This window comes from Candidatus Microbacterium phytovorans (genome assembly GCA_029202445.1).
In the GTDB taxonomy this organism is placed as follows: Bacteria; Actinomycetota; Actinomycetes; order Actinomycetales; family Microbacteriaceae; genus Microbacterium; species Microbacterium phytovorans.
The window spans coordinates 343,609-401,279 of sequence record CP119321.1 but is presented as its reverse complement, the minus strand read 5'-3'; the positions used below and the strand labels follow the sequence as shown (position 1 = coordinate 401,279).

52 protein-coding genes (2 of these 52 only partly in view) are annotated in these 57,671 nt (G+C 70.3%); 23 read left to right on the top strand and 29 right to left on the bottom strand.

Annotated elements, in window-relative coordinates:
* On the bottom strand, window positions 1-780 hold the 5' portion of the coding sequence (locus P0Y48_01855; protein WEK13981.1) for an inorganic phosphate transporter. 573 nt of this gene lie to the left of the window's left edge; 780 of the gene's 1,353 nt are visible here — the first part of the coding sequence; its start codon is at window positions 778-780; the stop codon falls past the left edge of the window.
* A 174-nt stretch (window positions 781-954) separates the two neighbouring features.
* Between P0Y48_01855 and P0Y48_01850 the strand changes: the two genes are divergently transcribed.
* The gene (locus tag P0Y48_01850) at window positions 955-3,057 is read left to right on the top strand and encodes a S9 family peptidase (GenBank protein WEK13980.1); all 2,103 of its coding nucleotides are present in this window, start codon (window positions 955-957) and stop codon (window positions 3,055-3,057) included.
* A gap of 100 nt (window positions 3,058-3,157) precedes the next feature.
* On the opposite strand, the gene P0Y48_01845 is transcribed toward P0Y48_01850, so the two are convergent.
* The 5 genes from P0Y48_01845 to P0Y48_01825 all read right to left on the bottom strand — a co-directional run bounded on the left by P0Y48_01845 (window position 3,158) and on the right by P0Y48_01825 (window position 10,397).
* Window positions 3,158-4,072, bottom strand: coding sequence for a hypothetical protein (locus P0Y48_01845; GenBank protein ID WEK13979.1), 915 nt, complete (start codon window positions 4,070-4,072; stop codon window positions 3,158-3,160).
* A gap of 295 nt (window positions 4,073-4,367) precedes the next feature.
* Complete coding sequence (locus P0Y48_01840; protein ID WEK13978.1) at window positions 4,368-5,396, bottom strand: ATP-dependent 6-phosphofructokinase; 1,029 nt, start codon at window positions 5,394-5,396, stop codon at window positions 4,368-4,370.
* 133 nt (window positions 5,397-5,529) lie between these two features.
* On the bottom strand, window positions 5,530-7,689 hold the full coding sequence (locus tag P0Y48_01835) for a DEAD/DEAH box helicase (GenBank protein ID WEK13977.1): 2,160 nt from the start codon (window positions 7,687-7,689) through the stop codon (window positions 5,530-5,532).
* Window positions 7,690-7,875: 186 nt separating this feature from the next.
* Window positions 7,876-10,143 carry a heavy metal translocating P-type ATPase gene (locus P0Y48_01830; GenBank protein WEK13976.1) on the bottom strand — a complete coding sequence of 756 codons (2,268 nt, stop codon included), beginning with the start codon at window positions 10,141-10,143 and terminating at the stop codon, window positions 7,876-7,878.
* Window positions 10,144-10,184: 41 nt separating this feature from the next.
* Complete coding sequence (locus tag P0Y48_01825) at window positions 10,185-10,397, bottom strand: heavy-metal-associated domain-containing protein (protein WEK13975.1); 213 nt, start codon at window positions 10,395-10,397, stop codon at window positions 10,185-10,187.
* A gap of 72 nt (window positions 10,398-10,469) precedes the next feature.
* On the opposite strand from P0Y48_01825, the gene deoC reads away from it, so the two are divergent.
* On the top strand, window positions 10,470-11,186 hold the full coding sequence (gene deoC, locus P0Y48_01820; protein WEK13974.1) for a deoxyribose-phosphate aldolase: 717 nt from the start codon (window positions 10,470-10,472) through the stop codon (window positions 11,184-11,186).
* Between the two features lie 7 nt (window positions 11,187-11,193).
* Here the strand turns inward: deoC and P0Y48_01815 are convergent, their stop codons facing one another.
* Genes P0Y48_01815 through P0Y48_01795 form a run of 5 tightly spaced genes read right to left on the bottom strand, consistent with a single transcriptional unit; the run spans window position 11,194 to window position 14,593 of the window.
* Complete coding sequence (locus P0Y48_01815; protein ID WEK14983.1) at window positions 11,194-12,153, bottom strand: bifunctional riboflavin kinase/FAD synthetase; 960 nt, start codon at window positions 12,151-12,153, stop codon at window positions 11,194-11,196.
* Complete coding sequence (locus tag P0Y48_01810; protein WEK13973.1) at window positions 12,150-12,599, bottom strand: hypothetical protein; 450 nt, start codon at window positions 12,597-12,599, stop codon at window positions 12,150-12,152. Before P0Y48_01810 ends, P0Y48_01815 begins: the two co-directional genes overlap by 4 nt.
* A 43-nt stretch (window positions 12,600-12,642) precedes the next feature.
* Window positions 12,643-13,011 carry a hypothetical protein gene (locus P0Y48_01805; GenBank protein WEK13972.1) on the bottom strand — a complete coding sequence of 123 codons (369 nt, stop codon included), beginning with the start codon at window positions 13,009-13,011 and terminating at the stop codon, window positions 12,643-12,645.
* Window positions 13,008-13,913, bottom strand: coding sequence for a tRNA pseudouridine(55) synthase TruB (truB, locus tag P0Y48_01800; GenBank protein ID WEK13971.1), 906 nt, complete (start codon window positions 13,911-13,913; stop codon window positions 13,008-13,010). The genes P0Y48_01805 and truB overlap by 4 nt, the downstream gene beginning before the upstream one ends.
* Window positions 13,913-14,593 carry a uridine kinase gene (locus tag P0Y48_01795; GenBank protein ID WEK13970.1) on the bottom strand — a complete coding sequence of 227 codons (681 nt, stop codon included), beginning with the start codon at window positions 14,591-14,593 and terminating at the stop codon, window positions 13,913-13,915. Before P0Y48_01795 ends, truB begins: the two co-directional genes overlap by 1 nt.
* A 52-nt stretch (window positions 14,594-14,645) precedes the next feature.
* On the opposite strand from P0Y48_01795, the gene P0Y48_01790 reads away from it, so the two are divergent.
* Together P0Y48_01790 and P0Y48_01785 are read left to right on the top strand one after the other, a co-directional pair.
* On the top strand, window positions 14,646-15,521 hold the full coding sequence (locus P0Y48_01790) for an A/G-specific adenine glycosylase (protein WEK13969.1): 876 nt from the start codon (window positions 14,646-14,648) through the stop codon (window positions 15,519-15,521).
* Between the two features lie 63 nt (window positions 15,522-15,584).
* Entirely contained in the window at window positions 15,585-16,070 is a 486-nt protein-coding gene (locus tag P0Y48_01785) for a flavodoxin domain-containing protein (protein ID WEK13968.1), read from the top strand.
* A gap of 6 nt (window positions 16,071-16,076) precedes the next feature.
* Here the strand turns inward: P0Y48_01785 and rbfA are convergent, their stop codons facing one another.
* The 4 genes from rbfA to nusA form a co-directional block, all read right to left on the bottom strand.
* A complete protein-coding gene (gene rbfA, locus P0Y48_01780) occupies window positions 16,077-16,541 on the bottom strand; it encodes a 30S ribosome-binding factor RbfA (protein WEK13967.1) in 465 nt (154 codons plus the stop codon).
* Between the two features lie 172 nt (window positions 16,542-16,713).
* A complete protein-coding gene (gene infB / locus P0Y48_01775) occupies window positions 16,714-19,464 on the bottom strand; it encodes a translation initiation factor IF-2 (GenBank protein WEK13966.1) in 2,751 nt (916 codons plus the stop codon).
* Window positions 19,465-19,556: 92 nt separating this feature from the next.
* A complete protein-coding gene (locus tag P0Y48_01770) occupies window positions 19,557-19,808 on the bottom strand; it encodes a YlxR family protein (GenBank protein ID WEK14982.1) in 252 nt (83 codons plus the stop codon).
* 26 nt (window positions 19,809-19,834) lie between these two features.
* Window positions 19,835-20,821, bottom strand: coding sequence for a transcription termination factor NusA (nusA, locus tag P0Y48_01765; GenBank protein WEK13965.1), 987 nt, complete (start codon window positions 20,819-20,821; stop codon window positions 19,835-19,837).
* A 101-nt stretch (window positions 20,822-20,922) separates the two neighbouring features.
* On the opposite strand from nusA, the gene P0Y48_01760 reads away from it, so the two are divergent.
* Window positions 20,923-21,744 (top strand): DUF1206 domain-containing protein, encoded by an 822-nt coding sequence (locus tag P0Y48_01760; GenBank protein WEK13964.1) that lies wholly within the window; start codon window positions 20,923-20,925, stop codon window positions 21,742-21,744.
* Here P0Y48_01760 and P0Y48_01755 read toward each other — a convergent pair.
* Window positions 21,729-22,793 carry a TIGR00730 family Rossman fold protein gene (locus tag P0Y48_01755; protein WEK13963.1) on the bottom strand — a complete coding sequence of 355 codons (1,065 nt, stop codon included), beginning with the start codon at window positions 22,791-22,793 and terminating at the stop codon, window positions 21,729-21,731. The two genes, P0Y48_01760 and P0Y48_01755, sit on opposite strands and share 16 nt — an antisense overlap.
* Window positions 22,794-22,937: 144 nt before the next feature.
* Between P0Y48_01755 and P0Y48_01750 the strand changes: the two genes are divergently transcribed.
* Together P0Y48_01750 and P0Y48_01745 are read left to right on the top strand one after the other, a co-directional pair.
* Window positions 22,938-23,450, top strand: coding sequence for a pyridoxamine 5'-phosphate oxidase family protein (locus P0Y48_01750; protein ID WEK13962.1), 513 nt, complete (start codon window positions 22,938-22,940; stop codon window positions 23,448-23,450).
* Between the two features lie 82 nt (window positions 23,451-23,532).
* The gene (locus P0Y48_01745; GenBank protein ID WEK13961.1) at window positions 23,533-24,150 is read left to right on the top strand and encodes an acetate uptake transporter; all 618 of its coding nucleotides are present in this window, start codon (window positions 23,533-23,535) and stop codon (window positions 24,148-24,150) included.
* Window positions 24,151-24,193: 43 nt separating this feature from the next.
* Here the strand turns inward: P0Y48_01745 and P0Y48_01740 are convergent, their stop codons facing one another.
* On the bottom strand, window positions 24,194-25,948 hold the full coding sequence (locus tag P0Y48_01740) for a proline--tRNA ligase (GenBank protein WEK13960.1): 1,755 nt from the start codon (window positions 25,946-25,948) through the stop codon (window positions 24,194-24,196).
* Between the two features lie 64 nt (window positions 25,949-26,012).
* Complete coding sequence (locus P0Y48_01735) at window positions 26,013-27,053, bottom strand: hypothetical protein (GenBank protein ID WEK13959.1); 1,041 nt, start codon at window positions 27,051-27,053, stop codon at window positions 26,013-26,015.
* 39 nt (window positions 27,054-27,092) lie between these two features.
* Between P0Y48_01735 and P0Y48_01730 the strand changes: the two genes are divergently transcribed.
* The 4 genes from P0Y48_01730 to P0Y48_01715 are packed head-to-tail and all read left to right on the top strand — an operon-like array spanning window position 27,093 to window position 30,970.
* On the top strand, window positions 27,093-28,556 hold the full coding sequence (locus P0Y48_01730; GenBank protein WEK13958.1) for an RNB domain-containing ribonuclease: 1,464 nt from the start codon (window positions 27,093-27,095) through the stop codon (window positions 28,554-28,556).
* Window positions 28,553-29,224: a pyroglutamyl-peptidase I gene (pcp, locus tag P0Y48_01725; protein ID WEK13957.1), complete on the top strand. Its 672-nt coding sequence runs from the start codon at window positions 28,553-28,555 to the stop codon at window positions 29,222-29,224. Before P0Y48_01730 ends, pcp begins: the two co-directional genes overlap by 4 nt.
* Before the next feature lie 52 nt (window positions 29,225-29,276).
* Window positions 29,277-29,954 (top strand): GntR family transcriptional regulator, encoded by a 678-nt coding sequence (locus P0Y48_01720; protein WEK13956.1) that lies wholly within the window; start codon window positions 29,277-29,279, stop codon window positions 29,952-29,954.
* The gene (locus P0Y48_01715) at window positions 29,951-30,970 is read left to right on the top strand and encodes a 1-aminocyclopropane-1-carboxylate deaminase (GenBank protein ID WEK13955.1); all 1,020 of its coding nucleotides are present in this window, start codon (window positions 29,951-29,953) and stop codon (window positions 30,968-30,970) included. The genes P0Y48_01720 and P0Y48_01715 overlap by 4 nt, the downstream gene beginning before the upstream one ends.
* On the opposite strand, the gene P0Y48_01710 is transcribed toward P0Y48_01715, so the two are convergent.
* Window positions 30,952-31,464: an Lrp/AsnC family transcriptional regulator gene (locus P0Y48_01710; GenBank protein WEK13954.1), complete on the bottom strand. Its 513-nt coding sequence runs from the start codon at window positions 31,462-31,464 to the stop codon at window positions 30,952-30,954. The genes P0Y48_01715 and P0Y48_01710 overlap by 19 nt on opposite strands.
* A gap of 114 nt (window positions 31,465-31,578) precedes the next feature.
* Between P0Y48_01710 and P0Y48_01705 the strand changes: the two genes are divergently transcribed.
* Window positions 31,579-32,787, top strand: coding sequence for an aminotransferase class I/II-fold pyridoxal phosphate-dependent enzyme (locus tag P0Y48_01705; GenBank protein ID WEK13953.1), 1,209 nt, complete (start codon window positions 31,579-31,581; stop codon window positions 32,785-32,787).
* Here the strand turns inward: P0Y48_01705 and ispG are convergent, their stop codons facing one another.
* Window positions 32,788-33,918, bottom strand: a complete 1,131-nt coding sequence (ispG, locus tag P0Y48_01700; GenBank protein ID WEK14981.1) for a flavodoxin-dependent (E)-4-hydroxy-3-methylbut-2-enyl-diphosphate synthase — start codon at window positions 33,916-33,918, stop codon at window positions 32,788-32,790.
* Between the two features lie 78 nt (window positions 33,919-33,996).
* On the opposite strand from ispG, the gene P0Y48_01695 reads away from it, so the two are divergent.
* Together P0Y48_01695 and P0Y48_01690 are read left to right on the top strand one after the other, a co-directional pair.
* Window positions 33,997-35,259, top strand: a complete 1,263-nt coding sequence (locus tag P0Y48_01695) for a low temperature requirement protein A (GenBank protein WEK13952.1) — start codon at window positions 33,997-33,999, stop codon at window positions 35,257-35,259.
* A 194-nt stretch (window positions 35,260-35,453) separates the two neighbouring features.
* Window positions 35,454-37,373, top strand: a complete 1,920-nt coding sequence (locus tag P0Y48_01690; GenBank protein WEK13951.1) for a chorismate-binding protein — start codon at window positions 35,454-35,456, stop codon at window positions 37,371-37,373.
* A gap of 30 nt (window positions 37,374-37,403) precedes the next feature.
* Here P0Y48_01690 and P0Y48_01685 read toward each other — a convergent pair whose 3' ends face one another.
* The 3 genes from P0Y48_01685 to P0Y48_01675 all read right to left on the bottom strand — a co-directional run bounded on the left by P0Y48_01685 (window position 37,404) and on the right by P0Y48_01675 (window position 40,417).
* A complete protein-coding gene (locus P0Y48_01685) occupies window positions 37,404-38,675 on the bottom strand; it encodes a sigma factor-like helix-turn-helix DNA-binding protein (protein ID WEK13950.1) in 1,272 nt (423 codons plus the stop codon).
* Complete coding sequence (locus tag P0Y48_01680; protein WEK13949.1) at window positions 38,672-39,031, bottom strand: YciI family protein; 360 nt, start codon at window positions 39,029-39,031, stop codon at window positions 38,672-38,674. The genes P0Y48_01685 and P0Y48_01680 overlap by 4 nt, the downstream gene beginning before the upstream one ends.
* Before the next feature lie 93 nt (window positions 39,032-39,124).
* Entirely contained in the window at window positions 39,125-40,417 is a 1,293-nt protein-coding gene (locus P0Y48_01675; GenBank protein ID WEK13948.1) for a M50 family metallopeptidase, read from the bottom strand.
* A gap of 63 nt (window positions 40,418-40,480) precedes the next feature.
* Between P0Y48_01675 and P0Y48_01670 the strand changes: the two genes are divergently transcribed.
* From P0Y48_01670 to pflA, 5 genes are all read left to right on the top strand, one after another.
* Window positions 40,481-41,074: a hypothetical protein gene (locus P0Y48_01670; protein WEK13947.1), complete on the top strand. Its 594-nt coding sequence runs from the start codon at window positions 40,481-40,483 to the stop codon at window positions 41,072-41,074.
* 86 nt (window positions 41,075-41,160) lie between these two features.
* The gene (locus P0Y48_01665) at window positions 41,161-41,862 is read left to right on the top strand and encodes a DUF1775 domain-containing protein (GenBank protein WEK13946.1); all 702 of its coding nucleotides are present in this window, start codon (window positions 41,161-41,163) and stop codon (window positions 41,860-41,862) included.
* A gap of 67 nt (window positions 41,863-41,929) precedes the next feature.
* The gene (locus P0Y48_01660; protein ID WEK13945.1) at window positions 41,930-43,525 is read left to right on the top strand and encodes a UDP-N-acetylmuramoyl-L-alanyl-D-glutamate--2,6-diaminopimelate ligase; all 1,596 of its coding nucleotides are present in this window, start codon (window positions 41,930-41,932) and stop codon (window positions 43,523-43,525) included.
* Between the two features lie 157 nt (window positions 43,526-43,682).
* Window positions 43,683-45,944, top strand: a complete 2,262-nt coding sequence (pflB, locus tag P0Y48_01655; GenBank protein ID WEK13944.1) for a formate C-acetyltransferase — start codon at window positions 43,683-43,685, stop codon at window positions 45,942-45,944.
* 34 nt (window positions 45,945-45,978) lie between these two features.
* Window positions 45,979-46,938 carry a pyruvate formate-lyase-activating protein gene (pflA, locus tag P0Y48_01650; GenBank protein ID WEK13943.1) on the top strand — a complete coding sequence of 320 codons (960 nt, stop codon included), beginning with the start codon at window positions 45,979-45,981 and terminating at the stop codon, window positions 46,936-46,938.
* 82 nt (window positions 46,939-47,020) lie between these two features.
* On the opposite strand, the gene dxr is transcribed toward pflA, so the two are convergent.
* Together dxr and P0Y48_01640 are read right to left on the bottom strand one after the other, a co-directional pair.
* Window positions 47,021-48,112, bottom strand: a complete 1,092-nt coding sequence (dxr, locus tag P0Y48_01645; protein WEK13942.1) for a 1-deoxy-D-xylulose-5-phosphate reductoisomerase — start codon at window positions 48,110-48,112, stop codon at window positions 47,021-47,023.
* 18 nt (window positions 48,113-48,130) lie between these two features.
* The gene (locus tag P0Y48_01640) at window positions 48,131-49,099 is read right to left on the bottom strand and encodes an FKBP-type peptidyl-prolyl cis-trans isomerase (GenBank protein ID WEK13941.1); all 969 of its coding nucleotides are present in this window, start codon (window positions 49,097-49,099) and stop codon (window positions 48,131-48,133) included.
* Window positions 49,100-49,215: 116 nt separating this feature from the next.
* Here P0Y48_01640 and P0Y48_01635 point away from each other — a divergent pair, with 116 nt between their 5' ends.
* Window positions 49,216-49,995, top strand: a complete 780-nt coding sequence (locus tag P0Y48_01635; protein WEK13940.1) for a lysophospholipid acyltransferase family protein — start codon at window positions 49,216-49,218, stop codon at window positions 49,993-49,995.
* 48 nt (window positions 49,996-50,043) lie between these two features.
* Here the strand turns inward: P0Y48_01635 and P0Y48_01630 are convergent, their stop codons facing one another.
* Entirely contained in the window at window positions 50,044-50,517 is a 474-nt protein-coding gene (locus tag P0Y48_01630) for an OsmC family protein (protein ID WEK13939.1), read from the bottom strand.
* A gap of 72 nt (window positions 50,518-50,589) precedes the next feature.
* Between P0Y48_01630 and P0Y48_01625 the strand changes: the two genes are divergently transcribed.
* Together P0Y48_01625 and ald are read left to right on the top strand one after the other, a co-directional pair.
* On the top strand, window positions 50,590-51,579 hold the full coding sequence (locus P0Y48_01625; GenBank protein WEK13938.1) for an asparaginase: 990 nt from the start codon (window positions 50,590-50,592) through the stop codon (window positions 51,577-51,579).
* A 32-nt stretch (window positions 51,580-51,611) separates the two neighbouring features.
* Entirely contained in the window at window positions 51,612-52,727 is a 1,116-nt protein-coding gene (ald, locus tag P0Y48_01620) for an alanine dehydrogenase (GenBank protein ID WEK13937.1), read from the top strand.
* A gap of 6 nt (window positions 52,728-52,733) precedes the next feature.
* Here the strand turns inward: ald and P0Y48_01615 are convergent, their stop codons facing one another.
* The 3 genes from P0Y48_01615 to P0Y48_01605 form a co-directional block, all read right to left on the bottom strand.
* Window positions 52,734-55,493 carry an FtsK/SpoIIIE domain-containing protein gene (locus P0Y48_01615; protein ID WEK13936.1) on the bottom strand — a complete coding sequence of 920 codons (2,760 nt, stop codon included), beginning with the start codon at window positions 55,491-55,493 and terminating at the stop codon, window positions 52,734-52,736.
* Window positions 55,494-55,559: 66 nt separating this feature from the next.
* Complete coding sequence (locus P0Y48_01610; protein WEK13935.1) at window positions 55,560-56,348, bottom strand: protein phosphatase 2C domain-containing protein; 789 nt, start codon at window positions 56,346-56,348, stop codon at window positions 55,560-55,562.
* 98 nt (window positions 56,349-56,446) lie between these two features.
* Window positions 56,447-57,181: a large exoprotein gene (locus P0Y48_01605; GenBank protein WEK13934.1), complete on the bottom strand. Its 735-nt coding sequence runs from the start codon at window positions 57,179-57,181 to the stop codon at window positions 56,447-56,449.
* A gap of 166 nt (window positions 57,182-57,347) precedes the next feature.
* Here P0Y48_01605 and P0Y48_01600 point away from each other — a divergent pair, with 166 nt between their 5' ends.
* Window positions 57,348-57,671, top strand: the 5' portion of a protein-coding gene (locus tag P0Y48_01600; protein WEK13933.1) for a DUF4282 domain-containing protein. 132 nt of this gene lie beyond the right edge of the window; only the first 324 of its 456 coding nucleotides appear in the window; it begins with the start codon at window positions 57,348-57,350; its stop codon lies off the right edge, out of view.

Below are 57,671 nucleotides of genomic sequence, written 5' to 3'. Positions count from 1 at the left end.
AGCCGGCTTGACGTCGGTGAGGCCCTTGCCGAGCGTGCGGATGATGCGCCACCCGCCCATGTACGTTCCGAGGGCGATCGTGAACGCGCACGCGAGGATGACCCAGAACTGGGGATCGGCGTGCTCGCGGTCCTGCAGACCGGCCGTGATGAGGGCGAGAGTGATGACGCCCATGGTCTTCTGCGCGTCGTTGGTGCCGTGAGCGAGGGCCACGAGGGACGACGTGAAGATCTGCCCCCAGCGGAAACCGTCGCGTCCGTCGGGCTTGTTGTCGTAGCGGCGCGTCGCGGCGTAGGCGATCTTGGTGGTCACGAAGGCGATGACACCGGCGGTGAACGGCGCGATCACGGCCGGGAGGATCACTTTGCTCAGCACCACGCCGAAGTCGATGGCCGTCGCGCTCATCGTGCCTACGAGCGTCGCGCCGATCAGACCACCGAACAGCGCGTGCGACGAGCTCGACGGCAGACCGAGGAGCCACGTGAGCATGTTCCACGTGATGGCGCCGATGAGGCCGGCGAAGATGATGGGCAGGAACGTGCCGGGATCGATGCCGGACTCGTTGATCATGCCGTGCGAGATCGTCTTGGAGACCTCGGTCGACAGGAACGCCCCCACCAGGTTCAGCACGGCAGCGAGCAGCACCGCGACCTTGGGCTTGAGCGCCCCCGTCGCGATCGGCGTCGCCATGGCGTTGGCCGTGTCGTGGAATCCGTTGGTGAAGTCGAAGAACAGGGCCAGTGCGATCACCAGCACCACGATGAATACTGCGGCTTCCACAGTTCGCTTTCCGTAGGAGATTGTGTGGGGATGCCGACAGAGCGTCGGCAGTGCGAACGAAGAGTTCACCGTGTGTTCATGATCCGGCAACCGGACGACAGAAATCTTCGCACATCCGGCAGGGAACGCAGAACCCGGGGCGCCCGTTCATATCGGGTCCATTAGCGTGGAACCGTGAGCACGTCGCAGCCTCCTGTCGCCCCGGCCCGCCCCACGACCCGCAGCCATCACGGCGACGACGTCGTCGATCCCTACGAATGGCTTCGCGCGAAGGACGACGCGGCGGTGATCGCTCATCTCGAGGCCGAGAACGCCTACACGGACGAGCGCACCGCCCACCTCGAGGGCCTCCGCGAAAGGATCTTCGACGAGATCAAGGGCCGCACGCTCGAAACCGACCTGTCCGTGCCGTCGCGCCGGGGCCAGTGGTGGTACTACGGGCGAACCGTCGAGGGGAAGCAGTACGGCATCCACTGCCGCGCCCCACTCGCATCGCCGGACGACTGGACACCGCCCGAGCTCTCCCCCGATGCGCCCGTTCCGGGCGAGGAGATCCTGCTCGACGGCAACGTGGAAGCGGCCGGGCACGAGTTCTTCTCGCTCGGAAGCCTCGAGGTGTCCGCCGACGGCACCCGCCTGCTCTACGGCGTCGACGTCGAGGGCGACGAACGGTACACGCTGCGCATCCGCGACCTCGCGTCGGGGACCGATCTCGACGACGTCGTGGAGAACACCTCGGCGGGCGCGTCCTTCTCCCCCGACGGTCGATTCGTCGTCTACACGACCGTCGACGACGCGTGGCGCCCCGACACCGTCTGGCTCCACGAGGTGGGCACCGCGGCCGATGCCGACGCCCGGCTGTTCCACGAGCCCGACGAGCGCTACTGGGTGGGCGCCGGATTCACCCGCAGCGACCGGTTCCTCGTCATCGACGTGGGATCGTCCATCACCTCCGAGGAGTACCTCGTCCCCGCCGACGACCTGCGCGCGGAGCCTCGCGTCGTGTGGCCGCGAGTGGAGGGCGTCGAGTACTCCTCCACCCACGCCGTGGTCGACGGTCAGGACGTGCTGTACGTGCTGCACAACCGGGACGCGCTCGACTTCGAACTCGTGCGGGTGCCGGCATCCGACCCGCACGCCGCCCCCGAGGTCGTCGTGCCTCACGTGCCCGGCCGGCGCCTGCTCGACGTGTCGGCATTCCGGGACTGGGGCGTCGTCGCGTACCGCCGGGAGGGCCTCCCTCGTCTCGGCGTGCTGGACTACGCCGCTTCCACCGTCGCAGAGATTCCCTTCGACGAGCCGCTGTACGCGGTCGGGACCGCGGGCAACCCCGAGTGGGCGCCTCCGGTGCTGCGCCTGGGCTACGGGTCGTTCACGACCCCCGGCACCGTCTACGACTACGTCGTGGCGACCGGCGAACTCCTGCTGCGCAAGCGGCAGCCCGTGCTGGGCGGGTACGACCCGCGCGACTACGGCCAGCAGCGCGTCTGGGCGACGGCCGACGATGGCACGCAGGTTCCGATCTCGCTCGTGTGGAAGCGTTCGTTCGGCGAGCCCGGCTCGAGCCCGCGTCCCGTCCACCTCTACGGGTACGGATCGTATGAGCACTCGATCGAGCCCGGATTCTCCGTCGCCCGCTTGTCGCTGCTCGATCGCGGCGTCGTGTTCGCCGTCGCTCACGTGCGCGGCGGCGGAGAGCTCGGTCGGCAGTGGTACGAGGACGGCAAACTCCTCGCGAAGCGCAACACCTTCACCGATTTCGTCGCCTGCGCCCGCCATCTCGTCGATGAGGGATGGACGACGCCCGATCGGCTGGTCGCCGAGGGCGGCTCGGCCGGCGGACTGTTGATGGGCGCCGTCGCGAACCTCGCGCCCGAGCTGTTCGCCGGCATCCTCGCCGATGTGCCGTTCGTCGACGCGCTGACGACGATCCTCGACCCCTCGCTCCCCCTGACCGTCATCGAGTGGGACGAATGGGGCGATCCGCTCCACGACGCCGATGTGTACGCGTACATGAAGTCGTACACGCCCTACGAGAACGTCCGAGACGGCGTCACCTACCCGCGCATCCTGGCGACCACGTCGCTCAACGACACGCGCGTGCTGTACGTGGAGCCGGCCAAATGGGTCGCGCGACTGCGCGAGGTCGGCGCCGACGCGCTGCTGCGCTGCGAGATGGTCGCCGGTCATGGCGGCGTCAGCGGACGCTACAACGCGTGGCGCCAGCGGGCCTTCGAACTCGCGTGGCTGCTCGACGTCCTGGGCCTCGCGGACTGACCCCGGACCATGTCCCACTTCGGGTGGACCATGTCCCACTTTCGGTCGTTCCCGGCGCTCTCAATCGACCGAAAGTGGGACATGACCGCCCTGGGCTAGGTCAGTGGAGCGGTCCGGCGCCCGCGCGGGCGAGCGCAGCGCGAACCTTCTCCACCGCGGCGAACCCATCTCCGTCGAGATGGTGCGACAGGATGCGGACCAAATCCACCCCCAGCGCCCGGACGGCATCCCACCGGTCCGCGTCTCGCGCGAACTGTCGAGCGTCCTGCGCGTGGACGCGGCCGTCGTACTCGATCCCCACCCCGAGTTCCGGGTACCCGAGGTCGAGCTCCGCGACGAACGTGCCACGCTCGTCGTAGAGATTCCAGGCCGTCTGGGGCTCGGGAAGCCCGGCATCCCGCAGGAGGAGCCGCAACCGGGTCTCCCGCGCCGAGCGCACTCCGGCTCGCACGTCGTCGAGGGCACGAGACAGGATGCCGTGGCGCACATCGCCCATCCGCGCCACCTCGCCGCGCAGTTCTGCGACGGTCACCGGCGGCCGGGAGCCGGTGAGAAGGAAGTCCGCGGCTGCCACAAGATCGCCGACTGTCCAGAGCGACCCGCACTGCCGCCACGCCCGCACCGGATCCTCGACGGGGAGTCCCGCCAGGTTTCGCACCGCGGAGCCGCGTCCTTGCAGCCGGTGGCCGGTGATTCCACGCGTACGGGGCTCGCGCAGCGGGCGATGCGCCGACACATGGAGGGCAGGCATGTAGGGCCACTCGGGCATCGGCGCCCCGTGCAGCAGGAGGGCAGTCTCGTGGCTGAAGAACTGGCCGTCACGGAGGCGAGGGGCATACGCGTGACACAGCGCCACGAGGCCCGCGGACTCACCGGTCCGCCGTGACCGCACGCCGTGGAACGGCCGGTCGAGCGTCCTCGTGCGAAGACGCCCGCGCGGAACTCCGGCAGCTGTCGCCTGGGCCACACTGAACGAGGTCGGCAGGGAGGAAGTCAGCGGCGTGCGGGGCGTCATGTCGCCCACCCTGACCGATAACCGGCAGCCGGCGAGGCTGAGTCACAAAGTCGGGGAATCGCTGCTACTTCGGCGCACTGTGGAGGAGCGCGCGGGACAGTCATGTCCCACTATCGGCTGTTCTCGACCTGCGAGAACAACCGAAAGCGGGACATGACTAACCGGAAGTGGGACATGCCACACCCGAAGTGGGACACGGCCGACCGAAACTGAGACATGCCACACCCGAACCGGGACATGCCAGACCCGAACGGGAACACGCAGCCGACGCGAGACCAGGCCCCGCGGCGGCGACTCAGCCGAAGAGGGCGGCGGCCTCTTCGTAGCGGTAGTGGGGCACGGTGTTCAGCTCGCCGAGCGCCTCCTCGAACGGAACCCGCACGATGTCGGTCCCCTTCATGGAGACCATCTGACCCCACGCGGCTTCGACGACCGCGTCGGCGGCGTGCAGGCCGAGGCGCGTGGCCAGCACGCGGTCGAAAGCCGACGGCGATCCGCCGCGCTGGATGTGGCCCAGCACGGTCGCCCGCGTCTCGATGCCGGTGATGCGCTCGATCTCGGGGGCGAGCACCTCGCTGATTCCTCCGAGCCGCGGACGGTTGAACGCGTCGAGCCCCTTGTCGGAGTAGGCCTCGTCCTGTCCGAGGAGCTTGAAGCCCTCCGAGACGACCACGAGCGGCGCGCGACCGCGGTCGTGCGCCTTCTGCACCTGGGCGGCGATGTCGTCGAGCGACATGGGCACCTCGGGGATGCAGATCACGTGGGCACCGGCAGCGATGCCCGAATGCAGGGCGATCCACCCGACGTGACGGCCCATGACCTCCGCCACCATGCAGCGCTGGTGAGAGTCACCGGTGGTGCGCAGCCGGTCCATCGCCTCGGTGGCGATGTTGACGGCCGTGTCGAAACCGAACGAGTAGTCGGTGGCCCGGAGATCGTTGTCGATGGTCTTCGGGACGCCGAGGACGTTGATGCCATCGCCGTAGAGACGGTTGGCGGCGGCGAGCGTACCCTCACCGCCGATCGCGACGATGCCGTCGATGCGGTGGCCGTAGAGGGTCTTGGCGATGTTCTCGGCTCCGCCCCGCGGTCCCTCGTAGGGGTTCGTGCGGCTCGTGCCGAGTATCGTGCCGCCGACCTTGGAGAGGCCCTTGACCTCGTGTCGCGTGAGCGGGAAGAAGTCGCCGTCGACGACGCCTCGCCAGCCGTCGCGGATGCCGACGAACTCGATGTTGTAGGTCGTCGTGCCCTTGAGCACGAGACCGCGGATGACGGCGTTCAGCCCGGGGCAGTCGCCGCCGCTGGTCAGGATGCCGATCTTCATGGAGAGATCCTTCAGGTGTTCGGGATGGAGCTGGTGGCGACGCTGCCTCCCTGACACTATCGTCGCTGGACTGCCCGTGCCACCACGCCCGCCGTCGATAACCCGAGGGACGACGGACGCGGTGCCACCGCGGTCAGAATGCGCCGAGAGCCTCGCGGAGCAGGTGCATGAGCGCCGACAGTTGCACCGAGTCGCTCGAGCTCGGGTCGACCTGGTCGCCGTCGAGCGCGCGCTGGGCGAGGCCCTGCTTCGAATCGATGAGCTCGGCGATCTTCGTGTCGATCGTGTGGGCGGCGATGATGCGCCACGCCGTGACAGGCTCGTCCTGCCCGATGCGGTGGACGCGGTCGATCGCCTGCGTCTGCTCGGCAGCCGTCCACGACAGCTCCGCGAGGACGACGTTCGAGGCCGCCTGCATGTTGAGTCCGACACCGGCCGCGGTGAGCGAGCAGACCGCGATCGCGACATCGTCCTCGCCGTTGAAGGCATCGATGGCCTGCTGGCGTGCGGGCGTGGTCTGGTCGCCTCGGATCGACACGGTGCGCAGTCCCGCGGCGGCGAAGTGCGCCTCCGCGGCATCCATCACGTCGATGTGCTTCGCGAAGAAGACCACCTTGCCCACCGAACGCTGCAGCTGCACGGCGTAGTCCGCCGCGAGCAACGCCTTGGCCTGGCCGATCTTGCGGACCATCGTGAAGACGTTGTCCGCGCCGGTGCCGGCAGCCTTGGACTCTTCGAGTTCGCCGTGGGCGACGAGGCGCACGATGTCCTCGTCGATGTCGTCGAGGACGACGCGATCGCCGCGCGCTTCGACGATCCGGCGGTACTTGGCGGCCAGGCGCTGTCCGAGCTCCTGCTCGGCAGCGCGGATCGACCGTCCGAACTCGTCGTCCAGCTCCACGGGCAGGTCCGCCACGAGCTTGTCGGGAAGGTCGGCGGCGACATCCTTCTTCTTGCGCCGCACGATCCCGAGCGAGATCACCGCGTCGCGGGCTTCCGGATAGAACGCCTTGTCGGCCGGCGTCAGCCCCGTCGCGTCGAGGCGCTGCATGAGGGTCGGACCGGGCTTCTCACCGTTGGTCCAGCCGAGGAAGCGCCAGATGGCGTCGAAGTCTTCGACGTCGTTGATCAGGGGCGTGCCCGTGAGAGCCAGCATGAGCGGATCGCGCACCTGCCCGCGGATGCGTCCCGCCAGTGCGAGGACATTCTGCGACCGCTGCGACGTGAGGTTCTTGATGAAGTGCGCCTCGTCGACGACCATGCCGCGCAGCCCGATCTCGCCGAGCCACGACAGATGCCGATCGAGCACTTCGTAGTTGACGATGAAGACATCGGCGAAGGCGTCGACCGTGTCGCCGTCGCCGTGGATGACCGTGGCACGACGCTGCGGAGTCCACCGCTCGACCTCGCGGGCCCAGTTCATCTTGACGACGTTGGGGACGACCGCCAGCAGCGGGTAGGCATCGGCGACGGATGCCGCGAGCACCGACTGGGCGGTCTTGCCGAGGCCCGGCTCGTCGGCGAGCAGGAAGCTGCGGTGGCCGAGGCGCACCGCCTCGAGGAAACGGGACTGGTGCGCCATGACCTCGAGGCCGCGCGGCGAGAGCCGGTCGAACTCGGGGACGGGCGGGAGGTCCATCGACGCGGCGCCGCCTCCGGCGCCCATCTCGAACGCCTTGTAGAGCGGGCCCATGAGTTCCCAGCCGTCCAGACGGCGGCGCACGTTCTCGACCGGCGCTCGAAGCGCGAGGTCGGGGGCCAGGAACGGGTTCGCCTCGCGACGCGCCTCGATCTGCGGCGGCACGACCTGCCGCTCGGCGAGAGCGGCGGGCACGACGGGCGCCTGGACCGGCGCGGCATCGGTGATGATGAGCTCGTCCTCGGCGAGGTCGGCGCCCGACTCGAGCAGCCAGTCCCGGCGCATGCGTCGCGCGACGGGAGACGCGGCCTGATCGACCTCGAGGAGCTGGATCAGCGAGGTGTCGCGTGCGGCGGTCTTGGCGAGGATCGTCGCGACGCCGTCGAGCCGCTTGAGCAGCTCGGCGCGTGTCGCGGCCGGGATCTCCGCCTCCGCTTTCACCCGCGCGCGCTCCTCGCGCACGAGGAAGGCGATGACCTGGAACTTGACCCGGTTGGTCGGGCCGAGCTTGCCGCGCTGCGCTTTGGCCTCGACCTCGCGCACCTTTCGGGCGAGGATCGGAATCAGGGGCGCGTCGTCTTCGCGACGCGCCGAAGAGCCGCGGCGGCGACGGTTCGACGACGTGGGTGCGGCAGTGGGTGCCGTAGTCGGCATGCTCCTCCTGAGCGTGTGGACCGGCGGATGCCGGTGCTGCCCGCTCGTACCGTGAACGGGCGGTCGTGTCGCGACGTGATGCCGCGGTGTGAGTTTCGGGTCTTCATACGCCGGCTGCGGGTACTCGCTTCTGCGAGCTGCGGCGACGACGGACGAAGGGCCCAGCGGTCATTGTAGCGTGATCGGTCATCCCGCCGCGCGGAGTCGCAGACTGTTGAGCACGACGAAGACGCTCGAAAAGGCCATCGCGGCGCCAGCGATCATGGGGTTGAGCAGCCCCAGCGCTGCCAGCGGCAGCGCGGCGACGTTGTAGGCGAAGGCCCAGAACAGATTGCCGCGGATGACGCGCATCGTGCGACGGCTCAGCATGATCGCCGTGACGACGGGAGCAAGCCCGCTCCCGGCCAGGGAGATGTCGCTCGCGTGGAGGGCCGCGTCGGTCCCGCCGCCCATCGCGATGCCGAGATCGGCGGTCGCGAGCGCGGCCGCGTCGTTGACGCCGTCGCCGACCATCGCGACGCGGCGGCCCTCGGCCTGAAGCCGACGGACCTCGGCGACCTTCTGCTCGGGCAGCACGCCGGCGATCACCGTGTCGATACCCGTCGAACTCGCGACCGCGCCCGCGGCCCCGGGGTTGTCACCGGTCAGGAGAACGACGTGCAAGCCGAGCTCGCGCAGGCGCGCGACGGTGGCGGCGCTGTCGGGCCGCACGGTGTCGGCCACGGCGATGACGGCGCGCACGTGGCCGTCCCACCCCGCCACGACCGCTGTGGCACCCGAGTCCTCCGCGACTGTCACGGCCGCCGCCACCTCGTCGGTGAGGCCGTTTCCGAGCATCTCTGCCGCGAACGATGCACGACCGGCGAACACAGCGCGCCCGTCCACGGTTCCCGTCACGCCGCGCCCGGCGAGTCCCGCGAACTCCTCGACGGGCGCGGGGGCCGTCGCCAGAGCGCCGAGCGCCCGAGCGATCGGGTGCTCGGAGGCGGACTCGAGCGAGCCGACCAGGTGGGCGACGACATCGGCATCCGTGTCTTCGACGGTGACGACCGAGGCGACGGTCATGCGCCCTTCCGTGACGGTCCCGGTCTTGTCGAGCACCACGGTGTCGATCTTCTCGGCGCCTTCGAGCGCCTCGGGGCCCGTGATGAGGATGCCGAGCTGCGCACCGCGCCCCGTGCCGACGAGGATCGCGATCGGTGTCGCAAGACCCAGCGCGCACGGGCACGCGATGATGAGCACCGCAACGGCGGCGGTGAACCCGAGGGAGACCGGCTGGCCCGTCACGATCCACAGCAGGAGCGTGAGGACGGCGAGTCCGATGACGATCGGGACGAAGACGGCGGAGATGCGATCGGCGAGGCGCTGCACGCGGCTCTTGCCCGCCTGCGCCTCCTCGACGAGCCGCGCCATGTGCGCCAGTCGAGTGTCTTCGCCGACAGACGTCGCCGCCACGACCAGGCGACCGTCGACGGAGATGGTGCCGCCGGTGACGTCGTCGCCCGCGGCCACTTCGACGGGGACCGACTCCCCCGTGAGCATGCTCTGATCGACCGACGCGCCTCCGCTGCGGACGCGACCGTCGGTGGCGATCTTCTCCCCCGGGCGGACGACGAACACGTCACCCGGTCGGAGCGCGTCGACGGGCACGCGGCGGCCATCCTCGAGCTCGACGTCCTTCGCGCCCAGTTCCATGAGGGCGCGCAGCGCCGCCCCCGCACGCCGCTTCGAGCGCTGCTCGACGAAACGGCCGAGGAGAAGGAACACGGTGACGGCGGCTGCCACCTCGAAGTAGATGAGGGAGGTCGCGTCGTGCGGAACGCCGAACAGCGTCACCTCGTGCATCATGCCGATGCGTCCGGCCGAGCCGAACAGCAGCGCCCACACGCTCCAGAGGTAGGCGGCGGCGGTGCCGAGGGTGATCAGCGTGTCCATCGTCATGGCGCCGTGGCGGGCGTTGGCGAAGGTCGCCCGGTGGAAGGGCCACCCGCCCCATACGACGATGGGGGTGGTCAGGACCAGCGAGACCCATTGCCAGGCGGGGAACTGCCACGCGGGCACCATCCCGAGGGCCACCACCGGCACCGCGAGCACGGCGCTCACGAGGAGCCGGGTGCGCAGCGTCACGGCCCCGGGTCGGTCCTCGATGTCGTGGGTGTGGCCACCTTCCCCATGGGTGCCGGGATGATCGTCGTCGTGATCCGGGCCGCTCGCCCGGCGCGGCGATCGCACGCGGCCGTCGTAGCCCGCCTCACGGACGGCCTCGACGAGGCGCTGCGGGTCGAGGTCTGCGGGGTAGGTGACACGCGCCGACTCCGTGGCGAGATTGACGGATGCCGTGACGCCCGCCACGGTGGACAGCCGCTTCTCGACGCGGGCGACGCAGCTCGCGCACGTCATGCCCTCGATGTCGAGGACGGCGTCTCGCTGGTCGGGACCGGTGGTCTGCGACATCCGTGGCCTCCCTGATGGTGAGTGTCGTGAACGGTGATGGGTCAGGCGCGACCGACGAGCGTGTAGCCCGCTTCGGTCACGGCCGCCGAGACGGCCTCGTCGCTCGGGGTTGACGCTGCGGTCACGGTGAGGGTGCCGGCGGCGACATCGACCGCGGTGTCGGTGACGCCCTCGAGCGCCGACACCTCGCGGCTCACGGCGGCGGCGCAGTGCCCGCAGGTCATGCCTTCGACGGTGTAGGTCTGAACGTTCATGCGTGCTCCTCACGGTTCTCGAACGATAACGATGATACCCCCCTGGGGTATTCCCAGGCGTACGCTGGCGGTATGCCCCACATCTCTGAGCGCGCGCTGGCAGCCACCCTCGACCACGCGATCCTCAAGCCCGAACTCACGCGCGCCGACGTCGACGCCGAACTCGACATTGCCGCCGAATGGGGCGTCTTCAGCGTCTGCGTGCGTCCGAGCGACATCCCGCACGCGGTCTCCCGGCTCGCCGAGACGGACGTCGCGGTCGGCACCGTCATCGGCTTCCCGCACGGCACCACTTCCACCGCCGCGAAGGTCGCCGAAGTGCAGCAGGCTCTCGCCGACGGCGCTGTCGAGTTCGACATGGTCATCAACATCGGGGCGCTCCGCTCCGGGTTCGACCACGCCGTCGTCGCCGACATCCGTGCCGTCGTGGCCGCCGCCGAAGGCCACGTGACCAAGGTGATCCTCGAGACTGCGCTGCTCGACGACGAGCAGATCGCCCGCGGAAGCCGCCTCACAGAGGCGGGAGGCGCCCACTTCGTGAAGACGTCGACCGGTTTCGCCGGCGGCGGCGCCACCGTCGCCCACGTCGCCCTCATGCGGGAGAACGTCGGCCCCGACGTGCAGGTCAAGGCATCCGGCGGTGTCCGCAGCTACGCCGACGCGTTGGCGATGCTCGAGGCGGGCGCGACCCGGCTGGGCACCAGCGGCAGCGCCGTGATCCTCGGTGAGGCGCGTCGCATCGACGCCGGCGGCGAAGCCACGGGCGCCGTGCACGCGTCGTCGTACTGACCTTCCGTCAGCCCGCGAGGGCCTTCCGCACGCGGTCGACATCGTCGGCCATCTGCACGCGAAGGGGCTCGATCCCCTCGAAGGCGACCATGCCGCGGATGCGGTGCGTGAACTGCACCTCGACGCGGTGGCCGTAGAGATCGAGGCTCGTCTCGTCGAGCACGTACGCCTCGACCTGACGGACGGGCACGTCGTCGAAGGTCGGGTTGGTCCCCACCGAGATCGCCGCGGGGTACTTCGTCACGGCTCGCGACGACGCGTCGACGGGACCCTGGTCGACCAGCCAGCCCGCGTAGACGCCGTCGGCGGGGATGAACCCCTCGGCATCCGCGGAGAGATTCGCCGTGGGAAACCCGAGTTCCCTGCCGCGCTTGAGCCCGTGGACGACCTCGCCGCGCATCGTGTGGGGTCGACCGAGCAGTCGGCCCGCACCCTCCACGTCGCCGGCCTCCAGAAGCGACCGCACCCAGGTGGAGGACACGCGACGCCCGGCACCCTGGACGTCGCCCACGACGTCGACCGAGAATCCCAGCTCGCGCCCCAGCTCGCGCAGCAGGTCGGGATCGCCCTCACCGCCGCGTCCGAAGCGGAAGTCATCGCCCACCATGACCGTGGTCGCCCCGAGCGCCTCGACGAGGAAGCGCTCCACGAAGGCACGAGCCGGTACCGCCGCCAGGTCGGCGTCGAAGGCGAGGACGAGGACGGCATCGACACCCTCCCCCGCCAGGAGATCGATCTTCTGGTCCAGGCTCGACAGCGGCTGCGGGCACAGGTCGGGCCGGAGGAAGCTCAACGGATTGCGATCGAAGGTCACCGCCACGACACGCGCCCCCGTGCCCTCGGCTTCGATACGGGCGCGCGCCACGACGGCTCGATGCCCGGAGTGGACCCCGTCGAACTTGCCGATGGCGACGACGCTCGGCCCGAAGCCGGCCGGCACCTCGGACGGGTCGTGAAACACGATCACCACGACGATCCCTCCTCGACCAGCGCGGGCGGCGCTTCGGCGCTCTCCCGCCCTCCTTTGACCAGCCACCACAGGCCGAGCATCGGGAGTACCAGGGGCACCCAGAAGTAGCCGTAGCCGTAGCCCGACCACACGGTCGCGTCGTGCGCGAAGAGCTCCGGCGCCGCGAAGCTGAGCGTGCCCACGATCAGCACGCCCGCGAGCTCGAAGCAGATCGCGATCCACGCGACGAGGTACCAGCCGGGGGAACCCGCGTTCACGAGAGCGACGGTGGCGACGATGTAAACGACGGCGGCCGCTGCCGAGAGGCTGTAGGCGACCGGCGCGACCTCGAAGTCCTCGACGATCTGCACGAACGAGCGGCCGGTGGCGGCGAGCGCCATGATCGCGTAGACGATGACGAGCACACGACCGATTCCGGTCATCCGGGGACGAGGCGAAGACATGACTCGTCAATGATAGGCGGGGCCGGAGGGAGGTCGATTCGGATCAGCCCACCTGGACCGTCCAGATCACGTACATGCGCCACACCATGACGGCGACGGACAGCGCTGCGATCCCCATGATGACCGTGCTCCACCGACTGCGTTCCACGAGCGCCCAGCCGACAGCGAGCGGCGGGAGCAGCACGGCCGAGATCAGGTAGACCCAGAACTCCAGGAGGCTTCCGCTCGGGGAGTTCCCGGCGAACGGCGCCACGACGGCTACAACGACCTGTGCGATGAGCGCGAGCAGCAGCAGCGCGAGACTCCCGACGGTCACATCTCCCGGTCGCCGCCCGGCGAGGCCGGCGACGACGCAGAGCACGCCGGCTCCCGCGGCCACCGCGATCTGCGCGATCGTGAACCACAGGATCATTCGGCGGCCTCCTCGGGCATGTTCATGATGCTCTTGACGTCGTCGCCGCGAACGCCGACGATCCCCACGAGGCGGCCGTCGGGATCGAGCGCGGCGGGCGTTCCGGCGGCGATGCGTGCCGCCGCGCCGACGAGACGCTTGCCGTGACGGAGGTCGCGCGCCTCGTCCGACGAGACCGCCAAGACGCCGAGCACAGAGCCGGCCACCTCCGCCGCTGCGCGGAGCGGGATGTCCGGCACGATCTCGGTCGCGGCGTCGGAGACCTCGAACGGACCGATCCGCGTGCGTCGTAGCGCCGTCAGATGGCCGCCGACGCCGAGACCGGCGCCGAGGTCGCGGGCGAGCGCACGAATGTAGGTGCCGCTGGAGCAGTCGACGACGACGTCCAGGTCGAGGATGCCGGCGGTGCGGCGTGCGGTGAGTGCCTCGAAGCGTGACACGGTCACTTCGCGAGCCCGCAATTCGACCTGCTCCCCCGCGCGTGCCAGGTCGTAGGCCCGGCGTCCGCCGACCTTGATGGCCGACACGGTGCTCGGCACCTGGGAGATGCGCCCGGTCAGCGCACGGATGCCGTCGGCCACCTGCGCGTCGGTCACGGCATCCACGCGTGCGGAGTCGGCGCGCGCCGTCTCCACACCGTCGGCGTCGTCGGAATCGGTGGCCACGCCGAGGCGGATCGTCGCGGCGTAGGTCTTGTCGAGCCCGACGAGGTAGGTGAGGAGCCGTGTCGCGCCGCCCACTCCCAGCACGAGGAGGCCCGTGGCCATCGGGTCCAGTGTGCCCGCGTGCCCGATCTTCCGGGTCGCCAGCGCACGCCGGGCGCGAGCGACGACGTCGTGACTGGTCATGCCCCCGGGCTTGTCTACGAGGAGGATGCCCTGCGGGGCGGGTGCAGCCGCCATCAGCAGAAGTCCTGGAAGGTGCGCCGGGGTGCGGCCGGGTCGGTGTTGTCGACGATCGCCGAGGCAGCGGCGCGCGGATTCGCCTCCCGCAGGTACAGCTCCTGCCCGACGCGGTAGCGCCGATTGCGCTCGGATGCCGGGTCGGGATCAGAGCCGTCGCGGGCCGCCATGCGCTCGTATCGCACGTCGAGCGGAGCATCGAGCCACACGGACCAGTGCCAGATTCCGCGTAGCTCCGGCCGGTGGAGGAAGATCCCGTCGACGATGAGGACGGCGTCGCGCGGGGCGGTGACCCACTCGGAGGCGACTGGTTCGTCGCGCGTCACGTCGAAGGCGGCGAGCTGGAAGCCCGTGTCGGCGACGGCTCCCGATCGGAACGGGTCGACGAGCACGCGGCGGAAAGTGGCGTAGTCGTAGGAGTCGGCGTAGAACCCCTCAGGCGAGGTGCGACCGCGCGCGTAGCGTTCCTGCCGGGGACGGTGGAAGCCGTCGATCGATGCGCGGAAGACCGCACTCCCGTCTTCGGCGAACACAGTGGCGAGGTTGTCGGCGAAACGGGTCTTGCCCGCACCGTCTTCCCCGTCGACGGCGACCATCACACGCCCCCGCGGATAGTCGCGACGCACCTCGTCACGCAACGAACGCCAGAGCGTGGAGGCGGGGGTGACCGGCAGACGCATGCGTCCAGCCTACGGCGCGGAGGCGGAGCCCTGAGCGACGTAGGCTGAGCGGGTGCCCGACCTCGCGACCCCGCTGCTGGCGTGGTATCGCACCCACGCGAGGGAACTGCCGTGGCGCGAGCACGGGTTCGGCGCGTGGGGCATTCTGGTCAGCGAGTTCATGCTCCAGCAGACGCCCGTCGCCCGGGTGATCCCGCACCTGGAGGCCTGGCTCGCACGCTGGCCCACGGCCGCACACCTCGCCGCCGCCGCACCGGCCGACGCGGTGCAGCAATGGGCGAACCTCGGGTACCCCCGACGGGCGCTGTGGCTTCACCGTGCCGCTGTGGAGATCCGCGATCGTCACGACGGCGAGGTCCCGCGTGACGTCGATGCCCTCCTGGCGCTCACGGGGATCGGCGACTACACGGCACGCGCGGTGGCGGTGTTCGCCTTCGGCGACCGGCATCCTGTCGTCGACACGAACACGAGACGCGTGCTCGCGCGCGCCGTCGACGGTCGCTCCCAGCCCGGACCACCCGCGAAGAGCGATCTCGCTGCCATGGATGCCATCCTCCCCGACGACGATGTCGCCGCGGCCGGCGTGAATGCGGCCGCGATGGAGCTCGGCGCCACGGTCTGCACCGCGCGGTCACCGCGCTGCGAGCGCTGTCCGCTCGCCGATCGCTGTGCGTGGCGGGCCGCCGGCTACCCGGACACGGGCGATACCCGCCGCCGCCAGGCGCGTTACGAGGGCAGTGATCGGCAGGCGCGCGGGGCGCTGCTGCGCGTGCTCCGCGAGGCCGCGCCGGAGCCGGTGGACCTGAAGGGTGTCCTCGCCGACTGGCCCGATGCCGCGCAGCGCGATCGCGCGATCGACTCCCTCGTTGCGGACGGCCTGGCCGAGGCGCTTCACGGTCGGCTCCGCCTTCCCCTCGGCCCCTCCTGAGCCCGGGCTTTTCACGGGCCGGCGGCCGGCGGGCACACCCGGTCCGAGCCTAGAGTGCGCACCATGAACAGCCTCATCGTGTTCGAGTCGCAGTACGGCAACACCGAGCGCGTCGCACGCGCCATCGCGAGCGGTCTGGGCGAGAGCGGCCAGGTCGGCCTGGTGGCCGTGGACGACGCCCCCGATACCCTGCCCGACGACGTCGATCTCCTGGTCATCGGCGGCCCGACGCATGCGTTCTCGCTGTCGCGCCCCGAGACGAGGGCGTCGGCTGCGAACGACGGCGCTCCCGGAACGGGTCGCGGTGTGCGCGAATGGCTTCACGGGCTGCCGACGCCTCTGCCCGTGCCGCGCGTGGTGACCTTCTCCACACGGCAGGGACACTCGTTCGTCTCGGGGTCGGCGGCCAAGTCAGCCGCGAAAGCGCTCCGAGCTCACGACACCGTGGCGCGCGACGTCGAAGACTTCTTCGTGATCACGAAGGCCGGCCCCCTGGAGGAGGGCGAGCTGGAACGCGCTCAGGAGTGGGGCCGTCGGCTGGGCCGATGACGCTCCTTAGTCCTCGTCGTCCTCGTCGTCGTCGTCGGAGTCGTCGGCGTCTTCGTCGCGCGGCTTGACGTACGGGTCGGCGTCGCCGGCGTAGTGCGCTTCGCTCGCGAGACCGGCGACGGCGGCGTCGCGCTCGCGCGCCTCACGCAGCAGGTCTTCGATGTGACCCGCGTTCTCCGGCAGGGCGTCGTGGATGAACTCCAACGTCGGGGTGAGCCGGATGCCGAGGCGGCGCCCGACCTCGCTGCGGAGCATGCCCGTCGCCGAAGCGAGCGCTGCCGCAGAGTCGGCGCGCTCCTGGTCGCTCCCGTAGACCGTGTAGAACACGGAAGCGTGCTGCAGGTCACCCGTGACGCGCACGTCGGTGATCGTCACGAACCCGAGCCGCGGGTCGCGCAGCCCCTTGTCGAGACGTTCCGCGATGAGCACCCGGATGCGGTCGGCCAGTCGTGCCTGTCGTTCCGAACTCATGTCCTTCTCCTCTGCTTTACCCCTCGCCACACGGCGGGATGGGCGCGGCCCCCGTGGAGACGGAGGCCGGAGGACTCGGATGTCTCCCTGAGGCAATCGGGGCAGGGGCCCGCAGTTGCCGAAAGGAGACATCCGAGTCCGGAGGCCGTAGCCGCAGCTACGACCGAGACGATCAGCCGCGCGGCTTCTCGACCATTTCCGTGGTCTCGATCTCGTCGCCGATCTGGATGTCGTTGTACTTGCCGAGCCCGATACCGGCCTCGAAGTCCGTACGCACCTCGGTGACGTCGTCCTTGAAGCGTCGCAGCGACTCGATGGCGAGGCCATCGGCGAGCACGACACCGTCACGGATGACGCGCGCCTTGGCGTTACGCGTGATCGTGCCCGAGCGGACGATGACACCGGCGATGTTGCCGAACTTCGAGGAGCGGAACACCTCGCGGATCTCGGCCACACCCGACTGGACCTCTTCGTACTCCGGCTTGAGCATGCCGGTGAGCGACTGCTCCACGTCGTCGATCGCGTTGTAGATGACGGAGTAGAAGCGGATGTCGACACCCTCGCGAGCAGCGCGCTCACGCGCCTTCGCGTCGGGACGTACGTTGAAGCCGATGACGATCGCGTTGTCGATCGTCGCGAGGTTCACGTCGGACTCGGTGATCGCACCGACGCCGCGGTGGATGATGCGCAGCTGCACCGAGTCGTCGACCTCGATCTTGAGGAGCGATTCCTCCAGCGCCTCGACGGCACCGGAGACATCACCCTTGATGATGAGGTTGAGCGACTCGACCTTGCCCTCTTCGAGAGCACGCGTGAAGTCCTCGAGCGAGATGCGCTTGCGGGCCTTCGCCAGCTGAGCGTTGCGCTCGGCAGCCTCGCGCTTCTCAGCGATCTGACGCGCCGTGCGATCTTCCTCGGTGACGATGAAGGTGTCGCCGGCTCGCGGCACGGAGTTCAGTCCCTGCACCTGCACGGGACGCGACGGGTAGGCCTCCTCGACCGGGTCGCCGTTCTCGTCGATCATGGCGCGCACGCGGCCGTAGGCGGTGCCCGCGACGATCGCATCGCCTACCCGGAGGGTTCCGGACTGGATGAGGACGGTCGCCACCGAACCGCGGCCCTTGTCGAGCTTCGCTTCGATCGCGACGCCTCGCGCCGCCTTGTTCGGGTTGGCCGTGAGGTCGAGACCGGCGTCGGCGGTGAGCAGCACGGCGTCCAGAAGGTCCTGGATGCCGATGCCCTGACGGGCCGAGACGTCGACGAACATGACGTCGCCGCCGTACTCCTCGGCCACAAGGCCGTACTCGGTCAGCTGCTGACGCACCTTGGCGGGGTTCGCTTCGGGCTTGTCGATCTTGTTGACCGCCACGACGATCGGGACACCTGCGGCCTGCGCGTGGTTGAGCGCCTCGACCGTCTGCGGCATGATGCCGTCGTCGGCGGCCACGACCAGGATGGCGAGGTCGGTCACCTGCGCACCACGGGCACGCATGGCGGTGAACGCCTCGTGACCCGGGGTGTCGATGAAGGTGATGGCGCGCTCGATACCCTCGTGCTCGGTCCATACCTGGTACGCACCGATGTGCTGCGTGATGCCGCCCGCTTCGCCCGCCACGACGTTGGTCTGACGGATCGCGTCGAGAAGGCGCGTCTTACCGTGGTCGACGTGACCCATGACGGTCACGACGGGAGGCCGGATCTCGAGGTCGTCCTCGCTCTCCGCCTCCAGCTCGGCCTCGAGGTCGAGACCGAAGCCCTCGAGGAGCTCCTTGTCTTCGTCCTCGGGCGAGACCATCTGGATCTTGTAACCGAGCTCGGCACCGAGGACCTCGAAGGTCGCCTCGTCGAGCGACTCGGTCGCCGTCGCCATCTCACCCAGGTTGAAGAGGATCGTGACGAGCGTGCCGGGCTGGACGGTGTAGCCGTTCAGTGCTTCGAGCTTGTCGGCGAAGTCGGCGATCGACGCGCCGCGGCGCAGCCGGATGATCTCGCCGTTGCCGCGGGAGACGTTGACGCCGCCGACGACGGGCGCCGACCGCATCTCGAACTCCTGCCGCTTCGCCCGACGCGACTTACGCTGCTTGGACTTGCCGCCTCCCTTGCCGAAGGCACCGGCCGTGCCGCCGCCGGGTCCACGGCCGCGACCACCGCCGCCACCGGGACGACCGGCGAAACCGCCGCCGGGCGCACCGGCACCGGGAGCACCCGGACGCTGGAAGCCGCCACCACCACCGGGGCGACCGGGACCGCCCGGACGCTGCTGGAAGGGAGCACCCGGACGACCGCCGCCGCCGGGACGACCGGCGCCGCCGGGCCGCGGGGCACCGGGACGCGGGGCACCGGGACGCGGAGCCTGCGGGCGCGGGATGTTGCCGGGAGTGGGCCGCTGGCCCATACCCTGCGCCGAGGCGAACGGGTTGTTGCCGGGACGCGGGCCAGCGGGACGCTGCCCCATGCCCTGCGACGACGCGAACGGGTTGTTTCCGGGACGTGCGCCGCCGGGACGCGGTGCCGCGGGCGCCGCAGGGCCGGGAGTGGCCGGGCCGGGCGTCGCCTCCGCCGGAGCGGACGGAGCCGCCGGAGCAGGCGTCGGAGCGGAGGCGGCGGGCGTCTCCGCAGCCGGAGCAGCGGGCGCGGCGGGAGCCGGAGCGGACGGGGCGGGCTTGGCCGACGGCGCCGCGGGACGCGCGGGACCGGGCTTGGCGCCGGTGGATGCCGGGCTCGCCGACGGACGCGCGGGCGCAGCGGCGGGCTTGGCCGCGCCCTCTGCTTCGAGCGCCGCGCGGAGCTTGCGAGCCACGGGGGGCTCGATGGTGGACGAGGGGCTCTTGACGAACTCGCCGAGCTCCTTCAGCTTCGCGAGGGCGACTTTACTGTCGACGCCGAGTTCGGAAGCGATCTCGTGTACGCGTGGTTTTGCCACAATTCTCCTGTCTGGGGCCTACCCCGGACAGGGCAGACCGTTACGTGCGGACGGGTCTCATTTCGAGCCGTTCACTTTGAGTCCATAGCCGTTCAGCCGTTTCGCTGGTGGGTGGTTTGAAAGGTCTGCGTGTCAAGCGGGCCTGACACACGCAATGCTCGTCCGAAGGCGCGGCGCCGGATGGCGGTGTCCACGCACGCATCCGTGTCATGCACCCACGCGCCCCGACCCGGCTGAACGGCCTTCTCGTCTGCGACGAGCTCGCCGTTCCGGGCGACGACCCTCAGGAGTGAGGATCGGGAGGCACGCGCGCGGCATCCCACGCACGTTCGAACAGGTTCCATCCTACCCCCGTTGCCGGTCGTCGCCGTCACGACTCCAGGATGCTGTCAGGCTGGATGTCGATCTTCGCGCCGGTGAGCTTGGCCGCCAGGCGGGCGTTCTGCCCCTCCTTGCCGATGGCCAGCGACAGCTGATAGTCGGGAACGAGAGCGCGGACGGCCTTGGTGTTCGCGTCGAGGATGAAGCTCGACGTGACTTTCGCGGGCGAGAGCGCGTTGGCGACGAACTTCGCCAGCTCCGCGTCGTAGTCGACGATGTCGATCTTCTCGCCGCCGAGCTCCTCGGTGACGGCCCGGACGCGGCGCCCGAGCTCACCGATGCACGCGCCCTTGGCGTTGATGGCAGGGTCGTTGGCCTTGACAGCGATCTTGGTGCGGTGACCGGCTTCGCGAGCGAGCGAGACGATCTCGACGAGTCCCGACGCGATCTCGGGCACCTCGAGGGCGAACAGCTTGCGCACCAGGCCGGGGTGGGTGCGAGAGACCGTGATCGCCGGACCCTTCATCCCCTTGGCGACCGAGGTCACATACACGCGCACGCGCGAACCGTGGGAGTAGTCCTCGCCGGGAACCTGCTCCTCGGGCGGAAGGATCGCCTCGATCGTGCCGAGATCGACGTGGACCATGCGGGGATTGGGTCCCTGCTGGATCACACCGGCGACGATGTCGCCCTCCTTGCCGCGGAACTCCCCGAGGATCGCGTCGTCGGCGATGTCGCGCAGCCGCTGGCTGATGACCTGCTTGGCGGCGAACGCGGCGATGCGGCCGAAGTCCTCCGGAGTCGACTCCTCCTCGCCGATGACGACTCCCTCGTCGTCGAGCAGCGGGACGAACACGGCCACGTGGCCGGACTTGCGGTCGAGCACCGCGCGAGCGCCCTCGGGCAGCTCACCGGTCGGGGAGGTGTGCTTGGCGTAGGCCGTGAGGATGGCCTGTTCGATGATCCGCACGAGTTCCTCGAAGGGGATCTCCTTCTCGCGTTCGACCGTGCGCAGCAGTCCCAGATCGATGTCCACAGGTGCCTCCCTTTTCAGCTGTCCCGCCCCGGCGTCGCCGCCGCGGCATCCACACAACGTTACCCGATGCCCCGGGGGGCCGCGCGGGCTACCGTGAACGCATGACTTCGCCATCCGGCGCCGAAGGCGCTGCCAAACAGGCGGCCCGTGAAGCCCGCTCCTCCCCCGCACTGCGCCTGCTCGCCCGCGGCGGTTACGCCGCCAACGGCGTCGTGCACCTCCTCGTCGGGGGCATCGTGATCGCTGTGGCCGCCGGCGCCGGGGCCGACGGCGATCAGGCGGGGGCGTTCAAGGCGGTGGGAGCGGCGCCGGCGGGGTTCCTCGCTCTGTGGGCTCTCGCGCTCCTGCTCGCGGCGCTCGGCGTCTGGCACCTCGCCAACGCCGTCGTCATCACGCGGGGTTCCGACATCAAGAAGTGGGGGGTGCGGATCGGGGAGGGCGGACAGGCCCTCGTCTTCATCGCCCTCGGTGTCATCGCCGTCAGCGTCGCCCTGGGCGCCCGCCCCAACGCGGACGAGACCGCGCAGGACGCGAGCCGTGGAGTGCTGGCGATCGCGGGTGGACCGTTCCTGCTCGGCCTCGTCGGACTGGGGCTCGGCATCGGCGGGGTCGCCTTCGTCGTGATGGGGGTGCGGCGCTCGTTCCGCACGAAAGTCGAGATCCCGCCCGGTGCGGCGGGGAAGGCGGTCACGATCCTCGGCGTCGTCGGGTTCCTCGCGAAGGGCGCGGCCCTGGTGGCGATCGGCATCCTGCTCATCGTCGCGGCCATCCGCATCGAGCCGGAGGCGGCGGGGGGCCTCGATGGGGCGGTGCGCGCACTCCGCGAGATGACGGGCGGCCCGTTCCTCGTCGCGTCGATCGGCGGCGGCCTGATCGCCTACGGCCTCTTCTGCTTCCTCCGGGCCCGCTACGCCCGCCTCTGATCGGGAGGCGACGCCGGCGGCGCGCTCTCCCACGCGTTGACGGCCCGGATGAGGTGGAAAAGCTCGCCGACGCGGAACTGGTCGAAGTGCATGATCAGCCGCGGGAGATCGACTCGGTCGTCCTCCTCGACCTCGCGGCGCCGCGGCCCCGTGCGCTCGATGCGACCGTGCGTGAGCAGATGCGAGAACCTCTCGTTGAGATCGTCGATCTCGGCGTCGCTCGGGCGCGCCCGAAGCCGCAGCACGAGGCGATCCCCCATCCACCGCAGCGAGTCGTAGTTGCGCCAGAAGCCGGTGATCTCCTCGGCGGCGGCGCCGGCGGAGTCGGTGATCAGCACGCGGTCGAGATCGTCGGGTGAGATCACGCCCGACGGAATCAGGTGGTCGTCGGCGAACCGCTGCAGGCCCTGCCAGAAGTCTCCTCCCGTGGCGTCGAGCAGCACGATCGGCGTCGGCTCGGCCTTGCCCGTCTGCTGCAAGGTCAGCAGTTCGAACATCTCGTCGAGCGTGCCGAAACCGCCGGGCATGCAGACGAACCCGCTCGATTCCTTCACGAGCATGAGCTTGCGGGTGAAGAAGTACTTCATCGCGACGTTGCGCGCGCTCGCGGCGACGATCGCGTTGGGCTTCTCCTCGAACGGCAGCCGGATCGACACCCCCAGGGAGTTGTCGGGGCCCGCGCCCTCGGCGGCGGCCTGCATGATCCCCGGTCCGGCGCCGGTCACCACCATCCAGCCGCGGCTGGCGAGTTCCCGCGCCAGCTCCACCGTGCGCAGGTAGAGCGGATCGTCCGGGCGTGTGCGCGCGGATCCGAAGACCGTCACCTTGGGGACGTCGCGGTAGGGAGCGAAGAGACGGAAGGCGAGACGCATCTCGGACAGTGCCGCGGAGGTGATCTTGAGGTCGAGTCGGCTGGTGGCGTCGAGCCCGAGGCCGACACCCGTCGCCAGGATGCGGGAGACGAGCTCGACGTCTTCGGTGATGCCCGCGTCGGCCAGCAGCGAGCGGATGTCGTCGGTGACCTCGGGCGGAATGGTGCTGTCCGTCATGGGCCCAGCCTGTCACGGCCGGCTACGCGACGACCAACATCCGGTGAGCAGGGTCCCGAGGTGCCGTGGTTCCGGTGCCGGGACGAGCGCATCCGCGCTGTCAACCCCCTCGGCCGCCCACGGGGATCGTGCGACTCTCCCCCCATGAGTGACACTGACAACGAGCTGACCGGCCCCGATGCGGTGGCGCGCGCGAAGGAGCTCGTGGAGGACATCGACTTCACGATGCTGACCACACGGGACGATCATGGGCACCTCGTGAGCCGTCCCATGAGCACGCGCGAGATGGATGCCGCGGGCGACATCTGGTTCTTCACCTCAGACGACACGAAGAAGGTCGACGAGGTCGAGGCCGACCACGACGTGGGGCTCTCATATCTCGACGCCAAGGGCATGCGCTTCGTCTCGGTCGCCGGCACCGCCCGCATCGTCCACGACCGCGCGCGCATGGAGGAGCTCTACACGCCGTCGCTCGACGTGTGGTTCGAAGACGGGCTCGACACTCCCGGCATCGCGCTTCTGCGTGTGACACCGCGGGAGACGGAGTTCTGGGAGCCCGCCCACGGCAAGGTCGTCATGGCCGCCGGGATGTTGAAGGCCCTCGTCACCCGGGAGACGCCGGACGGGACGATGCGCCACGGCCGCATCTCACGCTGAGCACGCGGCCTCGCCGGCTCCGCGACGTGCGCGCCTCGCCGTCGACTTCCGGCGCCGAGCCCCGTGCCGCTAGCGTGAAGGCGTGACCGATACTCCCCCGCCGAGCTTGGCGACATCCGCGCTGCGTCGCGCCGACCCCGGACTCATCGGACTCCTCGGCTTCGTCATCGCGACGCTCACGGCGCAGCTCGAGCACCTGGGCGTGCAGACCGAGAGCTCGGTCTTCTGGGTGGGCGCGGTCTTCGGCGGCGTCGTCCAGGTCATCGCGGGGATGCTGTCCTACTTCGTCGGCGATGACTTCCACTTCATCGTGTACAACGCGTTCGGCTGGTACTGGATCTGCATGCCCGGGTTCCTCCTCGGCGGCGAACTCGGCTTCTTCGAGGTCACCGGCACCCCGCGCGGGGTCTTCTCGCTGATGTTCGCGATTCTCGCCGTGGGTTTCGCCGTCGCCGCAGCGACCCACAACACCGTCCTGCCGGTCACCCTCCTGTGCGTCGCGGTCGGGTTGGCGCTGGAGTCCGTCGGCGCGTTCGCCGGGATCGACGCGCTGGGCACGGCGGGCGCGATCGTCCTCCTCCTCGCGTCTGCGCTGGCGACGTACCTGCTGATCGAGAAGTTCTACTGGCGGACGATGGGCCGGCGCATCGTGCCGCTCGGCCCGCCGTGGATCGCCGGGTCGGCCGACCGCGAGTCCTGATCCGGACAGCGGAGGCCGCCTGACGCCAGGGCGCGGGTGCGGGTCAGGCGCTCAGACGGCGGACCGCCTCGGCGACGGGCACGACCTCACGGTCACCCGTTCGCCGGTTCCACAGTTCGACCTGGCCGTCGGCCGCTCCCCGACCGACGATCACGATGCGCGGTACGCCGACGAGCTCGGCGTCGGCGAACTTCACCCCCGGCGACACCTTCGGCCGATCGTCGTAGAGCACGGACTTGCCGGCGCTCTCGACGTCGGCGGCGAGCTTCTCGGCGAGGTCGAACGCGACGGCATCCTTCCCCGTCGCCACCACCTGCACGTCGAACGGAGCCACCGATTCGGGCCACACGAGGCCCTTCTCGTCGTTGTTGAGCTCGGCGATGATCGCGAGGATGCGCGTGACGCCGATGCCGTAAGAGCCCATCGTCACGGTTACCCGCTTGCCGTTCTCGTCGAGCACCTGGAGCCCGAGCGTCTCGGCGAAGAAGCGGCCGAGCTGGAAGACGTGGCCGATCTCCATGCCGCGCGCGAGCTCGACGGGACCCGAACCGTCGGGAGCGGGATCGCCGGCCCGGACGGTCGCGACCTCCACGGTGCCGTCGGCGGCGAAGTCGCGCCCCGCGACCAGCGAGTGCACGTGCTTCTGGTCGATGTTCGCGCCGGTGATCCACGACGAGCCGTCGACCACGCGCGGGTCGAGCAGGTAGCGGATGCCGGTGGCCGACTCCTCGCCGAGGATCGCGCCCTGCGGCGACCACGGGCCGATGTAGCCCTTGACCAGGAGCGGGTGGCGTTCGAAGTCGTCGGGGGTGGCCGGCTCGACCGCCGCGGGGGCGAAGGCGACCTCGGCGCGCTTGTCGTCGATGTCACGGTCGCCGGGGAGCCCCACGACGACCAGCTCGCGCGTGCCGTCGAGATGCGTGAGAGCGAGGACGACGTTCTTGAGCGTGTCGGCGGCCGAGTACTCGCCGGCCAGCGTCGCGTTGGCGTGCGCGACGAGCGTGTCGATCGTCGGAGTGTCGGGCGAATCGAAGATCACCGGCTCGGCGAGCCCGTCGAAGGGGATCGGGTCGGGAACCACCGTGGTGAACGCCTCGACGTTGGCGGCATAGCCGCCCGCCGACCGCACGAACGTGTCCTCCCCGACGGGCGTCGGGTGCAGGAACTCCTCCGAGCGCGCACCGCCCATGAGCCCGTTGTCGGCGGCCACGATGACGTACTCGAGTCCGAGCTTCTGGAAGATGCGCTCGTACGCGTCGCGCTGCGACTGGTACGAGACGTCCTGCCCTTCGTCGGTGTAGTCGAACGAGTACGCGTCCTTCATGGTGAACTCGCGGCCGCGCAGGAGTCCGGCACGGGGACGCGCCTCGTCGCGGTACTTGTCCTGGATCTGGTAGATCGTCAGCGGCAGGTCCTTGTACGAGGAGTACAGGTCTTTCACGAGCAGCGTGAACATCTCCTCGTGCGTGGGCGCGAGCAGGTAGTCGGCACCGCGACGGTCCTGCAGTCGGAAGATGCCGTCGCCGTACGACGTCCAGCGACCCGACGCCTCGTACGGGTCGCGCGGCAGCAGCGCCGGGAAGTGGACCTCGAAGGCACCGGCGTTGGCCATCTCCTCCCGGATGACGGCCTCGATCTTGGCCTTCACCCGGAGTCCGAGCGGCAACCACGTGAAGACGCCGGGCGCGGCGCGACGGATGTAGCCCGCGCGCACGAGCAGCCGATGGCTCGTGACCTCGGCATCCGCGGGATCTTCACGGAGCGTACGGAGGAAGAAGTTCGACAGACGTGTGACCACGAGGGTCAAGCTTACGGGGGCGCACCCGCGCCCGCTGATCTGCGCGATCTGCGCGCGGGAGCGTCTACGGCGCCGAGACGGCAGCGAGCACACGCTCCGTCGCCGCGACGAGGTCGTCGGTGTCGATCCCGTGACCGATCACCTCGACGAGGTTGGTCCCGTCCGAGACGAGCACCACGGTCCGGTACTCATTGCCCGAGACCTGTGCGTCGAGTCCGGAGACAGTGAGCGCCTCCGGCGCCTCGAGACTCTCGGCGAGCTCCGGCTCCGACCACGCCCACGCCGCATCCGGGTAGACGACCAGGCCCACTTCGCGGAAGTCCTCGAGTTCTGCCCAGTCACAGCGACCCGACACGGCAACCGCTTCGGCCAGGATGCGATCGAGCGGACCGCCGCCCTCCTCGATGCGAGTGGGGAAGATCTCGCCGTCGCGGAGAAGCGACGGGACATCGATCTCGTCGGCGAGGTCGGCGCAGTCCAGCGGCAAGGCGACCGTGGTCGCGGACGGCGTCACCGGTGTGGCTGTTTCATCGCTGACGGCGACGGCGACGGCATCCGCGAGCTCGGTGAGCACCTCCGGAACCGGTGCGCCCTCCATCGACGGGGCGGACGGATCGTCCCCGTACACCCCGAGGGCGAGCACCCAGAAGTCGCCGCCGGTGCGCGTGTCCGAACACCAGACCTCGTCGTACGCACGACGGCAGCTCGGCTCCGTCTCATCGACCGACAGCGAGCCCGTCAGGGCGGCAGGCAGGATGACGACCGACCCGCCGACGGCATCCGCGGAGAAGCCGCACGAAAGGCCGCCGGCCGTCTGAAGACCCACCCACCACCGCTCGCTGGGGGTGCGCTGCTCGGCGGGGCCGATCGCGGCGAGTACGCCGTCTTCCTGGAAGAGAGCGTCGCAATCGCCACCGAACGGGGCCACCGGGGTCGTCACCGCGGCATCGGCTGTCGGCGACGCGGATGTCGTGGGCGTGACGGGCGGCACCGTCGATTCCGCCTCTGGCGACACAGCGGCCGCACAGCCGATGACGCCGAATCCCAGCAGCAGCGCGACGCACGCGGTGGCAAAGCGATGACGGTAGGCAGCGGCTCTGTCCATGACCCGAGCCTAGGGCCTGGCCCCGCCTACACTGGGGCCGTGCCGCCCCGTCGTTCCCGCCTCGTCCCCACCGAGGTGCGCGCCGAGCTCGCCGCCTCCCTCGCCGAGCTGCGTCGGAGTCTCGACGTGCCGGACTCCTTTCCCGCCGCCGTGCTCGCCGAGGCGGAGGAGGTCGCCCGACGGGTGCCGACGACACCGAGCGGAGACGTGGCCGACCTTCGCGAGATCCCGTTCCTCACGATCGATCCCGCCGGCTCCACCGATCTCGACCAGGCGCTGCATCTCGCTCGCACCGATAACGGTGGCGCGGTCCTCCACTATGCGATCGCCGACGTGGCGGCGTTCGTCGCTCCCGGCGGTGAGGTCGATGCTGAGGCCCGCCGCCGCGGACAGACGATGTACGCACCCGATGGACGTGTGCCGCTGCACCCGGAGATCCTGAGCGAGGATGCCGCGTCGCTCCTCCCCGACCGCGACCGACGCGCGTTCGTGTGGCGGTTCGTGCTCGACAGCGGGGCCCGCCCCGTCGAGACCACTCTTACGCGCGCCGTGGTGCGTTCGCGACGGCAATGGACCTACGAGGAGGGTCAGCGTGCCATCGACGACGGCTCGGCTCCCGAGTCGCTCGCGCTGATGCCGTGGTTCGGCCAGCAGCGCGCCGAGCGCGAGCGCGAGCGCGGCGGCGCGAGCCTGAACCTCCCTGAGACGCGCATCGTCGCCGAGGGCGACGGCTATCGCCTCGAGCGGAGCGAGGGCGTCCCGCTCGAGGACCACAACGCGCACGTCTCGCTGCTGACGGGCATGGCCGCCGCCGAGATCATGGTGCGCGGACGGATCGGCATCCTTCGCACCATGCCGCCCGCCGACGCCGACGACGTCGCCGACTTCCGCCGACAGACGGTGGCGCTCGGCATCCCCTGGCCAACCGACACGCCCTACGGCGATTATCTGCGCGGGCTGGACCGCTCCCCGGCCGCGCGAGCGGTGAAGGAGTACGCCGCGGGGCTCTTCCGCGGCGCGGGCTACGCGGCGTTCGACGGCGAACTCCCCGAAGAGACGACGCAGGCGGCGATCGGGGCCCCCTACGCGCACGCGACGGCGCCTCTGCGCCGGCTCGTCGACCGCTGGGTCCTCGTGGTGTGCGAAGCACTCGTGCAGGAGCGCGAGGTACCGGACTGGGCTCGTGAGAGCCTCCCCGAGCTGCCGTCGCTCATGAGCGCGAGCGGGCAGCGAGTGTCGCAGCTCACGGCGGGAGCACTCGATCGCGTAGAAGCCGCCGTGCTCCACGGGCACGAGGGCGAGGAGTTCGAGGCGGTCGTGCTCAGCGTGCGCGCCGACGCTGCGCGCGTACAGCTGCAGAGTCCGCCCGTCGAGGCGAAGGTGCGCGGGCTGGATGCCACGCCCGGCAGCACCGTCCGGCTCCGCCTCGTTCAGGCCGACGTCTCCGCGGGCACGGTGGTCTTCGCGCCGGTGGACCGTGCTGCAGACGGGCGGTCGAGGTGACAACTCTGCTGCTCACCGGGTTCGAGCCCTTCGGCGGCGACCGCGCCAATCCCAGCGGCGACGCGGTCCGGGAGGTGGCGACGACGTGGAGCGGACCGGAGGAGCTCATCGTCGAGGTGCTGCCGGTGACCTTCGCTGGCGCCGCCCGCCGGCTCCGCGAGCTCATCGGCATCCATCGTCCCGACGTGGTCCTTGCGACCGGGCTTGCCGGGGGCCGCGCGGCCATCGGCGTGGAACGGATCGCGGTGAACCTCGTCGACGCCCGCATCCCCGACAACGCGGGCGCCCAGCCGATCGACGAACCGAGCATCGCGGGCGCCCCGCCCGCCGCGTTCGCGACCGTGCCGGTCAAGGCGATCGCGGCGCGCATCCGAGAGGCCGGCATCCCGGCGGAGGTCTCGCACTCGGCGGGCACCTTCGTGTGCAACCACGTCTTCTTCACCGCGTTGGATGCCGTCCCCGACGGCGCGGTCGCAGGATTCCTCCACGTTCCGTGGGCGACGGGGCAGGCGCCTGCTGCGGAGCCTGATCGTCCCGACTCCCCCGAACTGCCTCTCGCCGACATCGTCGAGGCGTTGCGCATCGCCGTCCGCACGACGCTCGACGCCGCGGCGAACCCCGCGGGCGACGCGGAGACGGGCGATCTCCCGGGCGGCGCCCTGCACTGAGTGCGGCTGCCGACCCGGTGACCGCTCGTCTCGATGCGATATATTGCATATCGTGCCGATCCCCTCACACCAGCTGCCGCCGCGTCCGCTGTTGCGCGACGACGTGCTCAGCCATCTGCGCGAGGCGATCGTCGACGGCACGCTCGCGCCCGACGAGCAGCTGCGCGACTCCGAGATCGCTGCCTGGCTGGGCGTGAGCCGCACGCCCGTGCGGGAGGCGCTCCTCGAGCTGGCTCGCGCCGGGCTCGTGCGCGCCACGCCGGGGCGGTCGACCGTGGTCGCTCCGCTCGATTCGTCGAGCGTCCGCGACGCGCAGGCGGTCGTCGCGGCGATGCACGCGCTCGTCGTGCGGGATGCCGTCACGCGCCTCACCACCGAAGACCTCGCCGCGATGCGCTCGGCCAACGCCGCGTTCGCCGACGCGCAACGCCGCGGCGACGTCGAGGCGGCGCTGGAGGCCGACGAACGCTTCCACTCGATCGCCGTCGACGCCGGGGGCAACGCGGCCGCCCGCGCGGTGCTCGCACAGTACGAGCCGGTGCTGCGACGTGCGGAACGGCTCCGTTTCGCCTCGGTCGAGGGCGCCGAGTCGATCGCACGCCACGACCGACTGATCGAACTGTGCGAAGCGGGCGACGCCGACGGCGCAGCGCGCCTCGCCGAACAGACCTGGCAGACCCTCACCCTCGAGACCACCCCACGCCCCACCGACGAATGGATCACCCCATGAAGCTCGCCGAGTTCCCCCGCTACCCGCTCACCTTCGGCCCGAGCCCTCTGCAGCATCTGAAGCGGCTGACGCAGCACCTGGGCGGGGCGCAGGTGTGGGCCAAGCGCGAGGACGTCTCCAGCGGACTGGCCTACGGTGGGAACAAGGTGCGGAAGCTGGAGTACATCGTGCCGGACGTCCTCGCCTCCGGCGCCGACACGCTCGTCTCCATCGGCGGCTATCAGTCCAACCACACCCGCCAGGTCGCCGCCGTCGCGGCCCACCTGGGCTTGAAGGCACGCCTCGTCCAGGAGAAGTGGGTGCCGTGGGACGACCCCACCAACGACAAGGTCGGCAACATCCTGCTGTCGCGCATGATGGGAGCCGACTCGCGGCTCGACGACGCGGGGTTCGACATCGGCATCCGCGACTCGTGGAAAGACGCCCTCGCGGAGGTGGAGGCTTCTGGTGGCACCCCCTACCCGATCCCCGCGGGCGCCTCGGAGCACCGACTGGGCGGGCTCGGATTCGCCAACTGGGCGTTTGAAGTGGCGGAGCAGGAGAAGTCGCTCAGCGTCTTCTTCGACACGATCGTCGTCTGCACGGTGACCGGCTCCACCCACGCCGGCATGATCGCGGGTTTCGCGGCACTCGAAGACCTGACCGGGGTGAAGCGTCGCGTGATCGGCATCGACGCGTCGGCGACGCTGGAGAAGACCCGCGCCCAGGTCGCCCGCATCGCGCGGAACACGGCAGAACTGATCGAGCTCGGCCGCGACCTACGCGACGATGAGATCCAGGTGCTCGAGGGCTGGGCAGGCGAGCTCTACGGCCTGCCGGTCGAGTCGACGATGGATGCCATGGCCCTCGGAGCCCAGCTGGAGGCGATGATCACCGACCCCGTCTACGAGGGGAAGTCGCTCGCGGGTCTCATCGATCTCGTGGGCTCAGGCGACATCCCGAAGGACTCGACCGTGCTCTACGCCCACCTCGGCGGACAGCCGGCGATCAACGCGTATCACTCGCTCTGGAGCTGACCTTCCGACGAGACACGGGCGAGCGGACCCACGCCGTCCCGACGTTCGAAGACGAGATTGGTCTCCGTCGTCCGCACGATGGGATGCACCGTGATGTGCTGGAGCACGACGTCGCGGAGGGCCGCGGCATCCTCGACGGCGACATGGACGAGGAAGTCGTCCTCGCCGGCCACGTGGAACACCTCGATCGCTCCGGGCGTGCGCACGAGCGCATCGAAGAGGCTCTCCACGCCTTCTCGCGTGTGACGTCCGAGTCGCACCCGGATGACGGCCTGCAGCGGCAGTCCGAGACTCGGAGCGTCGACCTCGACGCGCAGACCGCCCAGCACGCCGCGTGAGCGCAGCATGCGCAGTCGGTACGCCGCGGTGGACTCCGGGATGCCGAGGTCGTCGGCCAGCGCGCGGTTGGATCGTGCCGGATGGGCGACGACGGCCGCAAGCAGGCGCAGATCGAGGGCATCGAGCGCGGATGCGCGCGGTTGCGGTTCGGCCAAGGGAGGACCCTCCTCATCACGGATTCTTGTCGACATCGTAATCCGCGGTGCCAGGATGCCGATCCTCAACAGCCTCTATCGCAATCCTCGGTGATATCGACAACACTTCGTCGCATGACCCGCGCTCCCCACACCGACACCATCGCCGTCCACGCCGGTCGAGACGACCTCACCGAGATCGGGGTCCACGCTCCCCCGATCGATCTGTCAACGACCTACCCGCTGCCCGACGTCGAACTCGGCGGTGACTCGTACGAAGCGCTGGCCACCGGCGGCACGCCGCTCCCGGGCGGCAGCAACGTCTACGCGCGCCTGTGGAACCCGACCGTCGCGCGGTTCGAAGAGGCGCTCGCGCGCCTCGAGGGAGCAGAAGCGGCCGTGGCGTTCTCCTCGGGGATGGCCGCGATGACCGCCGCGCTGCTGGCACACACGACCTCGCGAGCACGGCCCCACGTGCTGGCCGTCCGTCCGCTCTACGGCGGCACGGACCACCTGCTCGCAAGCGGACTCCTCGGCACCGAGGTGAGCTACTGCGAAGCCTCCGAGATCTCGTCCTCGCTCCGCCCCGATACCGGCCTGGTCGTCGTGGAGACCCCGGCCAACCCCACCCTGGACCTCGTCGACATCGCCGACGTCGTCACGCAGGCGGGCAGCGTGCCCGTCCTCGTGGACAACACGTTCGCCACGCCCGTGCTCCAGAACCCGCTCGCACACGGAGCGGCGATGTCGCTCCACAGCGCGACCAAGTACCTGGGTGGGCACGGCGATGTCATCGGCGGGGTCATCGCCTGCGACGAGAAGACGGCGGAGGCGCTGCGCCCCGTCCGCGCAATCACGGGGGCGATCCTCCATCCGCTCGCCGCCTACCTCCTGCACCGAGGCATGCCCACCCTGCCGCTGCGTGTCCGCGCGCAGCAGCAGACCGCCGCGACGATCGCCTCGTGGCTGCAGACCCATCCGGCCGTCGCCGACGTGTTCTATCCGGGGCTGTCGGGGAGCCCGCTGATCGGGTCGCAGATGCGCGGCGGTGGCGCGATGCTCGCCGTGCGGCTGCGCGGCGGGTACGACGCGGCCGCGCGCGTCGCATCGGTCCTGCGCGTGTTCTCGCACGCGGTCTCCCTGGGCGGCGTGGACTCACTGGTCCAGCATCCTGCTGCGCTGACGCACCGCCCGGTAGCGTCCGAGGCCAAGCCGGATGCCAGCATCCTGCGCTTCTCGATCGGGCTGGAGCACGTCGACGATCTCATCGACGATCTCGCGCAGGCGCTGGATGGCATCCCGTCGGGCGCCGTGCCCGAACCGGTCGAGGCGATGCGCGTCTGATCAGGTGGTGACGACCTGCGCCGTGCCGAGCGGGGCGTCGGGGCCCATCTCGTCGGCGATGCGGTTGGCCTCTTCGATGAGGGTCGCGACGATGTCGGCCTCGGGAACGGTCTTGATGACTTCGCCCTTGACGAAGATCTGGCCCTTGCCGTTGCCGCTCGCCACACCCAGGTCGGCCTCGCGCGCCTCTCCCGGACCGTTGACGACGCAGCCCATGACGGCGACGCGAAGCGGGACCGTCATGTCCTTGAGCCCCTCGGTGACGTCGTTGGCCAGCGTGTAGACGTCGACCTGCGCGCGCCCGCACGACGGGCACGAGACGATCTCGAGCTTGCGTTCGCGCAGGTTCAGCGACTGCAGGATCTGGTGGCCGACCTTCACTTCTTCCGCCGGGGGCGCCGACAGGGACACCCGGATCGTGTCGCCGATGCCCTCGGACAACAGGATGCCGAAAGCCGTCGCCGACTTGATGGTGCCCTGGAAGGCGGGACCGGCCTCGGTCACGCCGAGGTGCAGGGGCCAATCGCCCCGCTCGGCCAGCAGACGGTAGGCCTTCACCATGACGACGGGATCGTTGTGCTTGACCGAGATCTTGAAGTCGTGGAAGTCGTGCTCCTCGAACAGCGACGCCTCCCAGACGGCGCTCTCCATGAGCGCCTCCGGCGTCGCTTTGCCGTACTTCTCGAGCAGCCGCCGGTCGAGCGAACCGGCATTCACGCCGATGCGGAGGGACACACCGGCATCCTTCGCGGCCTTCGCGATGGCCCCCACCTGGTCGTCGAACTTGCGGATGTTGCCCGGGTTCACGCGCACCGCGGCACAGCCCGCATCGATCGCCTGGAAGACGTACTTCGGCTGGAAGTGGATGTCGGCGATCACGGGGATCTGACTCTTCTTCGCGATGATGTGGAGCACGTCGGCGTCGTCCTGCGACGGCACGGCGACCCGCACGATCTCGCACCCGGATGCCGTGAGCTCCGCGATCTGCTGCAGCGTCGCGTTGATGTCGGTCGTCGGCGTGGTCGTCATCGACTGCACGCTGACGGGGGCATCACCGCCGACGAGAACCTTGCCGACCTTGATCTGGCGACTCTTGCGACGGGGGGCGAGGACGTCCGGCACGCGCGGCATCCCGAGGTTCACAGCTGGCACATCCACAGCCTACGCCGCCGACCGATAAGGAGGCTGTGAGCGGTGTACCTTTCCTGCATGACGACGACCCCCGCCGCCGAGAACCACGGCTCCCTGACACGCGGGTTCGCCCGCCTCACCGGCCGCGACCCGCGGGAACCGCACCGCACCGCGACGCCGCTGGAGCTGCTGTTCGACCTCACCTTCGTCGTCGCCTTCAGTCAGGCCGGCTCTCAGGCAGCGCACCTGTTCGAGCTGGGTCACACCGTTCCGGCCGCCGGGGGCTTCTTCATCGCGGTGTTCGCCGTCACGTGGGCGTGGATCAACGCGACGTGGCTGTGGTCGGCGTTCGACGCCGACGACGTGTTCGTGCGGATCGCGACATTCGTCCAGATGATCGGCGTCGCCGTCCTCGCCCTCGGACTGCCCCCGTTCTTCCATTCACTCGACGAGGGTCAACACGTCGACAACGCCCTCATGATCGCCGGCTACGTCATCATGCGGGTCGCGCTGATCGCGGTGTGGATCCGCGTCGCCGCGCACAACCCGCAGCACCGTCGCACGGCGCTCACGTATGCGACGGGTCTCGGCATCGTCCAAGTGGGCTGGGTCGTGGCGATCGTGATCGATCCGCCGCTGGGGATCGGCGTGACGCTGATGGTCGCGCTGGGGCTGCTCGAGATGATCGTGCCTCTCGTCGCCGAGCGGCGCGGCGGCGCCACCCCGTGGCATCCCCACCACATCGCCGAGCGCTACGGGCTGCTGGTGATCATCACCCTCGGCGAAGTGATCCTCGGAACCGTCCTGGCGATCTCCGCGGCCGTCGAGAACACCGTCTGGAGCGTCGAGGCCGGGCTGGTCGCCTTCGGCGGCATGCTGCTCGCCTTCACCGTCTGGTGGTCGTACTTCACGGTCCCCGCCGCGCGCATCCTGAGTCGGCGCCCGTCGGTGTCGTTCGTGTGGGGCTACCTGCACATCGTGCTGTTCGCCGCCGTCGCGGCGATCGGGGCCGGTCTGCACGTCGCGGCGTACGTGATCGAGGGCGAAGCCCACGTGGATGCCACATACGCGCTCCTGACGATCGCCGCGCCCGCCTTCGTGTTCATCGTGATCCTCGGGGTGCTGTACGCCACGCTCGTCGGTCGCTTCGACGCTTTCCACCTGTGGCTGCTGGCGGGCTCGTCCGCGATTCTGGCGGCGGCGGTGGCCGCATCGTTGGCCGGTGCGTCCCTCGGTACGACGATCGTGATCACAGGGCTCGCGCCGCTGGTCATCGTGGTCGGCTACGAAGTGGTCGGCCATCGCCACCTCGACGAGGATCTGTCCCGTCTCGGGGCGTGACGGACAGCGAGTCCGGGCTGCGCCTGACGGACAGGCACGGGCGAGGCACCGTGATAATGTGACCGCATGTTCGCGAACACCACGTGGTGGCCCACCCGCTGAGGCGGTGTGTTCGCAACCCTGATCACAGACCGCCCGCCGAGGCGGTCTTTTCGTTCCCGCGACGACCGCCCGACCAGACGAAAGGCCCGGCGATGACCGCGCGCCCCTCCTCACTCCCCGCGAGCCTCGAAGCCGCGGTCGCCGCCGGTGCGCCGTTCGCCCTCATCGCGCGCGACGACGCGCGCGTCGAGGTGCTGACCGGCGATATCGTCGACGTTCCGCGGCTCGCCGACATCCCCCTCCACGACGCCGACGGTGCGCCGCAGGAGGTGCTCGCCCTCGTTCCCTTCCGTCAGGTCGTCGAGCGCGGGTTCGAATGCCACGACGACGACGCGCCGTTGCGCTGCCTGGTGGTCGGCGCGCACGAGTCCGCCCCGCGCGACGAGGTGCTCGCCTCGCTCCCCGCCGCAGACGTCGCCCTCGCGGACGCCGGTTTCGACATTCCCGACGAGGAATACGCCACGATCGTCCGCCGCGTGATCGCCGACGAGATCGGCCGCGGCGAAGGCGCCAACTTCGTCATCCGCCGCGACTTCACGGCGACGGTCGACGTCGACCCCGTGACGGCGGGACTCACCTGGTTCCGCGCCCTGCTGGAACACGAACGCGGCGCCTACTGGACGTTCCTCGTGGTCACCCCCGGTCACGTCGCGGTGGGCGCGAGCCCGGAGGCCCACGTCAGCGCCCAGGCGGGCGTCGTGACGATGAACCCGATCTCGGGCACGTTCCGCCACCCCGACGGCGGTGCGACGGTCGACACGCTCACCGAGTTCCTCTCCTCCACGAAGGAGACCGAGGAACTGTTCATGGTCGTCGATGAGGAACTGAAGATGATGTCCGCCGTGTGCAGCGACGGCGGACGCATCACCGGACCTCATCTCAAGGAGATGTCGCGCCTCACCCACACCGAGTACATGCTGCGCGGCAGGAGCACGCTCGACCCGCGTGACATCCTCCGCGAGACGATGTTCGCCCCGACCGTGACGGGTTCGCCGATGCAGAACGCGTGCACTGTCATCCGTCGCCACGAACGCTCCGCTCGCGGTTACTACTCCGGCGTGGCGGCGCTGTTCACGCCGGCCGGCGACGGCCACGACCTCGACGCCCCCATCCTCATCCGCACGGCGTATCTCGTCGACGGCCGTCTGCGCGTACCGGTCGGCGCGACGCTCGTGCGCCACTCCGACCCGTACGGCGAGGTCAGCGAGACACACGGCAAGGCGGCGGGCGTCCTCGGAGCGCTCGGCGCCGTCGAGCGCGACGTGCGGCGTGCCGACGTCGACGAGGACGCGCCCTCCGCCGAGCCGCGCCGCCTCGCCGACGATTCCGGGGTGGCGGCTCTTCTCGCCGCGCGGAACGAGCGACTCGCCTCGTTCTGGCTCAATCCGCAGGACGCCCCGAGTGCGGCGCCCCGCTCGACATGGGGCGGGGGACGCACGGCGGTCGTCGTCGACGCCGAGGACCGCTTCACGACGATGCTCGCGCATCAGCTGCGCCACCTCGGGTTCGACGTGACGATCGTCCCGTGGGCCGACGCCGATCCCGCGTCGCTGGACCTCGCCGATCTCGTGGTCTGCGGCCCCGGCCCCGGCGATCCCCGCGACCCCGACAGCGCACGCCTCGAGCGCATGCGCACGGTCGTCGCGGCGCGGCGCGCGTCGGCACGGCCGCTCCTGGCGGTATGCCTCAGCCACCAGATCGTCGCCGACGGCCTGGGATTGGAACTCGCCCCGCTCGCGACGCCCCATCAGGGTCTCCAGAAGGAGGTCGACATCTTCGGACGTCCGGCATCCATCGGGTTCTACAACACGTTCACGGCGCGCGTCAGCCCGGGGACGACCCGCGTCGGCGATACGGAGGTGGCCGCGGATGCCGTGTCCGGCGACGTGTACGCGCTCCGCGGGCCGGGCTTTGCCACCGTGCAGGGCCATCTGGAATCGATCCTGTCGCGCGACGGGCTCGAGACCCTCGAACGGCTCGTGCGGCACGCGCTGGAGACGGCGCCGGCCTAAACGACCGGTGCCCGCACGCGCGAGTAGCGGTCAGCGCGCGCGTCGGGCGGCCAGCAGGCGCTGCTCGGCGACGTTGGAGGTGAGCTCCGCCGCGCGCCGGTCGGCCTCGTCGGCTTCGGCCTCCCTCCCGAGATCCCGGAGAAGGCGGGCGCGTACGGCGTGCCACAGGTGATACCGGGACAGCGGGCCGGCGAGGGCATCGACATCGGCGAGCGCGGCCTGCGCACCGGCGACACGCGACAGCACGACGGCACGGTTGAGCGCGACGATGGGCGAACCGTCGTACCCGCGCAGCATGTCGTAGAGCACGAGCATCTGCACCCAGTCGGTGTCGGCGATCGTCGGGGCGTCGACATGGCAGGCGGCGATGGCGGCGTGCAGCTGCCACCGTCCCGGGGAGCGCAGGGCGGCCGCGCGATCGAGTTCGGCGCGCCCGCGCGCGATCAGCGCCGCGTCCCAGAGGCTCCGATCCTGCGCCTCGAGGAGGACGAGATCGCCGCCCCTCGACCGGGCAGGCTCGCGCGCACGGTGGAACAGGAGCAGTGCGTGGAGGCCGGCCGCCTCAGCCTCGCGCGGCAACGCTCCGGCCACCACGCGGGCGAGCCACAACGCATCGTCGGCGAGGTCGCGATCGGCGACGGCATCCGCGCCCGCGCGCAGGTGCGCGGCGTCGTAGAGCACCGAGACGACGGTGAGCACGATGTCGAGCCGGTCGACCCGCTCGGCTCCCTCGGGAATGCCGAGGGGGATGCCGACCGCCGCCATCTTCCGTTTGGCGCGCGAGATGCGCTGGCCGACGGTGCTCTCCGGCTCCAGCGTCGCGCGCGCGATCTGCGCGGTGGTCACTCCCAACACCGCGCGCAGCGTGAGGGCGAGCTGAGCCTCGGGGGCCAGCGCCGGGTGGCAGCACCCGAACAGCAGCGGCACGCGTTCGTCGGGTCCCTCGTCGCCCCGGGCCGGGTGTCCGTCCTCGACGGTCAGCGCGCGGACGGCCTCCAGCTTCTCCCGGTATCGCGTCTCCCGGCGCAGCCGGTCCAGAGCGTTGTGCCGCGCCGCCTGGAGGAGCCAGCCCCCTGGCCGGGCGGGAGCACCGTGCTGTCGCCAGGCGCGCAGAGCTTCCTCGATCGCCTCGGCGGTCGCCTCCTCGGCGACGTCGAGGTTGCCGGTCGCGGCCGTCAGGATGCCGACGATGCGTGCGGCCTCGTCGCGCACGAGGCGCGCCAGCTCGTGATCGGATGCCGCGACCCCTCCGCCGGCCGGTGCTCCGGAGCGGGGCGGCGTCGCGGCATCCGTCGGGCTCACTGCTCGAACTGGCTGTAGTCCGTGACCATCGGGCGGATCTCGACCGATGTCCCGGGGAGATCGAGCATCGGCCAGGTCCTCGCGACCGCGATGGCGGCGTCGATGTCGTCGACGTCGAGCACCGAGAAGCCCCCGATGACCTCCTTGGCTTCCGAGAACGGACCGTCGACGACGACCCCGCCGCCGCGGACGGTCGTCGCCGTGTCGGCGGGCTGCAATTCGGCGCCGCCGTCCGCGAGGACCGCGTCGTGCTGCTGGAACCACTCGTAGACCTTCGCGTAGAGGGCCTGACCCTCCTCTGCGGACAGTTGCGCGTCGACTTCAGGGGTGGAGGTGAACATGATGACGTATTTCACGGTGGCGTCCTTTCGTCATGGGAACCGTGTCATCCCCACAGCGAACGGACAAGTGCGATTTCGACACGTCACGAAGAAATCGTCAGCGCGACGTCAGCCGAACAGCTGCACCGGATTGACGATGTCGGCCAGGATGAGGACGCCTCCCATGACGATGAGGGCGATCACGACGACGAAGGTCACCGGCACGAGCTTCGTGGCGTCCACCGGCTTCGGCGGCGGGCGGCGGAACATCCGCGCCCAGGCGCGCTTGATGCCGTCCCACAGCGCGACGACGACGTGGCCGCCGTCGAGCGGGAGAAGGGGGATGAGGTTGAAGACGAAGAGGGCGATGTTGAGGCCCGCGAGCAGCTCCAGGATCGCCGCGGCGCGATTGAGGATCGGGGCGTCGACGGCCGCCACTTCACCGGCGAGACGACCCGCGCCGACGACCGACAGCGGACCGTTGGGGTCTCGTTCGGCGCCCGTGAACATGTCGACGGCCGTCTGATAGACCTTGGCCGGGAGCTGCCACAGGATGCCGGCGATCTGACCCGTGCGCTCGACGGCGGTCTGCGGGCCTTCCCAGATCGGCTGCGGTACGTAGGCGACCGTCGCCGTCATGCCCACGAAGCCGACCTCCGCCGTCATCACCTCGCCGTCGGGCCCCATGACCTCCCGCTCGGCGGGCATCGGCGTCACCGACAGGGTGACCTGCTCGCCGTCGCGATCGACGACCACGGGGATCGTCTCGTCGGCGGCGGCCTGGATGATGATCGACGCCTCGGCGAACGTCGAGACGGGGGTACCGGCGACGGAGACGAGCACATCGCCCGGAAGGATGCCGGCCTCGGCGGCCGGCGAGGCCGGGTCGTCGGCGGTGCACGCGGTCTGCGTCGATCCGGCCGGGAGCACGCACTCGTTCACCGACGCGATCGTCGTGGTCGCCGTCTGCAGGCCGATGCCGGACAGCACGATGGTGAGCAGGACGATCGCCAGCAGGAAGTTCATCAGCGGACCGCCCAGCATGATGACGACGCGCCGCCACACCGACAGCTCGTAGAACGCCCGACGCTCCCCGGCGCCGTCGAGGGTTTCATCGTTGGCGGCCCGGGCGTCCTGCACCATCGTCGCGAAGAAGCCGCCCGTGGCTCGGCCCTCGCGGCGCGAGGGCGGGTACATGCCGGCCATCGAGATGTAGCCCCCGAGAGGAAGGGCCTTCACGCCGTACTCGGTCTCGCCGATCCGCCGTGACCACAGGGTCGGGCCGAACCCGATCATGTACTGGCCGACGCGCACGCCGAACTTCTTCGCGGGCAGGAGATGCCCGATCTCGTGGAGAGCGATCGAGACGGCGAGGCCCACGACGAGCAGCAGCACGCCGATGACGAATGCGAGGACGGTCACGATCGCACACAGTACCCCGACCGGCTAGGAATTGGCCGCGCGCCGCCCAGGTAGGCTCGTGGTGTGGAGCGGGAGCGGCAGGGCGTGCGACGTGTGACCCGTCGGCAGCGCGCGCTGCGGGGCACCGCGTCCAGTGCCGTCGCCGTCACGGTGACAGCCACCGCCCATACGCTCGCCGGCGGCGGGGCACCGGCCTGGTGGCTCCTCCTGGCCGTGACGCTGCTGGCATCCCCGATCGCCGTGGTCCTGGTCGGTCGGCGCCCATCGCTGCGGGGTACCGTCGCCGCAGCGATCGTCTCGCAGGCTGCGCTGCACGCTGCTTTCGCCGCGGTGGGAACGGGAGGCGCGTCGGTCACGACCACACCCCACCACGCCCTCCCTGCGCTCTCTCCCGTGTCGGTGTCGCACCTGCACCTCGATGCGCCCATGATCGTCGCCCACGTCCTCGCTGCGGCCGCGACCGTGCTCCTCCTCCAATACGGCGAGCGGGCGCTCCGCCGCATCGCCCGCGGCATCCGTCGACTGCTCACCCGCGCGCTCCCGACGCTCGACATCCCCGTCGCACGCGCGGCGCGGAGCACTCCCGCCGGCGCACTCCCGCGCCCGGTCTTCCTGTCCGCGTTGTCTCGACGAGGTCCTCCCGCGCTCGCGCGGTGACCTCAGCCTGCCCTCACCCCGAAGGCAGAACCTCCGTGGCGCGCACCGCGCCGCGGCCCTCGTCGAACGACCACAGAAAGCACACCATGACCACCTTCGTCCCTGCCCGCCGCTCCCGTCTGCTCACGGGCGGACTCGTCCTCGGCGGCGCGCTCGTCCTGGCCGCACCCCTGGCCGCTTCCGCGCATGTCCACGTCACCCCCGAAGCGGCCAGCGCCTCGGCATCCACCCGCCTGTCCTTCAGCTTCAGCCACGGCTGCGAGGAGTCGCCCACGACGAGTCTCGTCGTGACGATCCCCGAGGGCGTCGACGCCGTGACGCCCGTCGTCGACGGGGCGTGGACGATCGAGCGCGAGCTCGGCGCGAATGGCGTCGCGACCCAGGTCACCTACACGGCCGTCACGCCCGTCGACGACGGCCTCAGCGCCGCGGTCGCGATGGATGTCGTGTTCGCCTCGTCCGTGGCCAACTCCGAAGTGGCCTTCCCGATCGTCCAGCAGTGCGAGACCGGTCAGACCGACTGGATCGAGGTGGCCGACGAAGGCCAGAGCGTTGATGACCTCGAGGCGCCCGCGCCCGTTGTCTCCGTGGGGTCGGTCGCCGAGACCGACGACCACGGTCACGCGGCCGAGGAAGGCGACCACGCGGAAGGCGACCACGAAGAGACGGATGCCGCGGCCACCGAGTCGTCGGCTGCCGACCCCGTGGCCCGGTGGCTCTCGGGCGGCGCGCTCGCGGCGGCCCTCGCGGCTCTGGCGGTCACCATCGTGCGCCGGCGCCGCGCCTGATCGTCGCTGACGCGTCCGCGGCGACCTCACGGTGACGGACGGGCTCGGGTGAGAGGATGGAGGCGCTATGGCCGACATCGCCCCGACCCCGCCCGTCCTGCGTCCGGAGAACCCGCCGGGTCACCTCCTCGCCGAGCTCGCGGCCCGATTCGCGGAGCGCACCGTCGGCGAGCTCGCCGACGCGGCCGTCACCGGCATCACGCTCGCGACGGCCGACCTGCGTCCGGGTGAGGTCTTCGTCGCCCTGCAGGGCGTGAATCGGCACGGAGCGGAGTTCTCCGCCGACGCCGCCGCGAAGGGCGCGATCGCCGTGCTCACCGACGAGGCGGGCGTGCCCGAGGCACGGGCCGCCGGGCTCCCCGTGCTCGTCGTCGAGGAGCCTCGGTCGCGCCTCGGCGAGATCTCGTCGTGGGTGTACGGGACAGATCGCGACATGCCCCTGCTGCTGGCCATCACCGGCACCAACGGCAAGACGAGCGTGTCGCACCTCGTCGAAGGCATGCTGCGCGCCCTGGGGATGACGACGGGGCTGTCCTCCACCGCCGAACGTCACATCGCCGGACAGGTGATCCCCTCGCGTCTCACCACTCCGGAGTCCTCCGAGATGCATGCACTCCTCGCCCTCATGCGCGAGCGCGGCGTCGAGGCGGCGATGGTGGAGGTGAGCGCACAGGCGCTGTCGCGGCACCGCGTGGACGGCATCGTCTTCGATGTGGCGGGTTTCACGAATCTCACCCACGATCACCTCGACGACTACGGGGACATGGCGACCTACCTGGAGGCCAAGCTCGACCTGTTCCGTCCCGAACGTTCACGACGCGCCGTGGTGTGCGTCGACTCGCCGGAGGGCCGCGAGGTCGCGAGGCGCAGCAGCGTGCCGGTCACGACAGTGCTCACCCCGGCGCTCGCCGACGGCCCCGTCGAGGCCGACTGGACCGTCGACATCCTCGAGGAACGGCAGGACGGCACCTGGTTCCGCCTGCACCACCGCGACGGTCGCGACGTGGTGACGACCGTGCCGGTCATCGGCGGCCACATGGCATCCAACGCCGGGCTCGCGATCGTCATGCTCCTGGAGGCGGGCGTCGCCGCCGACGACCTCTTCGGGCTGGTGCGCGACGCGCGGATCCCGGCGGAGCTGCCGGGGCGGATCCAGCGGGTGTCCGGACCCGACGGTCCCGCGGTGTACATCGACTTCGCCCACTCCCCCGACGCGTTCGTGAAGACCCTCGACGCGGTCCGCCACGTCACCCCCGGCCGCGTGATCATGGTCACCGCCGCGAACGGCGACCGCGATGTCACCAAGCGCGCCGAGATGGGCGCGACGGCGGCGCAGGGCAGCGACATCCTGGTGATCACCGACCAGCACCCTCGGTCCGAGGACCCTGCCGGCATCCGCACCGCGCTCATCGCAGGCGCCCGCGCGGCGCGCCCGGATGCCGACATCCACGAGGTCGTCCCGCCGGAACGCGCTATCGAGGTCGCCGTCCAGCTCGCCGCTGCCGGCGATGCGATCGTGTGGGCGGGTCCCGGGCATCAGCACTACCGAGAGATCTCGGGGGTGCGCGTTCCGTTCGATGCCGCCGAGGCTGCCCGAGCCGCTCTGACGGCATCCGGTTGGCCGACCGACGCCGCCCACGGCAAGAGCACGATTGTCGACTGACGACAACGCACGATTTTTCCCGGCGGGTTCTCCGCCATACTTCGCACACCCTCCTGTTGTGGTCTGACCACACGCGGTACCCTGGGGTCATCCGGCACGCCGGGCGGGTATCGCACCCCTCGTCGTGACCGATCCCACGAGGAAGCAAGGAAGCGAAATGACCATCGTCACCCCCACCGCACAGGACGAACTGCCCGCCGCCTGGAACGGATTCACCCCCGGCCCCTGGCAGGACGACGTCGACGTGCGCGACTTCATCCAGCGCAACTACACGCCCTACGACGGCGACGACGCGTTCCTGGCCGGCCCCACCGCGCGCACCACCCGCGTGTGGGACACGCTCGCCGCGATGTTCCCCGAAGAGCGCGCCAAGGGCATCTACGACGTCGACGCTCACACCCCCGCCGGCATCACGGCGCACGCGCCGGGCTACATCTCCCGCGAAGACGAGATCATCGTGGGCCTGCAGACCGACGCTCCCCTCCGCCGCGCCATCATGCCCAACGGCGGGTGGCGGATGGTCGAAGGAGCGCTCGACACCTACGGCTACGAGGTCGACAAGACGCTCAAGACCGTGTACACGGAGTACCGCAAGACCCACAACCAGGGCGTCTTCGACGCATACTCCCCCAACGTCCGCGCCGCTCGCAGCAGCCACATCATCACCGGCCTTCCCGACGCCTACGGCCGCGGCCGCATCATCGGCGACTACCGCCGAGTTGCCCTCTACGGCGTCGACGCGCTCATCGCCGCCAAGAAGGTCGACAAGCTCGGCCTGGACACCACCCCCTTCACAGAGGAGGTCGTGCGCCAGCGCGAGGAGCACGCCGAGCAGATCCGCGCCCTGCAGGAGCTGAAGACGATGGCCGCCTCGTACGGCTTCGACATCTCCGGGCCGGCCACCGACGCCCGAGAGGCCGTGCAGTGGCTGTACTTCGCCTACCTCGGCGCGGTCAAGGAGCAGAACGGCGCCGCGATGTCGCTCGGCCGCACCTCCACGTTCCTGGACGTCTTCATCGAGCGCGATCTCGCCGCGGGCACCCTCACGGAGGAGCAGGCACAGGAGATCATCGACGACTTCGTCATCAAGCTGCGCATCGTGCGGTTCCTGCGCACCCCCGAGTACGACGCCCTGTTCTCCGGCGACCCGACCTGGGTCACCGAGACGATCGGCGGCGTGGGCGAGGACGGCCGCCCTCTCGTGACGAAGAACTCCTTCCGCTACCTCCAGACGCTCTACAACCTCGGCCCCGCCCCGGAGCCGAACATGACCGTGTTCTGGAGCCCCGCGCTCCCCCAGGGCTTCAAGGACTTCTGTGCGCGGGTCTCGATCGACACGTCCGCGGTCCAGTACGAGTCGGATGACATCATCCGGCCCGCGTGGGGCGACGACGCGGCCATCGCCTGCTGCGTGAGCCCCATGCGCGTCGGCAAGCAGATGCAGTTCTTCGGCGCTCGGGTGAACCTCGCCAAGACTCTGCTGTATGCCATCAACGGCGGCCGCGACGAGGTCACGGGCGCCCAGATCTCGCCCGTCGCCGCCCCCGTCGGCGACGGACCGCTCGACTTCGACGACGTGATGGCGAAGTTCGACGTCACGATGGACTGGCTCGCCGAGACCTATGTCGAAGCGCTCAACTGCATCCACTGGTCCCACGACAAGTACGCGTACGAGCGTCTCGAGATGGCCCTCCACGACAAGGATGTGCTGCGCACCATGGCGTGCGGCATCGCCGGCCTGTCGGTCGCGACCGACTCGCTGACGGCCATCAAGTACGCCACGGTGACGCCGGTGCGCGATGAGCGCGGCATCGTCGTGGACTACGTGACGGAGGGCGACTTCCCCACCTACGGCAACGACGACGACCGGGCCGACGACATCGCCGTCGACCTCGTCGAGCGCTTCATGGCCAAGATCCGCCGCCACCCGATGTACCGCAACGCCCTTCCGACGCAGTCGGTGCTCACCATCACCTCCAACGTCGTGTACGGCAAGGCGACGGGCAACACTCCCGACGGTCGCCGGGCGGGTGAGCCGTTCGCGCCGGGAGCGAACCCGATGAACGGACGGGACACGCACGGGATGCTGGCCTCGGCCCTCTCGGTGGCCAAGCTCCCCTACGACCAGGCACAGGACGGCATCTCGCTGACCAACACGGTCGTCCCGGCGGGCTTGGGACGCACGAAGGACGAGCAGATCCGCAACCTGGCCGGCCTGCTCGACGCGTACGTCGGCTCCGAGGGCTATCACATGAACGTCAACGTGCTGAACCGCGAGACGCTCGAGGATGCCATGGAGCACCCGGAGAACTACCCGCAGCTCACCATCCGCGTCTCGGGCTACGCCGTCAACTTCGTGCGGCTGACCCGCGAGCAGCAGCTGGACGTGCTGTCGCGGACGTTCCACGGGTCGCTCTGAGCCGGCTCACCTCGACCCGAGAAGAGCTGACGACATGGCCGCGACGATGCTCCGTCGCTCCGCGAGCGACGACCCCGGTCGCCCGCACCCCGAACCGGAGGTCCCTGCCCTCCCCGACGACGCGGTGCGCCTGGAGGTTCCCCTCCAGGCGCCCGCGGCCGGCGGTCGTCGCACCGGCGCCGGCCTCGACGGCCTGCACGTCGAGGCCGTCGACCACCACGATCGCCTCGCGGCGATGCGCGACGGGCGTCTCGGGTCGGTTCACTCCTGGGAGCTCGTGACGGCCGTCGACGGGCCGGGCACGCGTCTCACCACGTTCCTCAGCGGCTGCCCGCTGCGCTGCCTCTACTGCCACAACCCCGACACCCTCGCGATGAAGGACGGCGCCCCGGTGACGGCAGAGGAGCTGCTCGCGCGGATCGCTCGATACCGGGCCGTCTTCCAGGCTACGGGCGGCGGGATCACCCTCTCGGGCGGCGAAGTGCTCATGCAGCCGGCCTTCGCGGCCCGCATCCTGCGCGGCGCGAAAGCCCTCGGCGTCCACACCGCGATCGACACGTCCGGCTACCTCGGACGCAATGCCGGCGACGCGATGCTCGCCGACACCGACCTCGTGCTCCTGGACGTCAAGAGCGGCGACCCCGATGTCTACCGCCGCGTGACCGGACGCGAGCTCGAGCCGACGCTCCAGTTCGGGCGGCGCCTGGCCGCCATGGCCGACGGTCCCGAGGTCTGGATCCGCTACGTCCTCGTGCCGGGTCTCACCGACGACGCGGCGGGGATCGAGCGGGTCGCGGCCTACGCCGCCTCGCTGAACGAGATCCGTCCCGGCGCGGTCTCCCGCGTCGAGGTGCTCCCCTTCCACCAGATGGGGCGCGACAAGTGGGAATCGCTCGGCCGCACCTACGAACTCGACGACACGCCCGCCCCGACGGCCGAACTGGTCGACCGCGTGCGCGAGGTGTTCCGCTCGCACGGGCTCACGACCTACTGACGCCCCTCCGACCGCCCGCTCCCTGCGCGGGCCCGTCGCTCGACCCGCCCCTCCGCTTCCGGGGCGGGGCGAGCGGCATACGTCAGCGTGCGAGACCCGCGGCGATGAGCCGATCGGCTTCGGCGCGCGCCCACCGCTCGGTGTCGGCGAGGGTCTCCCGCGTCAGCTCGGACGGCGCATCGTGCGCGTCCACGACGCGCTCGATCGTGTCGACGATGTCGAGGAACGCGATCCGGCCCTCGTGGAAGGCGTCGACCGCCTGCTCGTTGGCGGCGTTGAACACGGCCGGGTAGGTGCCGCCGGCGCGACCCACCCGCTTGGCGAGCGCGACGGCGGGGAAGGCGCGCTCGTCGAGCGGCTCGAACGTCCAGGCCGTCGCCTGCGTCCAGTCCAGGGGCACACCGACACCCGCGACCCGGTGGGGCCAGTCGAGGCCGAGCGAGATCGGAAGACGCATGTCGGGGGGCGATGCCTGCGCGATGGTCGACCCGTCGTCGAACTCGACCATGGAGTGCACGATCGACTGCGGATGCACGACCACGTCGATGGCGTCGTACGGCACACCGAAGAGCAGGTGCGCCTCGATCACCTCGAGCCCCTTGTTCACGAGGGTCGCCGAGTTGGTGGTGACGACCCGCCCCATGTCCCACGTCGGGTGGGCGAGAGCCTCGGCGGGTGTCACGCCCGCGAGCTCGCTGCGCGCCCGACCACGGAAGGGTCCCCCGGATGCCGTGAGCACCAGACGCCGCACCTCCGCCTCGGTGCCCGCACGCAGCGCCTGGGCGATCGCGGAGTGCTCGGAGTCCACGGGCACGATCTGGCCCGGCGCGGCGAGCGCGGTGACGAGGTCGCCGCCCACGATGAGGGACTCCTTGTTCGCCAGCGCGAGCGTGCGCCCCGTTTCGAGGGCGGCGAGCGTCGGGCCCAGTCCGACCGACCCCGTGATGCCGTTGAGCACCACATCTGCCTCGACGTCGCGGACGAGGCGTTCGGCCTCCGCCGCTCCCAATGCCACATCGGCGACGCCGAACTCGGCCGCCTGCGCCGCGAGTCCTGCGCGGTCCGATCCGGCGGCGAGACCGACAACCTCGAAGCGGTCGCGGCGCGAACGGATGACGTCCAGCGCCTGTGTGCCGATGGAGCCGGTGGAACCCAGGATCAGGACGCGACGCATAGACGTCAGCCTAGGGCGTCACTCCGATTCGACGTGCTGGGCGCCGAGGATGTCGACGACGAAGACGAGCGTCTCGCCCTTGAGGTCGGTCTCGTTGATCTCGCCCTCGCCGTAGCCTTCGGCGGGCGGGATGACGACGAGCACCTGCGAGCCCACGGGGAAGCCGGTGAGGGCCTTCTGGAAGCCTTCGACGAAGCCCGTGGTCTGCGCCGCGTAGGGCGTGCCGTCCCACGTCTGATCGAACACCTCGCCGTTGGACCAGCGCACGCCGTAGTACTGGATGAGGACGTAGTCGCCGTCCTGCACCTCGTAGCCGTCACCCTTCTTGAGGGTCGCGACCTCCGTCTCGGTGGGCGGGTCGGCGTCCGGGATCTCCACGCTCGGCGTGCCGTCCTCGGCGAGGGTCACCACCGGCATCCCGTCGACCGGATCCTGGGACGCGCCCCACGCCGCCGTGGGCACGATGTCGAGCACGTCGATCACGTAGACCTCGGCGGCGATCGCCGCTGCCGTCTCGGTGGCGGGGGTCGCGGGGAAGGTGGCGACGACGCGGGTGCCGGGGCCGTTGCAGCCCAGGATCTGACCGAGCGGGCTCTCCGCCGAGATCTGAGACGGCATGAGTTCACCGGGCTTGTAGCCGAGAGTGACCAACTCGTCGCCTTCGTCGGCACCGTAGGCCGTCAGCGCGTAAGAGATGTAGTCGCCGGCGGACGTCTGCTCGCCGTCGCCCTCGGTGAGGACGGTGGCCTGGAGTTCGTCGACCTTCAGGGGAGAGTCGAACTCGATCGTGGGGGCGGAGCCGAAGTCGCCGCCGACCGTGACCGACTCGGATGCCGCGCCCGACGGAGCCATCGCGTCGCACAGATCCACGGCTGCCGTGGACGTGGGCGCAGGGGACGCAGCATTGCCTCCGAGACCGGAGCACCCGGCCAGCAGAACGGCCGACGCGGCGGCGATGGACACGGTGACGAGCGGGCGCAGACGCACGGAGGTACCTCACGATGGGAAGACGGGGACGCTCCCATCCTTGCTCACTTTCTTCTGTCCCGGCTGTGAGCCCCGCCATGCCGAGGTGAGCATGGAATCGGGAGTACCCTCGTCTGGTGACCGAAGAGCAGACGCCGGAGGCGCAGACCCCTCCCCCGAACGCAGAGGACGTCTCGCGGGTCGGTTTCACCTACTTCGTCGGCCGCTGGATCGTGGCACCGCTCGCGAGGTTCCTGTATCGCCCGCGGATCGAAGGCGTGAAGCACATGCCGCGCAAGGGCCCCATCATCCTGGCGAGCAACCATCTGTCGTTCATCGACTCCTTCGTCATCCCGATGTTCGCGCCGCGTCCCGTCTACTTCCTCGCCAAGTCGTCGTACTTCGACGGCAAGGGCTTCAGCGGCTGGATCAGCCGTCACTTCTTCACGGCTATCGGCGCCACGCCGGTGGAGCGCGGTGCGGGCCAGGCGGCCCTCGACGCCCTCGACCAGCAGCGGCGCATCCTGCAGTCGGGTCGAGCGATCGCGCTCTATCCCGAGGGCACCCGATCGCTCGACGGCCGGCTGTACAAGGGCCGCACGGGCGTCGCGTTCCTCGCGCTCGAGACGGGTGCCCCCGTGGTGCCGGTCGGGCTCATCGGCACGAACGAGGCGATGCCCGTCGGCGCCAAGTGGCCGAGGTTCTCCCCCCGCATGACCATCCGCTACGGCGAGCCGATCGACCTCTCCCACCACGGGCCTGCTTCGTCGGGTCGCGCGCGCCGACTCGCGACCGACGAGATCATGGCCGCGATCCACGCGCTGTCGGGTCAGGAGCTGGCGGGCGCCTATAACGAGGCCCCCGCTCAGAACCCGGTCGAGCGGCTGAAGCAGGTCCTGCCGCACGAGCGCCGCTGACGGCATCCGTTCGTCGGCTCTCCGGGGAGCGACCCGCCCGCCGGATCGCTAGTTCGCGACGAGGATGGTCGGCTCGTGCCGCACGGGGAAGTTCACGCTGTTCGCGATGAAGCACCACTCGTGCGCCTGCGCGTGGGCGGCGAGCGCGGCGTCGCGCATGCTCTCGTCGGCGATCGTGACCACCGGGTGGAGCATCACCTCGGTGAAGCCACCCCCGCCGCGTCCGTCTTCGACCATCGTGCCCGTCGCGTCGTCGGTGTAGGCGACGACGACGACACCCGCCTGCACGCACGCATGCAGATACGACAGCAGGTGGCATTCGGAGAGGGCCGCCAGGAGCAGGTCCTCGGGGTTCCAGCGACTGGGGTCGCCACGGAACGGCTTGTCGCTGGACGCCGCGATGTCGGGCTTGCCGGCGACCGAGAGCGTGACCGAACGGTCGTAGTCCCGGTAGCCGCTGGTGCCGGTGCCCCGGTCGCCGGTCCAGGTGGCGCGGAGCGCGTAGCGGTGTTCGCCGATCATGTCGCCAGTCTGCCATCGGAACGCGCCTCCGGCTCCATGGCGAACGAGGGCCGCGGCGATAGGCTGGCGGACGTGACGCAGACTTTCGCCGTGCCCGCCGCCGTCCAACTCGCGGTCGTGGAGCGCAGCGGTTTCGTCGAGTCGCGTCACAGCGGGTCGGCGATCGTCCTCGACAAGGACGGTGTGGTGATCGAGACCCTCGGAGATGTCGAGGCGCCCATCCTGCCCCGCTCGAGCCTCAAGCCGCTGCAGGCCCTCGGATGCGTCACGGCGGGCGCCGCCCTCGAGGGCGAGCGGTTGGCGCTGGCCACCGCCAGCCACTCGGGCACCGACCGCCACGTCGCCGTCGTCCGCGACATCCTCGACGCCGCTGGGCTCGATGAGTCCGCTTTGGGGTGCCCTCCGGCGTGGCCGGGTGACACCGAGACGCGTGACGAGTTGGTGCGTCACGACGGGTCCCCCGCACGGGTGCGGATGAACTGTTCGGGCAAGCACGCCGCGATGCTGCTCGCGTGCACCGTGAACGGCTGGGACACTGCGTCGTATCTCGACCCCGCGCATCCCCTCCAGGCGCACCTCCGGGAGGTCATCGAGCGCCTCACCGGGGCCCGCGTGTCAGCGACGGCGGTCGACGGCTGCGGGGCACCCGTGTACGGGATGAGTCTCACGGCGCTCGTGCGCGCCGTTCACCGAATCGGCGCTTCGTCGGAACGCTCGCCGTTCGCGCTGCACCGGTCGGCGGGGGCGCTCGTGCGGGCCGTCCGCGAGAACCCGTGGACCATCGACGGCCCCGGACGGCCGGACACGATCGCGATCGAGCGCCTCGGGGTGTTCGCGAAGGGCGGCGCCGAGGGCGTCATGGTGATGGTCGCGCCCGACGGCACGTCGGTGGCGCTGAAGATGCTCGACGGGAGCGGACGGGCGGCGACGGCTGTCGCTGTGGCGCTTCTGGAGAAGCACGGCGCACTGGCATCCGCCGACGTGGCCGCGACCATGGCACAGCTTCCGTTGTCCGTTTCGGGCGGCGGTCAGGACGTCGGCGCGATCCGCCCGACGGTCTAGGAGCCCGTACCCGGGCGCGGAGAGGAAACCCCATGAGGATCAGCGTTCCCACCGAGATCAAGAACAACGAGTATCGCGTCGCCCTCACCCCTGCGGGTGTGCACGATCTCGTCGCTGCGGGCCACGAGGTGCTCGTCCAGCGGGGAGCGGGTCTCGGCTCATCCATGTCCGACGCGGAGTACACGGATGCCGGGGCGGTCCTGCTCGACGACGCCGCCGAGGTCTGGGCGCGGGCAGAGCTGCTCCTCAAGGTGAAGGAGCCGGTCGCCGCCGAGTACGACTACTTCCGCGACGATCTGGTGCTGTTCACCTACCTCCATCTGGCGGCGGATCGCCCGCTCACCGAACGGCTCGTCGCCGATCGAGTGACGGCGATCGCGTACGAGACGGTTCAGCAGGCAGGTGGCGGGCTGCCCCTGCTCGCGCCGATGAGCGAGGTCGCCGGACGTCTCGCGCCGACGGTGGGTGCTGCCACCCTCCTCCGCTCCGCTGGGGGGCTCGGTCTGCTGATGTCGGGCGTCCCGGGCACGCGCCCTGCGACGGTGACGGTGATCGGCGGCGGTGTCGCCGGTGCCAACGCTGCGGTGATCGCCGCCGGTCTGGGCGCCGACGTCACGATCTTCGACACGAACATCCAGCGTCTGCGCTTCCTCGACGATCATTTCCAGGGACGCGTCAAGACAGCCTCCTCCAATCCCCTCGACCTCGATCGCGCGGTCGTCGGAAGCGACCTCGTGATCGGCTCGGTGCTCATCCCGGGTGCCAAGGCGCCCAAGCTGGTGACGAACGACATGGTCAGCCGCATGCGGCCAGGATCGGTGCTGGTGGACATCGCCGTCGACCAGGGGGGCTGCTTCGAAGACACCCGCCCCACCACCCACGCCGATCCGACATTCGCAGTGCACGGCAGCATGTTCTACTGCGTGGCCAACATGCCCGGTGCGGTGCCGAATACGTCGACATCCGCGCTGACCAATGCGACCCTCCCCTACGTTCGGCGCATCGCCTCGCTCGGGTGGGAGCAGGCGCTCACGGCGGACGCGTCGCTGGCAACGGGTCTGAACACGACGGGCGGAGCTGTCGTGAACCCCGGCGTCGCGGCGGCGCACGGTCTCGAACTGACGCCGTTGGCCGACGTCCTGAGCTGAGCCCCGTCATACCGGCAGCACGATACGTCGTGTGGACCCGTCGGGTGTGCGCAGCCATGCCCGACGCGCCCTCGGGAGCGCGAAGGGCGGTATCTCCGAAGATCCGGTGATGGTGCGGTACTCACTCGCACACGCCGTGTCGACCACGAGCTGCGCCTCTGCCCGCGCACCCGCCAGCAGCCGCCACTGCGCCAGCCATCCGTCCGGCGTGCCCCACAGCACGCCCCCGCGGCGCAGCTCGGCGCCTGTCGTGTCGATGCGGTCGATGGCGACACCGCCGGAACGCCAGCGATCGAGCGTCGCTCGCGTCGCGGATGTGTCGGGGGCGATGAACGCCACCGGCTGACGCGCCGGCATCCACGTCTCCACGGCGACGGCAGGCTCCGAGGTGGGCGCGTGCTGGGGCTCAACCCAGAGGCTCTGTACGAGGATGCCGTCGCACCGCCCGCGGCCCGGGCGACACCGCGCGTAGTCGGCGCTCTCTCCCCCGGCGGCAACCCAATCGGTGCGAGACGCATGATCGAGCAGGAACCGCCGCGGGATCGCATCCGCGACGCGCGCGACGGCGCCGCCCGGACGCTGGGCGGACACGATGAGCCGGATGCCCCGAGATCTCGACTCGCGCGCCAGCTGCTCGAGCCGGTCCCGCACCACCAGAGCATGATCGGCGCCGAGTCGGGCCAGGAGCAGGTCGAGGTCGTCGGCGAGGATGACCGAACCGGGAGTGGCCTGCTCGGCGCGCCCGACGGCATCCCACCCTTCTTCTGGCTCCGCGGAGATCACGATCGCGTGGTGCGTCTGCGAGGCGATCGCGCGAAGGACCGACGTGCGTCCGCTGCCGGAGGCGCCGAGCACCAGGAGGCCCGGCTCATCAGCGGAGAGAAGAAGCGGACGTTGCCGCTGGAGGTCGGGTTCGTCCGCGATTCCGAGGACGATCGCTCCGGGCGGTGACCCCGTCACGAGATTTCCCGGTTCGATTCGCTCCGGCAGCGAGGGCAGCCACGGCTTTCGGGCCGGCGGGTGACCGGCGGCCAGGATCGACGGGAGCACGGCGGGGTCGCTCCGGGAGACCCGCACGGTGCGGGGAGCGGCGTCGGCCGGCCCTCGCACGAGGCAGACACCGCGTTCCTCGGGCCGACCCGACAGCGCGGCCGCGTCATCGACGCCCAGGACGGCGCGAGAGTCCGCGGGATCGGATACGCGCAGCGCGAGCCGCAGCGGCGCGTTGGCGAGCACCGCGTCGCGGAACACCCCTGCGGATCGCTGCGACGCGAGAATGAGGTGCATCCCGAGCGCACGGCCTCGCGCGGCGATATCAGCGAAGAGATCGTGGAGCGGCGGGTGGGCGGCCACCAGGGCGGCGTACTCGTCGACCACCACGACGAGGCGGCCGAGGGCATCTCCCGCCTCCTCGACGTCGCGCGCACCGACGTCGGCCAACACACGCTCTCGGTGACGTAGTTCCGCGCGAAGGCTCCCGATCGCTCTGACCGCGGCGGCTTCATCGAGGTCGGTCAGCACCCCCGTCACGTGGGGCAGCCCCGCGAGCGCGTCGAACGTGCGACCACCCTTGAAGTCGACCAGCAGGAAAGACACTTCGTGAGGCGTTCGGATGGCAGCAAGAGCCGCGACCCAACTGGTGAGGAGTTCGCTCTTGCCCGCGCCCGTCACGCCGACGACGACCGCGTGCGGCCCGTCTGCAACGAGGTCGACCACGGCAGGACCGGTCGCGTCGACACCGACGATCGCGGGCAGCGTATCGCCAGCCGGTGCTTCCCGGCCCGAAGCAGATGCCGATGCCGATGCCGACGCGAGGAGCGCGGAGAGCGCCGGCGGCTCCTCCGAGCGATCGCGCATGTGCCCAGCCCTGTCGATGAGCCACCTCACCACGTCTCGAGCACGATCGTGGGAGACGAGCTCCACCTCCACCTCCGTGCTGATGCTGCCGTGCTCCACTCGTGCGCGCCCGGCAGCGACGAGTGTCACGACGACCGCGCACCGCGGCGGGGGTGGCCCGTCGCCGATGCAGACGATCGGGATGTCCACGGCATCCGCGGCAGCACTCACCGCGGTGAACAAGCCCAGTGACGTCGCCCCGGGGCTCTCGTGGTGCGGCAGCGCGGCGAGGTCCGGCTCCCCGGCGACCTCCAGCCGCAGACGCCTCGGCGGTTCGATCAGACACATCTGAAGGACGAGACCCCGTGCGACCGCAGTCGACCACACCGCGGGGCCGACGATGGCGATGCCCGCTCTCGCCGGTACGACGACGGGAGCGCCTTCCAGTGACCGCGCGACACGACGAAGCTCGCGCCCGTCGTCGTCGCCTGCGCCGCCGTCGAGCCGAACCGTGCTGAGAGTCTCTCCCCTGCCGATAACGAGGAGCGATCCGCGCCTTTCCACCGGGCGCCAAACGTCGTCGGGGCGTCTCGCGAACTCGGCGACATCCGGATGGCGCGCCCACAGCGTGCGCCGCTCCTGCTCATGGCGATCTTGCACGCCGTCGCGAACCTCCGCGAGCTGTCGGACGTACTCATCGCGCGACCGACGTTGGGCACGGCGACTGCTCCGCTTGCCGTCGAAGAGTGCCGCAACGGCGACGACGGGACCGAGGGCTGCGAACCAGAGCGCGTAGGGCGATCCCGTGACCGCCCACAACACGACGGCACCGCCGACCGGAACGATCGCCGTCCACAGCGCGAACGGAGGGTGCACGGGCGGGGCCGGAGCCGTCGGCATGCGAATCGGCTCATCGAGGAGTGAGGTCACCCCCACAGTCCAGCGTCCACCGCGCCGCGTCCGTCCGCCGGAACGTCGATCTGTGGACGAGCTGGCTCAGTCCTCAGCCGGGGAGGAGCCCGCGCGCGCGACGTTAAGCACGATGATCGTGATGTTGTCGCGGCCGCCGTTCTCCAGCGCAGCCTCGAGCATCGCGTCGACCGCCTCGGTCGGGTCTTCGTGCTGGAGCAGGAAGTGCAGGATGCCGTAGTCGGTCAATTCCTTCGTGAGGCCGTCGCTGCACACCACGAACCGGTCGCCGTCGACGACCTCCAGCTTCACGTAGTCGGGAGCGACACCGTCGGACGGGCCTACGGCACGCGTGATCACGTTGCCGTACGGGTGGTTCTCCGCCTCTTCCGGACTCAACCTGCCGGCGGCGATGAGCTCCTGCACGACCGAGTGATCGGTGGTGATCTGCGCGAGGCTCTCGTCGCGGAAGAGGTAGACGCGGGAATCGCCGATGTTGAGCGTCACCCACGTCGGTTCCTGACCGCTGACGTCGAGGTAGACGCCCGTCACGGTCGTGCCGGTGCCCTCGTCGGTCGCCTCCGGGTGAGAGTCGATGTCGGCGACCGCGCGCCCGAGTGCCTTCTCGACCGCCTTGGTCGTGACGGTGCCTTTCTCGGCGACCGTTCGCAGGCGGGTGATCGTGCTGGTGGAGGCGATCTCGCCGCCGATGTGACCGCCCATGCCGTCAGCGACGACGAAGAGGGGGTACAGCGCGAGCACGGCATCCTGATTCACATCGCGCCGACGACCCCGATGGGTCACTTCCGACCAGGCGAGCTCGATATCGCCATCCGGCAACGAGACCGTATGCCTCTGCGTCGCGGATTCGGCCACGCTCCCACCCTTCCTGATCGTCGGTGGACGTGGTCACACTCTAGTGGACGGGCCTGTGGCGCCCGGACAGCGCCACAGGCCCGTGCCGTTCAGAATCCTCAGGTGCGGGGCGGCTCCGGCGCGGTCGGCGGCTCCGTCGTGGGCGGCTCCGGCGCGGTCGGCGGCTCTGTCGTGGGCGGCTCGGGCGCGGCGGGCGGCTCAGGCGCAGCGGGCGTCTCGGGCGCGGCGGGAGCGGCCGGAGGCGTCGTGCTGGCGGCTGGCGGGGTGGCGGGAGCGGCCGGCGGCGGCGTGACGTAGCCGGGGGCGGTCACGGGGTTCGCCGGGTAGCCTCCCGCCGGCGCCTGGCTCGGGATGCCGGCCCACGTCGTGGTGTCCGAGAGGAACGCGTTGCCGGCCCACGGAGCAGCCGGAACGTTGAGGTTCCAGCGCGACTTGTCGAAGGCGTTGATTCCGAGCCAGACCGGGGACAGGAAGAAGTACAGGATGACCCACACCGCTTCCTTCTGCAGCTTGAGCCCCACACGCCATGCGGCGAGGAGCGCGATGATGTGCATCGCGAGGCCGAGGATCGTGCCGAGCCCGGGGACCCAGAAGAGCACCACCGCGGCACCGCCGGCGATCAGTACGAGCCACGGGCTGAGGTCGCCGAGCTTGCTGAACACCATGAAGTTGTAGATCGGCACCCAGGCGCGCCACCTGCCCTGCACGCCGGCCTTGTCGAAGATCTTCATGAGGAAGTAGGCCGTCACCACATACACGGCGACGCCGAGCAGGAAGGTCAAGAAACCCACGACCGCCAATGCGGCAAGTGCGGTTCCGTCCGAATAGTCCATCTCGATCCCTTTCCGAGGGCGATGACGACGGCGAGCCGTCGGCCGAGGGTCTCGGCTGGTGCCATGCTAGCGAGCAGCCGCAGCGGTGCACAGGATCTCCACACCGGGAGTTCTTCACGGGTCGCGACCGCCGTTGCGCGCGATGAAGCCGACGGAAGGAACCGCCATGACCGACAGCACACCCACCCCTCCTCCGCTTCCCGACCGTCCGGCGTCCGAGGCCGCCGCGGCATCCGCTCCGGCAGCGGTCGACGACACGGGCGTTCCCCGTCTGGTGGGCGAGGTCGACGACATCGGGCGCGGATTCCTCGCCGCCCTGTTCGACATCTCCTTCACGACGTTCATCACCCGTCGGCTTGCGAGCGCGTTCTATCTCGTCGGCCTCATCGCCGTCGGGATCGGCTTCATCGCCGCGTTCTTCGGGGGCATCATCGGCGGCATCAGGGCGCTCTGGTGGAACCTCGGCGGAGGGATCTCCCTCATCGTGTCG

Coding starts and splice junctions, on each gene's coding strand:
- P0Y48_01845 (WEK13979.1), bottom strand. CDS start 4,072: ATGACGCCCCGCACGCCGCTGACTTCCTCCCTGCCGACCTCGTTCAGT.
- P0Y48_01840 (WEK13978.1), bottom strand. CDS start 5,396: ATGAAGATCGGCATCCTGACCAGCGGCGGCGACTGCCCCGGGCTGAAC.
- P0Y48_01835 (WEK13977.1), bottom strand. CDS start 7,689: ATGCCGACTACGGCACCCACTGCCGCACCCACGTCGTCGAACCGTCGC.
- P0Y48_01830 (WEK13976.1), bottom strand. CDS start 10,143: ATGTCGCAGACCACCGGTCCCGACCAGCGAGACGCCGTCCTCGACATC.
- P0Y48_01825 (WEK13975.1), bottom strand. CDS start 10,397: ATGAACGTTCAGACCTACACCGTCGAAGGCATGACCTGCGGGCACTGC.
- deoC (WEK13974.1), top strand. CDS start 10,470: ATGCCCCACATCTCTGAGCGCGCGCTGGCAGCCACCCTCGACCACGCG.
- P0Y48_01810 (WEK13973.1), bottom strand. CDS start 12,599: ATGTCTTCGCCTCGTCCCCGGATGACCGGAATCGGTCGTGTGCTCGTC.
- P0Y48_01805 (WEK13972.1), bottom strand. CDS start 13,011: ATGATCCTGTGGTTCACGATCGCGCAGATCGCGGTGGCCGCGGGAGCC.
- truB (WEK13971.1), bottom strand. CDS start 13,913: ATGGCGGCTGCACCCGCCCCGCAGGGCATCCTCCTCGTAGACAAGCCC.
- P0Y48_01795 (WEK13970.1), bottom strand. CDS start 14,593: ATGCGTCTGCCGGTCACCCCCGCCTCCACGCTCTGGCGTTCGTTGCGT.
- P0Y48_01785 (WEK13968.1), top strand. CDS start 15,585: ATGAACAGCCTCATCGTGTTCGAGTCGCAGTACGGCAACACCGAGCGC.
- rbfA (WEK13967.1), bottom strand. CDS start 16,541: ATGAGTTCGGAACGACAGGCACGACTGGCCGACCGCATCCGGGTGCTC.
- P0Y48_01770 (WEK14982.1), bottom strand. CDS start 19,808: ATGGAACCTGTTCGAACGTGCGTGGGATGCCGCGCGCGTGCCTCCCGA.
- P0Y48_01760 (WEK13964.1), top strand. CDS start 20,923: ATGACTTCGCCATCCGGCGCCGAAGGCGCTGCCAAACAGGCGGCCCGT.
- P0Y48_01755 (WEK13963.1), bottom strand. CDS start 22,793: ATGACGGACAGCACCATTCCGCCCGAGGTCACCGACGACATCCGCTCG.
- P0Y48_01750 (WEK13962.1), top strand. CDS start 22,938: ATGAGTGACACTGACAACGAGCTGACCGGCCCCGATGCGGTGGCGCGC.
- P0Y48_01735 (WEK13959.1), bottom strand. CDS start 27,053: ATGGACAGAGCCGCTGCCTACCGTCATCGCTTTGCCACCGCGTGCGTC.
- P0Y48_01715 (WEK13955.1), top strand. CDS start 29,951: ATGAAGCTCGCCGAGTTCCCCCGCTACCCGCTCACCTTCGGCCCGAGC.
- P0Y48_01705 (WEK13953.1), top strand. CDS start 31,579: ATGACCCGCGCTCCCCACACCGACACCATCGCCGTCCACGCCGGTCGA.
- ispG (WEK14981.1), bottom strand. CDS start 33,918: ATGCCGCGCGTGCCGGACGTCCTCGCCCCCCGTCGCAAGAGTCGCCAG.
- P0Y48_01695 (WEK13952.1), top strand. CDS start 33,997: ATGACGACGACCCCCGCCGCCGAGAACCACGGCTCCCTGACACGCGGG.
- P0Y48_01690 (WEK13951.1), top strand. CDS start 35,454: ATGACCGCGCGCCCCTCCTCACTCCCCGCGAGCCTCGAAGCCGCGGTC.
- P0Y48_01665 (WEK13946.1), top strand. CDS start 41,161: ATGACCACCTTCGTCCCTGCCCGCCGCTCCCGTCTGCTCACGGGCGGA.
- P0Y48_01660 (WEK13945.1), top strand. CDS start 41,930: ATGGCCGACATCGCCCCGACCCCGCCCGTCCTGCGTCCGGAGAACCCG.
- pflB (WEK13944.1), top strand. CDS start 43,683: ATGACCATCGTCACCCCCACCGCACAGGACGAACTGCCCGCCGCCTGG.
- pflA (WEK13943.1), top strand. CDS start 45,979: ATGGCCGCGACGATGCTCCGTCGCTCCGCGAGCGACGACCCCGGTCGC.
- dxr (WEK13942.1), bottom strand. CDS start 48,112: ATGCGTCGCGTCCTGATCCTGGGTTCCACCGGCTCCATCGGCACACAG.
- P0Y48_01630 (WEK13939.1), bottom strand. CDS start 50,517: ATGATCGGCGAACACCGCTACGCGCTCCGCGCCACCTGGACCGGCGAC.
- ald (WEK13937.1), top strand. CDS start 51,612: ATGAGGATCAGCGTTCCCACCGAGATCAAGAACAACGAGTATCGCGTC.
- P0Y48_01605 (WEK13934.1), bottom strand. CDS start 57,181: ATGGACTATTCGGACGGAACCGCACTTGCCGCATTGGCGGTCGTGGGT.